At 59.4% G+C, this 57,671-nt stretch carries 49 protein-coding genes, 1 tRNA gene and 1 pseudogene (1 of these 51 running past the window's edge); 34 read left to right on the forward strand and 17 right to left on the reverse strand.

The genetic code is table 11. From position 1 onward, the window contains the following. Window positions 1–45 precede the first annotated feature (45 nt). From HMPREF2847_RS06140 to HMPREF2847_RS06155, 4 genes are all read right to left on the reverse strand, one after another. Complete coding sequence (locus HMPREF2847_RS06140; RefSeq protein ID WP_070851845.1) at window positions 46–4,092, reverse strand: Pls/PosA family non-ribosomal peptide synthetase; 4,047 nt, start codon at window positions 4,090–4,092, stop codon at window positions 46–48. Beyond that, window positions 4,089–4,943: a MarR family winged helix-turn-helix transcriptional regulator gene (locus HMPREF2847_RS06145; RefSeq protein ID WP_070851846.1), complete on the reverse strand. Its 855-nt coding sequence runs from the start codon at window positions 4,941–4,943 to the stop codon at window positions 4,089–4,091. Before HMPREF2847_RS06145 ends, HMPREF2847_RS06140 begins: the two co-directional genes overlap by 4 nt. 157 nt (window positions 4,944–5,100) lie before the next feature. Further along, complete coding sequence (locus HMPREF2847_RS06150; protein WP_049171913.1) at window positions 5,101–5,397, reverse strand: rhodanese-like domain-containing protein; 297 nt, start codon at window positions 5,395–5,397, stop codon at window positions 5,101–5,103. Window positions 5,398–5,549: 152 nt separating this feature from the next. After that, a complete protein-coding gene (locus HMPREF2847_RS06155; RefSeq protein WP_005510088.1) occupies window positions 5,550–6,023 on the reverse strand; it encodes an inorganic diphosphatase in 474 nt (157 codons plus the stop codon). A gap of 124 nt (window positions 6,024–6,147) precedes the next feature. On the opposite strand from HMPREF2847_RS06155, the gene dacB reads away from it, so the two are divergent. The 21 genes and pseudogenes from dacB (at window position 6,148) to HMPREF2847_RS06260 (ending at window position 31,892) form a co-directional block, all read left to right on the forward strand. Beyond that, window positions 6,148–7,626: a D-alanyl-D-alanine carboxypeptidase/D-alanyl-D-alanine endopeptidase gene (gene dacB / locus HMPREF2847_RS06160; protein WP_246821964.1), complete on the forward strand. Its 1,479-nt coding sequence runs from the start codon at window positions 6,148–6,150 to the stop codon at window positions 7,624–7,626. A 48-nt stretch (window positions 7,627–7,674) separates the two neighbouring features. After that, window positions 7,675–8,955, forward strand: a complete 1,281-nt coding sequence (locus tag HMPREF2847_RS06165; RefSeq protein WP_070851848.1) for an amidase family protein — start codon at window positions 7,675–7,677, stop codon at window positions 8,953–8,955. Between the two features lie 10 nt (window positions 8,956–8,965). Then, complete coding sequence (tilS, locus tag HMPREF2847_RS06170; RefSeq protein WP_246821966.1) at window positions 8,966–10,039, forward strand: tRNA lysidine(34) synthetase TilS; 1,074 nt, start codon at window positions 8,966–8,968, stop codon at window positions 10,037–10,039. Between the two features lie 122 nt (window positions 10,040–10,161). Beyond that, a complete protein-coding gene (gene hpt / locus HMPREF2847_RS06175) occupies window positions 10,162–10,746 on the forward strand; it encodes a hypoxanthine phosphoribosyltransferase (RefSeq protein WP_070566002.1) in 585 nt (194 codons plus the stop codon). A 269-nt stretch (window positions 10,747–11,015) separates the two neighbouring features. Then, a complete protein-coding gene (gene ftsH / locus HMPREF2847_RS06180) occupies window positions 11,016–13,727 on the forward strand; it encodes an ATP-dependent zinc metalloprotease FtsH (RefSeq protein ID WP_070851849.1) in 2,712 nt (903 codons plus the stop codon). Window positions 13,728–13,736: 9 nt separating this feature from the next. Continuing rightward, window positions 13,737–14,312 carry a GTP cyclohydrolase I FolE gene (folE, locus tag HMPREF2847_RS06185; RefSeq protein WP_070851850.1) on the forward strand — a complete coding sequence of 192 codons (576 nt, stop codon included), beginning with the start codon at window positions 13,737–13,739 and terminating at the stop codon, window positions 14,310–14,312. Window positions 14,313–14,398: 86 nt separating this feature from the next. Beyond that, the gene (gene folP / locus HMPREF2847_RS06190) at window positions 14,399–15,340 is read left to right on the forward strand and encodes a dihydropteroate synthase (protein WP_070601142.1); all 942 of its coding nucleotides are present in this window, start codon (window positions 14,399–14,401) and stop codon (window positions 15,338–15,340) included. 5 nt (window positions 15,341–15,345) lie between these two features. Beyond that, the gene (gene folB / locus HMPREF2847_RS06195) at window positions 15,346–15,750 is read left to right on the forward strand and encodes a dihydroneopterin aldolase (RefSeq protein WP_070851851.1); all 405 of its coding nucleotides are present in this window, start codon (window positions 15,346–15,348) and stop codon (window positions 15,748–15,750) included. Continuing rightward, window positions 15,747–16,259, forward strand: coding sequence for a 2-amino-4-hydroxy-6-hydroxymethyldihydropteridine diphosphokinase (folK, locus tag HMPREF2847_RS06200; protein ID WP_070437807.1), 513 nt, complete (start codon window positions 15,747–15,749; stop codon window positions 16,257–16,259). The genes folB and folK overlap by 4 nt, the downstream gene beginning before the upstream one ends. 2 nt (window positions 16,260–16,261) lie before the next feature. Continuing rightward, window positions 16,262–16,768 (forward strand): DUF3180 domain-containing protein, encoded by a 507-nt coding sequence (locus HMPREF2847_RS06205; RefSeq protein WP_038626653.1) that lies wholly within the window; start codon window positions 16,262–16,264, stop codon window positions 16,766–16,768. Then, window positions 16,765–18,036, forward strand: coding sequence for a DUF6779 domain-containing protein (locus HMPREF2847_RS06210; protein ID WP_070851852.1), 1,272 nt, complete (start codon window positions 16,765–16,767; stop codon window positions 18,034–18,036). The genes HMPREF2847_RS06205 and HMPREF2847_RS06210 overlap by 4 nt, the downstream gene beginning before the upstream one ends. A gap of 64 nt (window positions 18,037–18,100) precedes the next feature. Then, complete coding sequence (locus tag HMPREF2847_RS06215; RefSeq protein ID WP_070851853.1) at window positions 18,101–19,021, forward strand: Rossmann-like and DUF2520 domain-containing protein; 921 nt, start codon at window positions 18,101–18,103, stop codon at window positions 19,019–19,021. A gap of 97 nt (window positions 19,022–19,118) precedes the next feature. Then, window positions 19,119–20,060: pseudogene (panC, locus tag HMPREF2847_RS06220) on the forward strand (pantoate--beta-alanine ligase); the annotation flags it as partial. 314 nt (window positions 20,061–20,374) lie between these two features. Then, window positions 20,375–20,797, forward strand: coding sequence for an aspartate 1-decarboxylase (panD, locus tag HMPREF2847_RS06225; protein WP_016421480.1), 423 nt, complete (start codon window positions 20,375–20,377; stop codon window positions 20,795–20,797). A 247-nt stretch (window positions 20,798–21,044) separates the two neighbouring features. Continuing rightward, the gene (locus HMPREF2847_RS06230) at window positions 21,045–23,240 is read left to right on the forward strand and encodes a PhoX family protein (RefSeq protein ID WP_070851855.1); all 2,196 of its coding nucleotides are present in this window, start codon (window positions 21,045–21,047) and stop codon (window positions 23,238–23,240) included. Window positions 23,241–23,290: 50 nt separating this feature from the next. Further along, on the forward strand, window positions 23,291–24,823 hold the full coding sequence (lysS, locus tag HMPREF2847_RS06235; protein WP_070851856.1) for a lysine--tRNA ligase: 1,533 nt from the start codon (window positions 23,291–23,293) through the stop codon (window positions 24,821–24,823). Between the two features lie 126 nt (window positions 24,824–24,949). Continuing rightward, window positions 24,950–26,455 (forward strand): metallophosphoesterase family protein, encoded by a 1,506-nt coding sequence (locus tag HMPREF2847_RS06240; protein ID WP_070851857.1) that lies wholly within the window; start codon window positions 24,950–24,952, stop codon window positions 26,453–26,455. Window positions 26,456–26,577: 122 nt separating this feature from the next. Then, window positions 26,578–27,984, forward strand: a complete 1,407-nt coding sequence (locus HMPREF2847_RS06245; protein WP_048731769.1) for an acyl-CoA dehydrogenase family protein — start codon at window positions 26,578–26,580, stop codon at window positions 27,982–27,984. 42 nt (window positions 27,985–28,026) lie between these two features. Next, a complete protein-coding gene (locus HMPREF2847_RS06250) occupies window positions 28,027–29,238 on the forward strand; it encodes an acyl-CoA dehydrogenase family protein (protein WP_016421475.1) in 1,212 nt (403 codons plus the stop codon). Window positions 29,239–29,457: 219 nt separating this feature from the next. Further along, window positions 29,458–30,915, forward strand: a complete 1,458-nt coding sequence (locus HMPREF2847_RS06255) for a purple acid phosphatase family protein (RefSeq protein ID WP_070851858.1) — start codon at window positions 29,458–29,460, stop codon at window positions 30,913–30,915. A 149-nt stretch (window positions 30,916–31,064) separates the two neighbouring features. Further along, the gene (locus HMPREF2847_RS06260) at window positions 31,065–31,892 is read left to right on the forward strand and encodes a hypothetical protein (protein WP_070851859.1); all 828 of its coding nucleotides are present in this window, start codon (window positions 31,065–31,067) and stop codon (window positions 31,890–31,892) included. 112 nt (window positions 31,893–32,004) lie between these two features. Here the strand turns inward: HMPREF2847_RS06260 and HMPREF2847_RS06265 are convergent, their stop codons facing one another. Beyond that, the gene (locus tag HMPREF2847_RS06265; RefSeq protein ID WP_070851860.1) at window positions 32,005–33,723 is read right to left on the reverse strand and encodes an AMP-binding protein; all 1,719 of its coding nucleotides are present in this window, start codon (window positions 33,721–33,723) and stop codon (window positions 32,005–32,007) included. A gap of 294 nt (window positions 33,724–34,017) precedes the next feature. On the opposite strand from HMPREF2847_RS06265, the gene HMPREF2847_RS06270 reads away from it, so the two are divergent. The 3 genes from HMPREF2847_RS06270 to HMPREF2847_RS11580 all read left to right on the forward strand — a co-directional run bounded on the left by HMPREF2847_RS06270 (window position 34,018) and on the right by HMPREF2847_RS11580 (window position 37,353). Further along, entirely contained in the window at window positions 34,018–34,338 is a 321-nt protein-coding gene (locus tag HMPREF2847_RS06270) for a hypothetical protein (protein ID WP_070851861.1), read from the forward strand. A gap of 159 nt (window positions 34,339–34,497) precedes the next feature. Then, the gene (locus tag HMPREF2847_RS06275; RefSeq protein ID WP_070851862.1) at window positions 34,498–37,176 is read left to right on the forward strand and encodes an ATP-dependent Clp protease ATP-binding subunit; all 2,679 of its coding nucleotides are present in this window, start codon (window positions 34,498–34,500) and stop codon (window positions 37,174–37,176) included. Then, window positions 37,177–37,353, forward strand: a complete 177-nt coding sequence (locus HMPREF2847_RS11580; RefSeq protein ID WP_162837151.1) for a hypothetical protein — start codon at window positions 37,177–37,179, stop codon at window positions 37,351–37,353. 69 nt (window positions 37,354–37,422) lie between these two features. Here HMPREF2847_RS11580 and HMPREF2847_RS06280 read toward each other — a convergent pair whose 3' ends face one another. Then, the gene (locus HMPREF2847_RS06280) at window positions 37,423–38,685 is read right to left on the reverse strand and encodes a lipase family protein (RefSeq protein WP_246821967.1); all 1,263 of its coding nucleotides are present in this window, start codon (window positions 38,683–38,685) and stop codon (window positions 37,423–37,425) included. A gap of 62 nt (window positions 38,686–38,747) precedes the next feature. Then, window positions 38,748–39,680 carry an HhH-GPD family protein gene (locus HMPREF2847_RS06285; protein ID WP_070851863.1) on the reverse strand — a complete coding sequence of 311 codons (933 nt, stop codon included), beginning with the start codon at window positions 39,678–39,680 and terminating at the stop codon, window positions 38,748–38,750. Between the two features lie 29 nt (window positions 39,681–39,709). On the opposite strand from HMPREF2847_RS06285, the gene HMPREF2847_RS06290 reads away from it, so the two are divergent. Together HMPREF2847_RS06290 and HMPREF2847_RS06295 are read left to right on the forward strand one after the other, a co-directional pair. Continuing rightward, window positions 39,710–40,342, forward strand: a complete 633-nt coding sequence (locus HMPREF2847_RS06290; protein ID WP_070653300.1) for a carbonic anhydrase — start codon at window positions 39,710–39,712, stop codon at window positions 40,340–40,342. A 4-nt stretch (window positions 40,343–40,346) separates the two neighbouring features. Continuing rightward, window positions 40,347–41,066, forward strand: coding sequence for a hypothetical protein (locus HMPREF2847_RS06295; protein ID WP_070851864.1), 720 nt, complete (start codon window positions 40,347–40,349; stop codon window positions 41,064–41,066). On the opposite strand, the gene radA is transcribed toward HMPREF2847_RS06295, so the two are convergent. Further along, complete coding sequence (gene radA, locus HMPREF2847_RS06300) at window positions 41,063–42,622, reverse strand: DNA repair protein RadA (RefSeq protein WP_070851865.1); 1,560 nt, start codon at window positions 42,620–42,622, stop codon at window positions 41,063–41,065. The genes HMPREF2847_RS06295 and radA overlap by 4 nt on opposite strands. 290 nt (window positions 42,623–42,912) lie before the next feature. Then, window positions 42,913–43,599, reverse strand: a complete 687-nt coding sequence (locus tag HMPREF2847_RS06305) for a hypothetical protein (protein WP_070851866.1) — start codon at window positions 43,597–43,599, stop codon at window positions 42,913–42,915. Between the two features lie 154 nt (window positions 43,600–43,753). On the opposite strand from HMPREF2847_RS06305, the gene HMPREF2847_RS06310 reads away from it, so the two are divergent. The 3 genes from HMPREF2847_RS06310 to rlmB all read left to right on the forward strand — a co-directional run bounded on the left by HMPREF2847_RS06310 (window position 43,754) and on the right by rlmB (window position 46,874). Next, window positions 43,754–44,329 (forward strand): CarD family transcriptional regulator, encoded by a 576-nt coding sequence (locus HMPREF2847_RS06310; protein ID WP_005510159.1) that lies wholly within the window; start codon window positions 43,754–43,756, stop codon window positions 44,327–44,329. Between the two features lie 139 nt (window positions 44,330–44,468). After that, window positions 44,469–45,872, forward strand: coding sequence for a cysteine--tRNA ligase (gene cysS, locus HMPREF2847_RS06315; RefSeq protein ID WP_042388940.1), 1,404 nt, complete (start codon window positions 44,469–44,471; stop codon window positions 45,870–45,872). A gap of 57 nt (window positions 45,873–45,929) precedes the next feature. After that, window positions 45,930–46,874, forward strand: coding sequence for a 23S rRNA (guanosine(2251)-2'-O)-methyltransferase RlmB (rlmB, locus tag HMPREF2847_RS06320; RefSeq protein ID WP_070851867.1), 945 nt, complete (start codon window positions 45,930–45,932; stop codon window positions 46,872–46,874). 558 nt (window positions 46,875–47,432) lie between these two features. Here rlmB and HMPREF2847_RS06325 read toward each other — a convergent pair. Genes HMPREF2847_RS06325 through HMPREF2847_RS06335 form a run of 3 tightly spaced genes read right to left on the reverse strand, consistent with a single transcriptional unit; the run spans window position 47,433 to window position 49,923 of the window. After that, window positions 47,433–48,296: a metal ABC transporter permease gene (locus HMPREF2847_RS06325; protein ID WP_070851868.1), complete on the reverse strand. Its 864-nt coding sequence runs from the start codon at window positions 48,294–48,296 to the stop codon at window positions 47,433–47,435. Continuing rightward, window positions 48,296–48,976 carry a metal ABC transporter ATP-binding protein gene (locus HMPREF2847_RS06330; protein WP_070851869.1) on the reverse strand — a complete coding sequence of 227 codons (681 nt, stop codon included), beginning with the start codon at window positions 48,974–48,976 and terminating at the stop codon, window positions 48,296–48,298. The genes HMPREF2847_RS06325 and HMPREF2847_RS06330 overlap by 1 nt, the downstream gene beginning before the upstream one ends. A gap of 2 nt (window positions 48,977–48,978) precedes the next feature. Continuing rightward, a complete protein-coding gene (locus HMPREF2847_RS06335) occupies window positions 48,979–49,923 on the reverse strand; it encodes a metal ABC transporter solute-binding protein, Zn/Mn family (RefSeq protein WP_070851870.1) in 945 nt (314 codons plus the stop codon). A 317-nt stretch (window positions 49,924–50,240) separates the two neighbouring features. Between HMPREF2847_RS06335 and HMPREF2847_RS06340 the strand changes: the two genes are divergently transcribed. Next, entirely contained in the window at window positions 50,241–51,449 is a 1,209-nt protein-coding gene (locus HMPREF2847_RS06340; RefSeq protein WP_048760477.1) for a LacI family DNA-binding transcriptional regulator, read from the forward strand. Window positions 51,450–51,551: 102 nt separating this feature from the next. Continuing rightward, window positions 51,552–52,175: a flavin reductase family protein gene (locus tag HMPREF2847_RS06345; RefSeq protein ID WP_048760478.1), complete on the forward strand. Its 624-nt coding sequence runs from the start codon at window positions 51,552–51,554 to the stop codon at window positions 52,173–52,175. Here HMPREF2847_RS06345 and HMPREF2847_RS06350 read toward each other — a convergent pair. The 3 genes from HMPREF2847_RS06350 to HMPREF2847_RS06360 form a co-directional block, all read right to left on the reverse strand. Continuing rightward, window positions 52,157–52,633, reverse strand: coding sequence for an META domain-containing protein (locus tag HMPREF2847_RS06350; protein WP_070851871.1), 477 nt, complete (start codon window positions 52,631–52,633; stop codon window positions 52,157–52,159). The genes HMPREF2847_RS06345 and HMPREF2847_RS06350 overlap by 19 nt on opposite strands. Window positions 52,634–52,647: 14 nt before the next feature. After that, on the reverse strand, window positions 52,648–53,025 hold the full coding sequence (locus HMPREF2847_RS11585) for a hypothetical protein (RefSeq protein WP_016421440.1): 378 nt from the start codon (window positions 53,023–53,025) through the stop codon (window positions 52,648–52,650). Between the two features lie 254 nt (window positions 53,026–53,279). After that, window positions 53,280–54,932, reverse strand: a complete 1,653-nt coding sequence (locus tag HMPREF2847_RS06360) for a threonine/serine exporter ThrE (RefSeq protein ID WP_070851872.1) — start codon at window positions 54,930–54,932, stop codon at window positions 53,280–53,282. A gap of 360 nt (window positions 54,933–55,292) precedes the next feature. On the opposite strand from HMPREF2847_RS06360, the gene HMPREF2847_RS06365 reads away from it, so the two are divergent. Further along, window positions 55,293–55,368: transfer RNA gene (locus HMPREF2847_RS06365), tRNA-Thr, on the forward strand. 142 nt (window positions 55,369–55,510) lie between these two features. On the opposite strand, the gene HMPREF2847_RS06370 is transcribed toward HMPREF2847_RS06365, so the two are convergent. Beyond that, the gene (locus tag HMPREF2847_RS06370) at window positions 55,511–55,768 is read right to left on the reverse strand and encodes a tyrosine-type recombinase/integrase (protein ID WP_070851873.1); all 258 of its coding nucleotides are present in this window, start codon (window positions 55,766–55,768) and stop codon (window positions 55,511–55,513) included. Between the two features lie 329 nt (window positions 55,769–56,097). Between HMPREF2847_RS06370 and HMPREF2847_RS06375 the strand changes: the two genes are divergently transcribed. Together HMPREF2847_RS06375 and HMPREF2847_RS11780 are read left to right on the forward strand one after the other, a co-directional pair. After that, window positions 56,098–56,670 (forward strand): TetR/AcrR family transcriptional regulator, encoded by a 573-nt coding sequence (locus HMPREF2847_RS06375; RefSeq protein ID WP_070851874.1) that lies wholly within the window; start codon window positions 56,098–56,100, stop codon window positions 56,668–56,670. Further along, a complete protein-coding gene (locus HMPREF2847_RS11780; protein ID WP_016421436.1) occupies window positions 56,670–57,032 on the forward strand; it encodes a DoxX family protein in 363 nt (120 codons plus the stop codon). Before HMPREF2847_RS06375 ends, HMPREF2847_RS11780 begins: the two co-directional genes overlap by 1 nt. A 564-nt stretch (window positions 57,033–57,596) precedes the next feature. Here the strand turns inward: HMPREF2847_RS11780 and HMPREF2847_RS06385 are convergent. Further along, window positions 57,597–57,671, reverse strand: the 3' end of a protein-coding gene (locus tag HMPREF2847_RS06385; RefSeq protein WP_070851875.1) for a hypothetical protein. 1,428 nt of this gene lie beyond the right edge of the window; 75 of the gene's 1,503 nt are visible here — the last part of the coding sequence; its start codon lies beyond the right edge, outside the window — the gene reads right to left on this strand; the stop codon is at window positions 57,597–57,599.

A 57,671-nucleotide genomic window follows, 5' to 3' on the forward strand; every position in this document is an offset into this window, starting at 1 on the left:
GGCACTTGACAAAAACATAGGGACACCCCCCCCACTCAATCCGGGCTACTTCTTGGCCACCACTGGCTCAATTGGGTTACCTCGCCAGGAGGTGTGCGCAGGAACATGGTCACCGCGCATCACGAGGGAACCGGGTTCGACGCGGCAGCCGTCGTCAAGCACAGATGCCGGCAGTGCGACCGAGTGCGGTCCGAGCACGGATCCGTGTCCGATGTGGACGGTGTCGAGCGTCATCACGCGGTCGGTGAACAGGTGCGTCTGAACGACACAACCACGGCCGACAGAAGCGCCCCGCTCGATTGTGACAAGGTCGGTCTCGGGCAGCCAGTACGTCTCCAGCCACACACCGTGGCCAACGTTCGCGCCGAGCAGTCGCATTGCGCGTGCGATGCCGCCGGTGGCCATCGCCGGGTTCAGGTACCACGGCGCGGCGACCATTTCGACGAACGTATCCTGCAGCTCATTGAGCCAGACGAACTTGCTCCACAGCGGGTGATCACCCGGCTTGTGCTTGCCGACGCACACCCACTTGGCCACGACCGTGATGAGCAGCCCCAGCACACCAACAATCAGTAGCACGGCAGGGGAGAGCGGCCACGCAACCACCAGGCCGAGCAGGGCAGCGCCAACGCCACCTGCAGTGACCAGCTCCGCGGTGAACATAACAATTCCCTGCAGGCTAAACAGCGTGATCGTCGCCAGCATGAGAGAGACCATCGGTGCCAGGACGCGCAGTGTCTCGACGATGCCGCGGGCGACCTTCAACCCCGTAGTCGGACGGTAGGTCTGAGCCGACTCATCACTGGAGACAGTGCCCACACGGCGCATGCGCTCTGGTGGCGAACCCCACCAGTTGGAACCGGACTTGGTCTTCTTCGGAGTAGAGGACAGCACGGCCACCAGCGAGTTCTTCGCCAGCTTGCGCTCCGGAAGCGTGATGCCGGAGTTGCCCAGGAAGGCGCGCTTGCCGATGCGGGAGTCGCCCACCAGCAGCCAACCGCCGCCGAGCTCGTAGCTGCCGACCATGGTGTCGTCAGCCAAGAAGGACTCGTCCTTCACGTGCAAGAACTTCGGAATACCAATCGCGGTGGAGACCTCGCTGTCGCGACCAATCTGGGCACCCAGCGCACGCAGCCACAGCGGGGTCAGCATGGAAGCGTAGATGAAGAACAGATCGTGACGAGCAGCATCCATCAGGCGAATTGTCGCCCAGGACTGCCAACCCACGCGCGAACGCACCGGGAACACTCCCGGCTTCAGGCCGATGCTGAACAGGCGCACGAGAATCAGCGTCAGCAGGGCATACACCGCAACACCGACGAAGGTGGCGGGAATAGCCCACAGCACGGCGCTGCCCAGCGTTGGCCAGAGATTCGAGGTGGTTAGCTCGGTGGTGCCGTCGATAAGTCCCGTGCCCCAACCGATGACAGCAGCCATCGCGACCGCAGCGGACAGCGGCACCAGCGTCAGCAAGACGGCGGTAAGACCGTAGATAGCCACCCAGTGGCGACGCGCCGGCGGGACTTCCTCCGGGAAGCGGTGCTTGGACCGGCCGACCTTGCGAGCCGGGGAACCCGACCAGCGCGCACCAGCCTTGACCTTCTTTTCACCGGTGACGGTGGAACCCGCCTCGATGTGAGCGTCATTGCCGATACGCGCGCCGGGCAGCAGCGTTGAACGGGCACCGATGCGGGCGTGCTTGCCAATAGTGACCTCGCCGACGTGGACGACATCACCATCGACCCAGTATCCGGACAGGTCTACCTCCGGCTCGATCGAGCAGTAATCATCCAGTTTGACCAGACCCGTCACCGGCGGCAGCGCGTGCAGATTCACGCCCTTACCAATGCGGGCACCCAGCATGCGGGCATACCACAGCACGAACGGAGCGCCCGCCACTGAGTGGGCGCCGGAGCTCTCTGCCAGGCGTTCAGCCGCCCATAGGCGCAGATGCACCGAACCGCCACGCGGGTAGTCGCCCGGGGTGATGTTGCGCGTGAGCAGGCGTGTCGTCGCCGCGTTGATGGGCATAACCCCCAGCGGGGTCAGGAACAACACGGCCAGTACAGCCACCAACCAGCCTGGTAGTGCCAGCGGCCCGCCGATAACCCAGTTGATAATCGCAAGCCACGTTACCCAGCGCATACCACGTGCCCACTGCAGCGGCACCATGAAGCCGACCTGCGCCCAACGGGTCTTGCGGGAGACAGGCGTCGGCTCGGGCACCTTTTCCAGGTGAGCGGTGGGGTCGCTGGCGTCGTCGGCAAGCATGTCGTCGCTGATGAAACCGCGCGCGACCAGTTCCTCGGCGAGATTGCCCAGGCGCGGGTGGTCGTAGAGATCGCGCACGGCGACCTGTGGGGCGCGCTGACGAATGCGCGCGATGACGCTCGCCGCCGCCAGCGACGTGCCGCCCAGGGCAAAGAAGTCCGAGGCCGCGCCGGGCGCAGGTACGGACAGCACGTCCGCCCAGATATCGGACAGCCATTTCTCCACAGGGTTCAGCTTGTCGACGTCGCCCTCACCCGCACGTGCAGGCAGTGGCCACGGCAACGCCGCCTTGTCGACCTTGCCGGAGGTGCGAACCGGCAGCTCATCCATGATGTGCAGGCGTGGCACCATCGCGGCTGGCATGGCATCGCGGAGAGTGTCCATGCACTTGTCGTAGTCCATGGCTGCGGCGTCGCCACCGGCGCCGACGTAGCCGACCAGGATGGAGTCGCCAGCACCGGTCTTCTGCACCACGACAGTCGCCTGAGTAGCGCCGGGGAGGGCAGCCAGGTGCGCCTCGACCTCGCCGAGCTCAATACGGCGCCCGCCGATTTTCACCTGATCGTCGACGCGGCCGGTGAAGTACAGTCCGTCCTCATCCATGATGACGTGGTCGCCGGTGCGGTACGCGCGCTCCCAGCCCAGGGCTGGCAGCGGCGCGTACTTCTCGGCGTCCTTCTCCGGATCCAGGTATCGTGCGAGCCCCACACCGCCAATGACCAGCTCGCCCTTGGTGCCCGGTGGGACGGGGTTGCCCTCCTCGTCGATAACGGTGAGGTCCCAGCCGTCCAGAGGAAAACCAATGGTCACGGGCTTGCCAGGCTTCAGCTCGATGCCGGAGGCCACGACGGTGGCCTCGGTGGGGCCGTAGGTGTTCCACATTTCGCGTTCTGGGGTGGACAGTCGCTCGACCAGCTCTTGCGGGCAGGCCTCGCCGCCGACGATGAGCAGGCGCACGCTGTCGAGTGCCTCGGCGGGCCACAGGCCGGCCAGTGTCGGCACCGTGGAAACAGCGGTGATGTGGCGGGAAATCAGCCATGGGCCCAGGTCCACACCGGAGCGCACCAGCGAACGCGGGGCCGGCACCAGGCAGGCACCATTTCGCCAGGCCAGCCACATTTCCTCACAGGAGGCGTCGAAGGCGACGGACAGGCCGGCGAGAACGCGGTCGTCCGGGCCGAGCGGCCCTTCCGGGTGGTTGGCCAAGAACCAGCGGGCCTCCGCATCGACAAAAGCGGCGGCGCTGCGGTGGGTGACCGCCACGCCCTTGGGCTTACCGGTGGAGCCAGAGGTGAAAATAATCCAGCAGTCATCGTCAGGAGTGGGCTCCTGCGAGATGATCTCGCGTGCGCTCGGCGGCGTCGGTTCCGTCTCTTCCTCGTCGGAGTCGGCGTCGGAGTCCAGCGGGCGGGGGCGATTACGCGCCGTAGAGCCAGCCAAATGTAGGCCTTCAGCATCGAAGTAACCGGCGATACCGGCCTCGCCGAAGACCATTTCGGCACGCTCGTCGGGGTCGTCCGCATCCACCGGAACGTAGGCGGCACCGGCAGCCATGATGGACAAAATTGCCAGGTAGAGCTCGCGGCTTCCCGACGGCATCCGCACACCAATGCGGTCGCCGCGACGGATGCCCTGTTCGTAGAGCCACGTAGCTGTGGAATCAATCTCGTTGATCAATTCCGCATACGTGACGACAACCTCGCCGTCATCGATGGCCTCAGCCTCAGGGAACCTTCGCGCGGTCGCCCGGACAATGTCAATGAGTGTGCGCTCAAGCGGCTGTTCCGTAGTGCGTAGGAACTTCGCTTCAGTGGTTGTCACTTGAGAGCCCCCTTCTTATTCTTCTTGCGCTTTTTCTTCTTCTTCGACTTCTTCCGTTTAGGACGCTGGGCATCGCTTGACGACGTCGCCTGCGTCTTATTCTCCGCCATGCCCTTGGTGTCTGTCTCAGTGGCCGTGGCCCCTGGGGTAGCGGTCTCAGGATTCTTCGCGCCGGCATTGTCAGAAAGCGGAGTACCGGTGTCATTTTCGTGGCTTGCAGCGGAGTCGTCGGCAAGCGATGCAAGCAGTGCGCGTACCTCGGGTGCGCATTCGGCGACGGCGGCGCGCTCGGCTCTGCGGAGTGAGCGTCGCAGAGATGCGCGGGTGGTGTTGCCCGTTTCTGTCAGCGCGATGAGCTGGCGGCGACGATCTTTGGAGTCCCGGGTGCGCTCGACTAGATTTGCCGACTCCAGAGAGTCGATTAGGCGAACCATGTCAGAGCGGTCCATGCCGAGCAGTGCGCTCAGCTCGGTTTGAGCCATGTCGCCGCCATCGGCAATGGCCTCCAGAACCCAATACCCGCGGATGGAAATCGACTCAATCTGAGTGCGGCCAAGGGCCGCGTTGACACTGGTACGGACAGCCGCGTCGAGCTGTGCTAGACACCAGGACGCGGATTTGCGCAGGGCCGCCGGTGCGACGGCGGGTTCGCTTGCGGAGCCGGGCTTGCACTTGGACTTAGTTCTGGCCTTAGCACTGGCCTTGTTTTTGGCTTTCGCCCCCTTGCGAGCCTTCTTCGTCTTGGTGCCGCTCTGTGCGTCGACAGCAGGCACCTTCGCGCCTACGTCGGCTGCCACACCACCGCTGGCGTCGGCGGAGTCCGCCGAGGAAAGTACGGATGAATCAGACATACTTCCCATACTAGACAATCTGGGGAACCATCAATAATGGGACATGGCCAACTAATAATGCCTCTGTTTGCCTGCGGATTGTTAGAAGGTCGGTGCTTTGGGGTGGGTAAATAAATGAAAAACTGCCCTGCAGGTAGGCAGGGCAGTTGTAGTTGATTTAGTTGGCCTTCTCCATCGGGCGGCCGAAGTGCTCCCAGTCGATCATGCCACCGGTGATGACGATGGTGTCGATACCGTTCTTCTCCAACCAGGAAGAAACCTGAGCGGCACGTCCACCGGAGCGGCACATCAGGTAAATGTCGGAATCCAGATCCAGCTCGCCGTAGCGGGACGGAATCTCTTCCATGGGGATGTGAATGGCGCCGGTGGCGTGGCCGTCATCCCACTCCATCTGTGAGCGGACATCAATGATCTGTGCGTCTTCGGGTACTTCAGATACGTTTACGGTTTCCATAGTGCGCACTATACGCAATCTGGCCTTATCGCCGGAAGCGCAAAGGCCGCCGGAGGAAAACTCCGACGGCCGTAGCGCTGAATCACAGGAACTGCGTCAAAGGGGCGAACCCCAGGAAGGGGGTTGGTCAGCGCAATTCTTAACTGTGGCTCTTACTTGTGGCGTTCGATAGCCTCAGCCAGGATGCGCTCAGCCTCAGCCTTGTCGCCCCAGCCCGAACCGGAAACTTCCTTGCCCGGCTCCAGGTCCTTGTAGTGGACGAAGAAGTGCTCAATCTCGTCCTTGGTGAACTGGGAGACATCATCGATGTCCTGGTAGTGGTCGAAGCGGACATCATCCAGGACGCACAGCAGCTTGTCGTCGCCGCCGGCCTCGTCGGTCATCTTGAAAACGCCGAGCGGACGAGCCTTGACAATAACGCCCGGGAAAACCGGCTCCGGCAGAATCACGAGAGCGTCCAACGGATCGCCATCCTCGCCGAGGGTTTCATCGATGAAGCCGTAGTCGGCCGGGTAGGCCATTGGGGTGAACAGGTAGCGGTCGAGGTAGACCTTGCCGGTCTCGTGGTCGACTTCGTACTTGTTGCGCTGACCCTTCGGGATCTCAATAGTGACCTCAACGCTCACGGCGATGACTCCTTATAATCGGTGTACACTTCTCTGACGGCTATCTTATGCGAAACCCGCTCAAAACCGTTTATTTGTGCACCTTAAGTGAGGTTTTGTTTCCAGGAAGAAGGTGTTTGTGACCGTGGGTAGTACCGACTCTGACAGCTCCAAAACCGCCGCTAAGGGCACGCAAAAATCGCCCAGTTCCGTAAAATCCGGCAAGTCCGAGAAGTCGCGTGGACTGAAAATCGGCGGTGCCATCGCCGGTGTTCTCGTTATCGCAGCGGGCAGCGGCGTAGCGGTTGTCGTCAATAACAATCGTCAGGTTGTGGTCGATGCGCCGCCCGCCGTCAGTCATGCTTCTGTTCCCGTGACGGCTGCGCAGTCTTCGCTTGACGACGGCACTCTGGCCCAAAAAGTCAGCGCCATCATGGACGCTGCTGCGGCTGATCCAGCCTTCGGTGAGCTGCATGGAATTGTCAGCGATGCTTCGACCGGCCAGAAACTGTGGGGGGTCAATGACACCGCGGTGGCCTTGCCGGCGTCCAGCATGAAGATTCTCACCGCGTCTGCCGCACTGTTGGACTTAGGTGAAGATCATCGGGTTTCCACCCGCGTCTCACGGGTTACGGGGACTAATGACATCGTTTTGCACGGCGGGGGCGACCCCACCTTAAGCAAGGACGGGGAAGGGTTCTTCCAGGACTCGGCTTCAATCGCTGAGTTGGCGAAAAAGATTTCCGTGGTCATTCCGGAGGGGGTCGGCAAGGTCTATCTCGACAACTCTCTATTCACCGAGAGTTTCCACGAGACCTGGGAGCGTGCGGGGCTGGAGGACGGCTACATCGCACCGGTGGAGTCGGTGATGATGGACGCCGGTCGTATCGATCCGACGAATGAAGAATCGCAGCGCAGCGCCACGCCCGCTGCGGATGCAGCTGATGCGCTGGCCAAGGCGCTTGGTGCGGAAAACGGAGGCAGCCTGAGGGATGCAGCCAAGGATGGTCAGTCACTACCTCTGGACCCAGACATTGTTGCGCTCGTGCAGTCGGCTCCGCTAGTTACCCGTGTGCACGAGATGATGAACTACAGCGACAACGTGCTCGCCGAGTCCATTGCCCGTGAGGTGGCTATCTCTCGCGGTCTGCCGCCGACCTTTGAGGGGGCCGCACGTGCCGTGCGTGACACTCTCGCGGAGCACGGTTTTCCTCTCGATGGTGCGGTGCTGTCGGACTCCAGCGGCCTGAGCACGGATAACCGTATTTCTCCGCAGCATCTTTCCGAGGTGCTCAATTCCGCCGCGGGTCCGGTGGAATCGGCCGAGCAGGGGGGACTGGGGGAGTCACAGGAGTCGTCGGAAAGCACGTCCTTGCGCCCACTGTTGGATAGCCTGCCGGTGGCGGCGGTGTCCGGCACTCTGGCGACGCGCTTTGCCGGCCAGTCCGGGGCGGGCATCGTCCGTGCGAAGACTGGCACGCTGAATAAAGCCTCGGCGTTGGCGGGGTATGTGGTGACGAAGTCGGGACAGGTGCTGACATTCGCACTGATTTCCAACGAGGCGAGCCTGTTGCCGGCAAGAGCTGCGTCCGATAAGGCAGCGAGCGCCCTGGCAGATATCTAAACTGAGATTCATTTACCACTGAAAATAATTTGAGGAGATGAATCCGCAATGGCCTCTCACACTTCCGCGATTAGGAACTTGCCCACCGTTCACGAGATTGCCGCACAGGTTCGCGAGGGAAAGCTAAGCCCGGTGGACAGCGTGCAGCGCAGTCTCGACGCTATCGCCAGATTGGATGGAGGGATTCATGCCTTCCGTGAAGTGTGGGCGGATGGGGCTCTGCAGGCTGCGCGGGAACTCGAGCACAGCGAGAACCTCTCGGAGTTGCCGCTCGCAGGTGTGCCATTCGCGCTGAAGGAAAACACTGCTCTAGAGAACCCGTTTGTCCAGCAGTTGACTAGTGCCGGTGCAATCGCGGTGGGAACTACGGTGAATCCGCAGTTCTGTACGTGGGGGACGACGACGCTTCCGGGGCTGGCCGTCGATAATCCGATTCTGCCGGGGCACACTCCGGGTGGGTCCTCCGGCGGATCCGCAGCGGCTGTCGCCGCTGGGATGGTTCCGTTTGCGCAGGGCAACGACGGCATGGGGTCACTGCGTATCCCTGCAGCGTGCTGCGGGCTTTCGACCCTGAAGGCGACCCCGGGAACAATGCCGGGGCGCGTGGGCGGCAATGACTGGTACGGAATGTCTGTCCAAGGGGTGCTCACAGTCAACAACGAGGACTTGCGCCTGATTACCAAGATCCTCACAAATGGCATGGTGGATGCGGAGGATCCGGCGAAGACCCTGCCTGAAAACTTCGCCGTCAGCGTGGACACCACTGCGCCCGTATTCGGGTTAAAGGCTGCACCGGAGTACGTCGATGCGGCACAACAGGCGGCGAGAGTATTCGCGGACAAGGGCTTTGCCGTCACGGAAAAGAACATGCCGTACCCACTGAACCCGCTGCCGATGCTCGCGCGCTGGACCGCAGGGGTGGCAGATCAGCTTCGTGACGAGCCGTGCCCGGATCACCTGGAGTGGCGCAACCGAGTCCACGCTGGCATTGGGCGCTTGCTGCGTTTCACAATCAATGGCCGCCAAGTGGCACGCGATGGCGCCCGCATCGAGCGTGAGCTGCCGGGTGACACCATCTTGATTACTCCGGCTCTGGCCAAGAATCCACCGCGGATCCGCGCATGGCATCGCATGCCCTGGATTGTGAACCTGTTGTCCAATCTGCGCTTCACCCCTTACGTTTCGACGTGGAATTACCTGGGATTCCCGGCCGGCATCGTTGTGGAGCCGACTTCTGGATTGCCGGTGCAGCTGATTGCGCGCCCGACTCAGGAGCGAATTCTGCTCACGGCGATGGAGACCATCGCAAGTGGTGGACGCGTTGGCTAAACCTTCCACGTTGGCTAGACCTTTTTGGCCGGACAGCAGCCCTCATTTCCTCATCATTCGGCAAGCTGTCCGCGCGATAGTGCCGCAGGTGGGGCAGGAGTTGGGCGGCGGTATCGTCATTGGGCTTTCCGGCGGTGCGGATTCGCTCGCCCTGACCGCCGGGGCCTGTGCGGAAGCTTTCGGGTCCAAGGGGGCACTGGCCGGCCGCAACGTTCACGCCGTCGTCGTTGATCATCAGCTTCAGCAGGGCTCTGCAGAAGTCGCTGAGCGCGCCGCCCACATAGCTCGAGGGATGGGGGCTACGGCCGAGGTTATCGCGGTCGATATCAATAACGATTCCGACCGCGGTCCCGAATACGAGGCGCGTTTGGCTCGACACCGAGTCCTACGGCAGATCGCCCAATCTCGAGGTGCGGCACTGATGCTCGCCCACACGTTGGACGACCAGGCGGAAACAGTTTTGCTGCGACTGGCCAGAGGGGGCGGCCCGCAGGCGCTGTCCGCTATCCGAGACAATCTCACGTGGTCGGACGGGACTCGGATTCTGCGTCCGCTGCTCGGTGTGCGACGCACCGACACTCAGCGCTGCTGTGAAGAGCTGGGCTTAAAGGTCTGGCACGACCCACACAACCAGGACGACCATTACGCCCGCGTCCGGGTTCGAAAGACGATTTTGCCGCTGCTGGAGCAGGAGCTGGGGCCGGGAGTTGCGGAAAATCTAGCTAAGACTGCGGGGATTGCAGCAGTCGACAATGACTTTTTGGACGCTCACGCCGAGTCGGCTCTGGATGCGCTGCTGGGGGAGGAAGTGGCGTCGGCAAGCGGGAGCCTGTCTGTGCGAGGGGTCGCTGAGCTTGACGACGCCATCGCGGTGCGCGTCCTCGCTCGTTGGTTGAGGCAAGCGGGTGCCGAGCCCAGCAGTAAACAGATCGACATGGTTATGGCTCTCGTGCACCGCTATCACGGCCAGGGGGAAGTGCCGGTGACCCGTGGTCGCGATGGTGCTGACAGAAATGCCAGGTTGGTCGTTGAGCGAAAAGATGGCACTCTACAATTGGTAATGAATCGTCCCGCGGTGTCTTAAGAAAAGGTGCCGCAGTCCAACTTCCGGCGGCTGAGAACTATCGGTTGCCTTAACCCTGAACTTGCACTGGGGCAGTTACGCTCCATCGACACGCCGCCATAGAAGTGCGGAAAGGAAATGCGATGCATGATGTGAAGGATTTCAACGTCCCCGCAAACCCCTACGGCGATGAGGTAGAGGCAGTTCTCATTGGCGAAGAGGAGCTGCATGCTCGCATTGCCGAGATGGCGCATCGTGTGAATGAGAAGTACAAGGATGCCGACAGCGATCTGATTCTGGTCGCAGTGCTCAAGGGCGCGGTGTTCTTCCTGACTGACTTCGCCCGTCAGCTCAGCATTCCCAGCCAGATGGAGTTTATGGCGGTTTCCAGTTACGGAAACTCCAGCTCGTCGTCAGGCGTGGTGCGTATTTTGAAGGATCTGGATCGCGATATTGAGGGACGCGATGTCGTGATCGTTGAGGACATCATTGACTCCGGTCTGACCCTGTCCTGGTTGATGAAGAACCTGCGCAACCGTAATCCGCGCTCCCTGGAGGTCATTACGCTGCTGCGTAAGCCGGAGGCTGTGCGCACCAAACTAGACGTTGCGGATGTTGGCTTCGACATTCCGAACGAGTTCGTCATCGGTTACGGCCTGGATTACGCCGAGCGCTACCGCGATCTGCCGTATGTCGGCACGCTGCACCCGCGCGTTTACCAGGGCTAGGTCTGTCTTCGGCGCTTATTGCACAGTGCCGATGCTTTACGACGGGCATTGCGCGCGCACCCTCACGCTGTTCTAGCTGTGTTCCAGCTAAGAAGAGTAGGAGTTGGAAACTTTTTTCGGTTGCGATGCGTTATGCCTACTGTGGGGTCAGGTGCCATGAGCCCTGGCCCCACGTTGTGTCATTGATGTGTCTTCGAGAAGAACTCGTTGATGCGTACAATTAATAAAAGCAACTAATAGATGTAGAGAGCGAAAAGCGAACCCACTGTATGGACAAGAAAAAGGTGTTCCGGTTTGCCACCGTTGCCGGCATCATCCTGATTATCCTCTTTGCCATTACTCAGCTGGCGGATGATTCCCGGGAATACCGCGAGGTGGATACGTCCGTTGCCCTGACCCAATTGGATAAGAGCAATGTCACGGAAGCTCAGATTGACGATCGCGAACAGCGAATTCGCCTCACCCTGAAGAAGGGCGTGGAGATCGAGGGTACTGAGGACGTCACGAAGGTGATGACCAAGTATCCAGCGCGTGCGACCGACCAGGTCTTTGACAAGGTCGCTGCCGCCAAGGGCATGGAGAAGTTCGATACCAAGGTCACGCAGGATTCCTTCCTGATGTCCACCTTGGGCTTCCTGCTACCGATGGTGATCTTCTTCTTCGTCATCATGTACTTCTTCAGCCGCATGCAAGGCGGCAAGAACGGCATGTTCGGCTTTGGTGGCAATCGCGCCAAGCTGCTGAACAAGGAGACCCCGACCAATACGTTCGAGGATGTTGCTGGTGCCGATGAGGCCGTCCAGGAGCTCGACGAGATTAGGGATTTCCTGCAGCACCCAGCTCGCTACGAGGAGCTCGGCGCGAAGATTCCGCGTGGTGTTCTGCTCTACGGTCCTCCCGGTACCGGTAAGACCTTGCTGGCCCGCGCCGTCGCTGGTGAGGCAGGAGTGCCTTTCTACACCATCTCGGGTTCGGACTTCGTCGAAATGTTCGTCGGTGTCGGTGCCTCCCGTGTCCGTGACTTGTTTAATCAGGCCAAGGAAAACAGCCCGTGCATTATCTTCATCGATGAGATTGATGCCGTCGGTCGCCAGCGTGGTGCCGGTATGGGCGGCGGCCATGATGAGCGTGAGCAAACCCTGAACCAGCTGCTGGTGGAAATGGATGGTTTTGGTGACCGCCAGGGTGTGATCATCATGGCTGCAACCAACCGTCCGGATATTCTCGACCCGGCGCTGCTGCGCCCGGGCCGTTTTGACCGACAGATTCCGGTGGGTGCACCAGACCTGAAGGGCCGCGAGGCAATTCTGAAGGTCCACGCCCGGAACAAGCCGCTGGGGCCGGACGCGGACCTGACCTCGCTGGCCAAGCGCACCGCCGGTATGAGCGGTGCTGATCTGCAGAACGTGCTGAACGAAGCGGCGCTGCTGACCGCTCGCGTCAACGGCAACATCATTACTGCGGATGCGCTGGAAGAGGCGGTCGACCGAGTTATCGGCGGTCCACGCCGTACCTCCAAGGTGATTTCCGAGCAGGAGAAGAAGGTCACCGCCTATCACGAGGGTGGCCACACGCTGGCTGCGTGGGCGCTGAAGGACATCGAGCGTGTTTACAAGGTCACCATCTTGGCTCGCGGTCGCACTGGTGGCCATGCGCTGACCGTCCCCGAGGACGACAAGGGCATGTACAACTTGCCAGAGCTTTTTGCTCGTCTGGTCTTCGCCATGGGCGGTCGCGCTGCCGAGGAGCTGGTCTTCGGCCTGCCGACGACCGGTGCTTCTGCCGATATTGAGCAGGCCACCAAGATTGCTCGTGCCATGGTGACTGAGTACGGCATGTCGCCAGAGCTCGGCCCGGTGAAGTACGGCGAGGAGCAGGGCGATCCGTTCGTCGGCCGTGGTGGCAGCGGCACTCTGGACTACTCGCCAGATGTGGCGGCGAAAATTGATCAGCAGGTCCGTCTGCTGATCAATAAGGCTCATGACGAGGCCTATGCCATCTTGAAGGAAAACCGCGACACTCTCGATGTTCTGGCTGAGAAACTGCTGGAGAAGGAGACCCTGCGTCGTCCGGATCTGGAAGTTATCTTCACCGATGTCGTTCCGCGTGAGCGTCTGAACTTCTTCGATAGCGACACCAAACACCCGGCCGATGGCCGCGAGCCGGTGAAGACACCGGTGGAGTTGGCAATCGAGCGCGGCGAGGAACCGCCGAAGCGTGTCAACATCTTCGCGCCGGTGCGTCGCCGCGAACCGGAGAACCAGGACGCGGGCAACAACGGCAATGGTCAGGGGCCAGCAGGCTCCACTGGTGCTGGTAATGCTGGTGCCCCGGGTCTGCCGGGAACTCAGCAGGACCGACCGAATGTTCCGGTCTACGGTGGCACCCCACCGCCGGCTGGTTGGACTGCACCGGGTTGGCCGCCGAAGGATACGGGCAGTGCACATGGGTCGGCTCCGGCACCGGCCCCGGCGCAGGCTCCTCGCCCGCAGGGGCAGAGCCAGCCGGGTTCGCAGAGTCCCCAGGGCAGCCCCCGCGGCCAGCACCCGGGCACTGCTAACTATCCGGCAGGCGCCCCGAACTCCGGCTCGAAGGCTACCGGTGCAGCTAGCAGCGGTAGTGACGGCGGCAATAACAGCGGCGCCGGCAATAGCGGTGGCAACGGCCCTGCAAATATCCCGGCTCCGCCAAAAATGCCGTGGGGCAGACACAGCGGGCGTCACCGCCAGGACAACTCCGGCAGCGACACCACCCCGACTACGGTTATGCCGTCGGCGGGACAGCAACAGGAGCTGCGCGGATTCCGCCTGCCGGATAACGAGCAGCCGGAATACCCGGAGCGCTCGGCTAACGCGAAGAGTGCCGACAACTCCGATGACAAGGGTGCACAAAAGCACGATTCGGAGAAGGACGGCGTCGTCAAGCGAAACGAAGACAACAGCGCCTGGCAGGACAAGCCGGACACCAACGAGGAGCGATAAGTACACATCATGGAGCGCGAATTCGATCAGGAGCGAGCCGAAGCTGCGGTTCGCGAACTGCTGATTGCCGTCGGTGAGGATCCCGACAGGGAAGGCCTGAAGGAGACACCGGCGCGAGTGGCGCGAGCCTACCGTGAGGTTTTTTCGGGCCTGTTCACGGATCCGTCTGAGGTGCTGGCGAAGACCTTCAATGAAGATCACCAGGAACTCGTTTTGGTCAAGGACATCCCGATTTACTCGACCTGTGAGCATCACCTGGTGCCGTTCTTCGGTGTTGCCCACATTGGTTATATTCCGGGTAAAGACGGTCGCGTGACCGGGCTGTCGAAGCTCGCTCGTCTGGTCGATGGCTATGCGAAGCGCCCGCAGGTGCAGGAGCGGCTGACCAGTCAGGTTGCGGATGCCTTGGTGGAGCGGCTGGATCCGGCCTCGGCGATTGTCGTTATTGAAGCGGAGCATCTCTGCATGGCCATGCGCGGTATCCGCAAGCCGGGCGCGCGCACGGTGACGTCAGCCGTCCGCGGTGGCTTCAAGACGGATGCCCGTTCGCGCGCAGAGGCAATGGCGCTGATCCGCAAGAGCTAACGCAACAGTTAAATGGTCGATTGGAAAGGCTGGACAACAAGGTGACTGAATCCCCCTTGCAAGCGCAGGCAGGACAGCAGGCGGAGATGGGTGTCGAGAATCAGCTCTGCAAGGTGATGGGCATTGTCAACGTCACCGAGGACAGCTTTTCCGATGGCGGCCTGTACAAGACCTTCGACGCGGCGATTGCCCATGCGCACGAGCTGCTCGCTGAAGGCGCACATATTCTCGACATCGGTGGCGAGTCCACTCGCCCTGGCGCACACCGCGTTTCCGAGGATGAGGAAATTGCCCGGGTCGTGCCGGTGGTCCGCGAGCTCGCGGCAAGCGGGCACCTGATCAGCGTCGATACAATGCGCGCAAGTGTCGCAGAGGCAGCAATCGCCGAGGGGGCGGTATTCATCAACGATGTCTCCGGCGGTCTCGCAGACCCCAACATGTACGCAGTCTGCGCCGATGCCGATGTGCCCATCTGTCTGATGCACTGGAAGACCGATCGCTTTGGCTCCGCTTCTGGGCGCGCCGAAACTCACCCGGACGGCATTGTCGCCGATGTCCGTGAGCACCTGCTTCAGCTTGTCGACGGTGCCATGGGCGCCGGAATCGTCGAGGAAAATATTGTCCTCGACCCAGGCTTGGGCTTTGCCAAAAACGCCGATGACAATTGGGCGCTCCTCCACGACCTGCCGGAGCTTATTGACCTCGGTTTCCCCGTGTTGGTCGGTGCTTCCCGCAAGCGTTTCGTCGCCGCCGTTGGCAGTGAGGCACGCGCACCAAAGCAGGCTGATGCCGCGACTACCGCAATTTCCGCGCTGTCCGCAGCGGCGGGCGCATGGGCGGTTCGAGTTCACAATGTGGCCGACAACCTCGACGCAGTGCGTGTGGCGCAGGCATGGAACCTTGGACGTTCACTGACCGGTTACACAGCGGCCGGCGACTATCCGGAAGGTGGGTCTAACCGCGCTGCGCAGCACGACGAGTCGGCTGCGGAATCGCCAGCCGAGTCGACTCTGGAAGGAGACGCGTAAACACAGTGGCTGATCGCATTGAACTCAAAGGTCTGAAAGCCCACGGCTACCACGGTTGTCTCGACTTCGAGCGCCGGGATGGCCAGGACTTCATCTGTGATGTCACCCTGTGGCTGGATTTCTCCGGTGCTGCTGCGAGCGATGAGCTGGACGACACCGTCAACTACGCCGACATTGCAGCCACAGCGCACGGGATTTTGACCGGCACTCCTCGCAACCTCATCGAAACAGTCGCGACCGAGATCGCCGAAGCAGTGCTTGCCGACGACGATGGCCGCGCCGAACGCGGATTGTCCCCACTGTTGCATGCGGTGGAAGTGACCATTCACAAACCACATGCGCCCATTCCGCTCGACTTCGATGACGCTGCGGTGACAGCCCGCCGTTCGCGGAAGAAGCGGTTGGCATGATTCGCGCAGTACTTTCTATCGGCGCGAACATGGACCGCGCGCGAGAAAACCTAACAGGTGTGCAGGACTTCTTCGCCGATGAATTGGTCGCAGCCTCAAAAATTTATGCCACCCCGCCTTGGGGTGGGGTAGAGCAGGGCGACTTCCTCAACGCCGTACTCATTGTTGACACGCGCCGGACACCAATGGAGCTGCTGGAAGCTGGTTGGAAACTGGAAAATGACGCTGGTCGAGTGCGTGAAATTCACTGGGGGCCGCGGGCGCTCGACGTGGACATTGTGCAGGTCATCGACAAGGAATCCGGCGAGGAGATTATTTCTGACGATTCGACTCTGACCCTGCCGCATCCGTGGGCAACCGAGCGTGCCTTTGTGCTGGTGCCATGGCTCGATGCCGACCCGGATGCCGAATTGGAGGGAGTTCGGGTCGCGGAACTCGTCGATAAGCTGGCACCTGAAGACGTAAACGCGGTGCGCCTCGCAGACAGCGCGGATGGAGAAGGGGCCTAGAGATGAAACCGACCTCACCGATTACGTTGGCAGCATCTGCGCTGGTTCTTGCGCTGGCGTCATGGATGATCCTGGCACAGTTTTTCGGTGCGCTCGGGCCGCGAAGTTGGTGGGACCTGGGGTTTCCCTGGCTGCTCACAGCCGTCTGTGTGGCGGCAGCGCGGTGGATTAAGTCGGTACTGAAAGAGGCGAAGGTCGGGCAGGATCGCAGCCAGGTGCAGCCGTTAACGTTGTCGCGATGGTTGGTGGTCGGTACGGCATCCGCGTGGTTGGGTGCGATTCTCGGAGGACTGTACGCCGGTGGCGTGCTGTGGGCCTTGCCGAAGTGGACGGAGCTTGCGGCCGCACAGGCCGACGGGCCGATCATGATTGTCGGCACAGTATCCGGCATTTTGCTCGCTGCGGCGGGGCTGTGGCTGGAAAAAGTTTGCCAATTGCCAACTGATGGCGAAAATTCTTCGCCTCCTAGCGGGGAAATGGGAACTAACTCGGTAGGGTGGGAGTTATGACTGACCTCTCCAACGCCGGTAATGACCCGAAGCGCTCGGGTGATGCCGCATATTTTCAGAGCGACGCGGCAGCTACTTCGTCGGATATGGCTGAGTCTCCGTCCCCGTCGCCTTCTTCAGCTTTCGAAAGCTACTCCGCTGGGGCTAACTCCGGGGCTGATGCGGCATATGCAGATGAGCAGAGCAATGATGTGACGAAATTTAGTTCTACCGATGGTATGACGGAGAAAACCGCCGTCATTCTCATGGTTGTGCTGCTGGTGCTCGCGGTGATTGCCAGTATCGTCATGCTCTTTGCCAGCTCTGCCGGCTGGATGAAGGTTGCCGTGCTGCTGGCGTTGTGGTCGGCAGTTATCGGGGCTGTGCTGGTGACTCGATACCGCAAGACCATTGCGCTGGAGCGCAAGCGGTTGGTGACTATCGAAGAGTTGCACAAGGTGGAGCTTGACCGCGAGCTGGCCACTCACCGTGAGCAGGAACTGATTCTCGAGCAGAACTACTTGGATTCGCTTGAGGGCAACAATGATGACAACATTGCGGCGCTACGCGCTGAGGTCTTTGCACTGCGTGCCCAGCTTGCTGAGTTCATGGGGGAGGATTTCGACGACGAGCAAGTTGCTCTTCGCGCCCAGGCCGAGCGTCTGCGTGAGCTCGACTCGCCACAGCAGGCCTCGCCGATGAAGGACCCGACTGGTCACGACCGGCCGACACCACGCGCGACTTCCCACCGCGCTGAGATGACCGCTAACGGCACTGTCGGCGCTCATACTCAGCACGGCGGCACGGGCTCCGCTTCCTCCGGCTCGCCGGTTGAAGATGCCGAGGCCACCGACATGCGCCGCACATTCTCGCCATCTGGCCAGCCGGTTGACGTCCACGAAGTCGCCGATTCCAAGGATGATGAAACCGTTTCCAAGGAGAAGTTCTCCACTAACTCTTTCCGTGCCATCAACTGGCAGGAAAACCCGGCCGAGGATGCCGCAGAGGATGATTCTCAGGGTGGCGCTCACGAGGCACACGGTGCACGCCATCCATTCGCTGCGCCGGAATCGGACGATGCCTCGGACTCTCCGACTCGCCAGCTGCAGGCCATTCGCGATGAGGACCTCGCAGAAGAGCCAGCTCAAAAAACGGCGCAAGAGCCTGCGCAGGAGCCTGCAAGCCACGGTCGGCGCCGTGCTGAGGACAACAAGGGCAGCCTGACGGTTGCCGAGCTGATGGCGCAGATGCGCAAGAAGAGGGAGCAGCGCGAGGACGAAGAAGCCTAGCCGCCGGCTGCGTATGCGCGGCCTACTCACCGCACATAGCTGGTTTGGTCTAACCTAGTCAGTCATGACGCAAAGCCAGCATGATTCCCATCCCCATCGGACAACCGCTCCGCGGTTGACGGTGGGGATTATTTCTGCCGGAAAAGTCGGGGTCGCGCTCGGCCAGGCGTTAGAGCGCTGTGGGCATCGTGTCACTCACGTGGTCGCGCGCTCACCGGAATCTGTCACACGAGCGCATCTACGCCTCCCGAACGCCCAGGTCAGTAGCATTGCCGACACAGCTTCCACCTGCGAGCTCATCGTCATCGCTGTGCCGGATCGCGCCATCGCCGAGGTTGCCGAGGACGTTGCCCGCCACGTCGGCCCCGGACGTATCGTCATGCATACTTCAGGATCCCTCGGGCGTGCCGTGCTCGATCCGGTCGCACTCACCGGTGCGCTGACCATCGCCGCCCATCCCGCAATGACGTTCGCAGGGCTTGACGACGACTCCGAGCTCCTGACCGGTTGCCCATGGGGCATCACGGTCGGGGATGAGCTCGCGAAAACAGTCAGTGAACTGCTCATTGGTGAACTCGGCGGTCGTCCGGTGTTCATCAACGAACGGCACCGCGGCCTCTATCACGCGGCTATGGCCCACGGCTCAAACGGTCTCGGCGCCGTCGTGGTCGATGCGGTAGAAATGCTGGCAACCACTATCGGCGGAGATGCGGCAGCCGAAGACACCGACCTAGCTGAGCTGCGTCGAGGTCAGGCCGCCGAGCTGCTCCGCCCACTACTGGAAGCTTCATTGGACAATGCCTTGAGGTGGGGTTCCCGGGGGCTGACTGGCCCGGTGACGCGGGACGACCTTGGGACCGTCGTCAAGCATGAACGTGAAATTGAAGCGGTGGCGCCGGAAATGGGAGCCGCCTACCTGGCCCTTGCCGAGCGTATCGCCGAGCTGCGCGGTGCCAACGAGGTTTTGCGGTACCTACGCCGATGAGCTGAGCGGACTGGTTGTTCTGGTCATCCGGGATGTGGCGTAAGGTATTGCCGTCGGACGAAAAGTTTGGTCCGGTAGATCTGAACGCGGAGGAAACATGACGGGGTATACCGCCGGAGAGACAACTGTTCACAGGACTATTGCGGGAATCGCGCAGGTCACCCGTGCGTTGCGGAAGACCGGACGGCCGGTGGTGCTCGTACCTACGATGGGTGCGCTACACCAGGGGCACCTTGAACTAGTACAGGCCGCGAAGACACTGCCGCGCGCTGTTGTGGTGGTGTCGATTTTCGTCAATCCGCTGCAGTTCGGTGAGGGGGAGGACTTTGACGCCTACCCGCGGACTCTGGATGAAGACGTGGAGAAGCTCCGCGCTGTCGGTGCTGAGCTGGTCTTTGCTCCGAACGCGAAGGAGATGTACCCCAACGGTTTCCGCACGACGGTGCAGCCGGGGCCGCTGGCTTCGGAGCTTGAAGGTGCTACTCGCCCGGGGCACTTTGCCGGTGCGTTGACAGTGGTTAACAAGCTTTTCAACATTACCAACTGCACTGATGCCGTTTTTGGTGAGAAGGACTACCAGCAGCTGTGTCTGATGCAGCAGATGGTCACTGATCTGAATATGCCGGTGCAGCTGCACGGTGTGCCAGTGATCCGCGAGGCCGATGGGCTGGCTATGAGCTCCCGCAACCGCTACCTGTCCGAGGAGCAGCGCAATCTCGCAGTAACCCTGTCCGCTGCGCTGACTGCCGGTGCTTTTGTCGCGGACCGTGGTGCGGATGCTGTGCTGGAAACCGCGCGTGGTGTGCTCGCCAGCCAGCCTGAAGTCGAGTTGGATTACTTGGAGCTGCGTGACGCTGCGCTCGCCCCGCTTTCCGACGAGGCGTTGCGCGGCGACGGCCAGGAGACTGAAGCTCGCCTGCTGGTTGCTGCGAAGGTCGGCACTACTCGTCTCATTGATAATGTTGGCTTGATTCTGGGTGCGCCGCGCCCGGATTCGGCAAACGGTTTCGGTCAGCTCGGCCAGAAGGACGCCGAAATTGCGTCGGCGGCTCTGTCGGCGGCGGGGCTGGACGGCGAATTGACTGAGGAAGAGGCCGCTGAGTTGGCTGAGCTGCAGGAAAAGGTTCGTGCTGCTCGAGATGCTCGTCTGAAAGATGAGTCCAGCAGAGAAACTCTGAAGAACGCTGGCTTTGGCGTTGAGCAGGACAGCGAGTAGGACGGCTTTTAGAAGTAGTTTCTCGTGGCTGGGAAGTTGTCGTATTATAGTGTGCCGACTCATAACCTGCCACGCTAAGGGGTGCCGCGGTAGGCAAGCATCCAGGGGACAAATCCAGGAAGGGACCTACCTTTTTCATGTTTCGCACTATGTTGAAGTCCAAGATTCACCGCGCCACGGTGACTCAGGCTGATCTTCACTACGTTGGATCGTGCACGATTGACGCTGATTTGATGGAAGCGGCCGACCTGCTTGAAGGTGAAGCCGTCGACATCGTCGATATCAATAATGGCAACCGGCTTACTACTTACTGCATTACCGGAGAGCGCGGCTCGGGCATCATTTCCATCAATGGTGCCGCCGCTCGTCTGATATCGCCGGGTGATCTGGTTATTATCATCGGCTACGGAATGATGGATGACGCTGAGGCGCGTACGTACAAGCCGAATGTCATCTTCGTCGATGAGGACAACAAGATTCTGGAAAGTGGCAATGACCCGGCGGATGTGCCGGAGGGTTCTGATTTGAAGAATCCGCGTAGCCCGGAGAACCAGGGCTAGTCCACGTAGCCCGCAGAGCTGGGGCTCGACTGCGTAGTTGGAGAGAAGAGTCGAGCTGGAGAACCACAACACCAGGGTGTTCACTTTGCGTTAAAGCGCAAGTCATTAGACCGTCAGCTAAAGCTCATTGGCGAGTTGATTTTTAGAAACCGAAAGGTAACGCAACGTCCTTAGCTTCTTAGAGGATCTAAAAGTTTTAGTTTTCCATTTCCTCACCTAGTCGAAGCTATACAAAGGCGGTCTCCCCGTGGTTCGTATTGGCAAGAATCTGCTGACAAATCCTTTTGCTACCTCTCGCAGCTCTCTGACCTGCACTTACAAGTGTGGTAATGCCTGTGCTGACGATGCTCCGAACGAGTTCTCGGACAACCAGTACTTCGGTGATGTTGCGAAGGAGGCGTTCTCCCAGCGCGCATTCTCCCGTCGCGCGGCACTGAAGGTCACTGGTGCTAGTGCTCTTGCGGTCGGCGGTGGCGCCGTGCTGGCCGCTTGCTCCTCTGATGATTCGGGCAGCGCCGCAGGTGGCTCCGACGCCTCCGGTACCGCTGCTGCCGGTGACGGTAGCAAGGGCGAATCGCCGGAGGGTATGCGTTTCGACGCCGTCAAGCCGAACACGGAAGACGCAGTCGTTATCCCGGACGGCTACGAGCAGAATGTTCTGATTCGCTGGGGCGACCCAATCCACGAGGGTGGGCCGGAGTTCGACTTTGACAAGCAGACTCCGGAAAACCAGCTGAAGCAGTTCGGCTTCAACAATGACTTCGCTGGCCTGATTAAGGCTGAAGACGGCACACTGCTGTACGTCTGCTCGCACGAGTACACCACCGAGCCGATGATGTTCCGTGCCTACAAGAAAGAAGATGCCACTAAGGAGCAGGTCGACATCGGACTGGCTGCCCACGGCCAGACCATCCTTGCTGTGGAAGAGGATGACAAGGGATTCCTGAAGCCGATTCTGAGCGACAAGCGTAACCGTCGTATCACCGGCTTCACCGAATTCACAGTTGACGGCCCGGCTGCTGGTCACGATCTGCTGAAGACCAAGGCTGACCCGACCGGTATGAAGGTCGAGGGAACTTTGAACAACTGCTCCGGTGGTGTTACTCCGTGGGGTACCTACCTGTCCGGTGAGGAGAACGTTGACCAGTACTTCGGCAACGTTGGCAAGCTCAAGGACGAGGACGCAGTTAAGAAGCTCAAGCGCTACTCGGTCAAGAATGAAGAGCTGTCCGACCGCGCGTGGGAGAAGTACTACGACCGCTTCGATGTCTCCAAGGAGCCGAACGAGCCGAACCGCTTCTTCTGGCTGGTAGAGATTGACCCATCTGACCCGAACTCCACCCCGGTCAAGCACACCGCAGTGGGCCGTTTCAAGCATGAAGCCGGTCAGATTTACGTCACCGACGACGGCACGGTCGTGTGCTACTCCGGCGACGACGAGCGTTTCGAATACATCTACAAGTTCGTCTCCTCCCGCAAGATTAAGGAGGGGGACCTCAAGCACAACATGGGCATTCTGTCCGAGGGCACTCTCTACGTCGGTAAGTTCAACGGTAATTCCGAGTCCGAGATTGACGGCTCCGGTGAGCTGCCGAAGGACGGCCGTTTCGACGGTGACATTGAGTGGCTTCCGCTGATGACCGCCAAGGCAGACGGCAAGCACGAGTCCCACGTTGATGGCATGACCGCCGAAGAGGTCTGCATCTACACCCGCATCGCCGGTGACAAGGTCGGTGCGACCCGCATGGACCGCCCGGAGGATATCGAGCCGTCTCCGAAGACCGGTAAGATCTACGCGGCGCTGACCAACAACAAGTACCGTGGTAAGGCGAGCCCGGATAGCTCTGGCAAGGCCCAGGACAACAAGGCCGCCAAGAAGACTGACGGTGCAGGGCGCCCCTATGAGGGTGCGACTGAGGTTGCACCAATCACCGAGAACAAGAATGGCCTTGTTCTGGAGATGGAAGATGACCACGCTGGTACCAAGGGCAAGTGGAACCTTCTGCTGGTCTGCGGTGACCCGAACGAGGCTTACACCTACTTCGGTGGCTTCGACAAGGAATCGGTCTCGCCAATTTCCTGCCCGGACAACGTCACCTTCGACGAGTACGGCAACCTGTGGGTTTCCACAGACGGCAACGCCCTGGACTCCAACGACGGCCTGTTCGCCGTTGCTGTCGAAGGCGAGCGTCGTGGTGAGACCAAGTGCTTCCTGACTGTTCCGGTTGCTGCTGAGACCTGTGGTCCGCAGATTTTCTCCAACCGCGTGATGGTCAACGTCCAGCACCCGGGCGAAATCGAGACGGATCAGGGTCACCCGGTCGGCGACAACCCGGACCCGACCACCAACCCGACCTCGCACTGGCCGGACGGTGGTAAGGAGCAGCCACGCCCGGCAGTCGTTCAGGTTGTACGCACTGATGGTAAGAAGATTGGTGTCTAAAGGGCACTCAACTAGCAGGTCGGCGGTGTAGTCGGCTAACCTTTATAGCCGTGACTGACGCGAAGAAGACCCCTGAAAACACCGCCACCGTTCCTGAGCAGCTGCGCATTCGCCGCGAGAAGCGTGACCGCCTGCTCGAGGCTGGAATTCAGCCGTACCCGGTTGAGGTTCCCCGTACTCATTCCCTCAAGGATGTCCGTGAAGAGTGGGGCCACCTCGAGGCTGGCGAGGAGACTCAGGATGTCGTGACCGTCATTGGTCGTGTCATGTTTATTCGTAACACCGGCAAGCTCTGCTTTGCCGCTCTGCAGGAGGGTGACGGCACGACCCTGCAGGCCATGCTTTCCAAGGCTGAGGTCGGCGAGGACGCCCTGGCTGCTTGGAAGTCGGACGTAGATATGGGCGACTTCGTCCTCATTACTGGCCGCGTAATTTCTTCGCGCCGCGGCGAGTTGTCCGTGATGGCTACCAAGTGGCAGATGGCCTCGAAGGCTCTGCGTCCGCTGCCGGTGTCGTTCGCTGATCTGTCCGAGGACAGTCGCGTGCGTCACCGCTACACGGACCTGATTATGCGTGAGCAGGCTCGTACTAACGCACTGACTCGCATCAAGGTCATCCGCGAGCTGCGCCACGCCCTTGAGCGTCGCGGTTTCCTCGAGGTCGAAACCCCGATGCTGCAGACTCTGCACGGCGGTGCAGCTGCACGTCCGTTCGTGACTCATTCCAACGCTTTGGACATTGATCTCTACCTTCGCATCGCGCCGGAGCTTTTCCTCAAGCGCTGCGTCGTCGGCGGTATGGAGCGAGTCTTTGAGATTAACCGTAACTTCCGCAACGAGGGCATCGACTCCTCGCACAGCCCGGAGTTCGCGATGCTGGAGTACTACGAGGCCTTCGGTACCTACGATGACTCCGCTCGCACCGTCCGCGAGGTCATTCAGGAAATCTGTGTCGCGGTCTTCGGTTCGACGACTGTTACGCTTGCCGACGGCACGGAGTTCGACTTCGGCGGCGAGTGGAAGCAGATTGAGATGTATCCGTCGCTGAACGAGGCACTTGCCCGCAAGTTCCCTGGTCAGCCGGAAGTCACTATTGACTCGACCGTCGAGGAGCTCAAGGCAATTGCCGATGCGATTGGACTTGAGGTTCCGGAAAAGGGCGGCTGGGGCCACGGCAAGCTGGTTGAGGAAATCTGGGAGCTGCTCTGTGAAGACCAGCTCGACGGTCCTATTTTCGTTCGCGACTTCCCGGTCGAGACCTCTCCGCTGACTCGTCAGCACCGCTCCAAGCCAGGCGTGACCGAGAAGTGGGATCTTTACGTCCGTGGCTTCGAGCTGGCTACCGGCTACTCCGAGCTGGTTGACCCGGTTGTCCAGCGTGAGCGCTTCGAGGACCAGGCACGTTTGGCCGCCGGTGGGGACGACGAGGCCATGGTTTTGGATGAGGACTTCCTGCACGCAATGGAGCAGGGCATGCCGCCGACGACCGGTGTGGGCATGGGCATTGACCGCCTGCTGATGGCCTTGACTGGTCTCGGTATTCGCGAAACCGTGCTGTTCCCGATTGTGAAGCCGGAAGCGTAAGCGACGTTCCTTTTTAGCATGTAGTCTGCAGCGGCCAGCCAGAAAACCACGGCTGGCCGGCGAATTCATGTGTAGTTATCCCGGTGTTATCACCGGGATTATTTTTATCCCGTAGTTTCTTCACCCATGACTTCGGTAAATGGAAATAAGAGAATTAATCGGCGATCCGTATTGCGCTTGGGAGCAGCAGCGGGAGCAGTAGCGAGTGCGGGTGCCGTAGCGGTGGCCGTCAATAGCGTCGGGACGCGAGCAGTTGCATCGGCGGCTCCGAACCAGGCGCCGTTTCCATTAACAGGTTTGACCAGCGGTCTTGTGGTGACGGACCTGGAAGTCGTGACCGTGACCGATACGTCGGTGACATTTTCGTGGGCGACGTATGCAGGCCCACATCCAGCGTGGGGGAAGCTGGCTCCACTGGCGCCGGCCGACACGGAAGTTGCGCTCGTGCCAGTCGACGCTGATGAGGGCGGTGAGCTGCCTGTGGTACATAAGGACGAGACGCAGGTTGGCTACCACTTTGTGACCGTCGATAAGCTGCGCCCTGGAACCACGTACCGTTTCGAATGTCGATCGAATGGGCTGGTCGCCGAGCCGGGGTTAATTACCCGAAACCTCCCCAATGCACCCGAGCAAACTGGACAGTTCACGACGTTGGTCGCTCCGGAAGGGGAGTACCTGACCACGATTGCCATCCTTAATGACGCGCATATTGGCGAAAATGGGCACGGTATTATCACCGGCGATTTCCCCGCTCCTATCTTTTCTGAACCGGGTGCCGCGCCGTATCCCGAGGTCATGCTGACGGCTGCGCTCGCCGAGCTGCGGGGGATGGGGATTGAAAAGGTTTTCGTCAACGGTGATGCCACGTCGGAAGCACGTCCGGCGGAGGTGCGTCGATTTGCCGAGATTATGAATACTTTTGGTGCTCAGGAGCGGCAGTGGTTTGTCACCCGCGGCAATCATGATCGTCCGCATAAGCCGGATGCCGATCCATCTGCTGGCTACGACGAATTCCCGGTTTTGGAGGGTACCGAGAATCATCGCGATCCCTTCGGTGTTCTCCTGGGGCGTCCGCGGCAGGAACTGTGGGTCACTCAGCAGGGGCCGGTCCGTGTCATAGGGCTGGATTCATCGAAGTTGGATGAGTCCGGCGGCGAAATTAGCCCGGAACAGTTCGATGCACTGGAGCGGGAATTGCAGCGTGACCCCAGTAAGCCGACAGTTGTGCTGGCTCATCACCCAATTACCTCCGAGGCTGGTTGGACACATGCTGCCGGGCCCACCTTCATTCTCAACAGCGCTGATGCACGACGCTTGCAGCAGATGCTTAACGACGCTCCGGGTGTATTCTTTGCGGGGGCAGGTCACACCCACCGTGCAAAGCGTACTCGCGGTGATGTTGGGGCCGGCGTTGATTATTTGGAGACCGGCGCGTGCAAAGCATACCCCGGTGGCTACACACTGCTGCATGTCTACTCCGGTGGCTACCAGGTTAACTTTCACCGTTTGAGCAGCGAAGATGCGCTTGCGTGGACTGCGCGTGCCCGTTGGGCGATGTACGGTTTCGAGCCCGAGGCTCTGCTTGGTGAGCTCTCTGATCGCAACTACGTTGTTAACCGCGTTATCGCCTGACAAGTTAGAAGCCTGAAAGTTTTCTGTTACTTGGCAATGTTTTTTCAATTCTTGTGACAACGGTCACGTGATTGTTTTATTGTTATGCCAGTAATAGTTCTGACTCGAAAGGCCATGATCACATGAGCGAGAAGAAGAACCGCGAAGATTCGACTGTCGGCCGCAATAACCCTGGTCGCGACGCTATCGGAGCGGCAATGCGGTTCATCACGTCGATTACTGGTTCGGACTTCGCCCAGAAGTACGACCTTCAGCCAAAGATCGACCGCGTGGTGTACCAGTCCACCAAGTCCGGTTTTAAGACCCTTGGTGCCGCGAACCGTCAGTTTAAGAAGATTTCCGGTTCCGGTAAGCCGGAGCGTCCGGCTGAGGAAGCCCAGGCTGCACAGGAGGCCGCAGCCGAGGAGAAGGCAAAGAAGCTCTTCGACCTCACCCCGACCGAGGATCAGCAGATGATCGTCGAGACGGTTAAGGAGTTTGCTGAGTCGCGCTTGCGCGAGGCTGCTTACAAGTCCGACCACGAGGCAACTCCCCCGGAGAATCTCGTCTCTGAGGCTTCTGAGCTGGGCGTCACTATGATCAACGTCCCGGAGGCTTTCGAGGGCATCGCTACCGGCGAGGACGTCACCACCAACGCGCTGGTCGCGGAGGCTCTGTCCTACGGTGACATGGGTCTGGCTCTGGCAGTGCTGGCTCCGGCCGGTGTCGCTGCCACCCTGACCGCTCACGGCTCCGACTCGCAGCAGAAGACCTACCTGCCGGCATTCGCTGGCGAGAACGTCCCGGCCGCCGCTGTTGTTCTCGCAGAGCCGCGCCCGCTTTTCGACGCACGCAAGCCTGAAACCACCGCAAAGCGCGAGGGCGATTCGCTGGTCCTCAACGGTGTTAAGTCCTTCGTTCCGAACGCCGGCGCAGCTGAGCTGTTCATCATCGGTGTTGAGCTCGAGGGTAAGCCGGCTCTGGTTATCGTTGAGTCCGACACTGAAGGTCTCCACGTTGAGGCTGACCCGTCCATGGGTCTGCGCGGTGCCGCAATGGGTCGCGTCATCCTGAAGGATGTCAAGGTTCCGGCCGAGAACATTCTCGGCGGCGCTAGCACCTCGGCTGCAGACCGTGAAGAGGCATACCTCGACATTCTGCGTCGTTCCCGCCTCGGCTGGGCAGCTCTTGCAATGGGTACTTCTCAGGCAGTTCTCGACTACGTCATTCCTTACGTCAATGAGCGTCAGGCATTCGGCGAGCCGATTTCCCACCGCCAGGCAGTGGCCTTCATGGTCGCCGACATCAAGATTGAGCTCGATGGTCTCCGCATGATTACTCTCCGCGGTGCTTCCCGCGCTGACCAGGGTCGCGGCTTCGCTCGCGAGGCAGCTCTGGCTAAGACCTTCGCCACTGAAAAGGGTATGAAGATTGGTTCCGACGGTGTGCAGCTGCTCGGTGGCCACGGCTTCACCAAGGAGCACCCGGTTGAGCGTTGGTACCGTGACCTCCGCGCAATTGGTGTCGCCGAAGGCATCGTCGTTCTGTAAACCGCTAGATACTTCAGCCGAAAAGAATTAAGAGGAAAGAAAATGATTAACCTCGAACTGCCGAAGTTCCTCAAGGCGGGCGCGTCCCAGTCGCATCAGGCCGCCGCTGAGATCTTCCGACCGATTTCCCGTAAGTACGATCTCGCTGAGCACGAGTACCCGAAGGAACTCGACACCCTTGCCTCCATGATGGACGGCATGGCAGATGGTGGCCGTGGCTTCTCCGGTGCTTCCGGTGGACGTGGTGACGATAAGAAGCCGAAGCGCACCGGTGTAAAAAACGGTGGCAACATGGCTTCGCTGCTCAACGTTATTGAGACCTGCTGGGGTGACGTGGGTCTGACCCTGTCCCTGCCGTACCAGGGTCTAGGTAACGCAGCTATCGCAGCTGTTGCTACCGATGAGCAGCTGGAGGCTTTCGGTAAGACCTGGGCTTCCATGGCAATTACCGAGCCGTCCTTCGGTTCTGACTCCTCCGCAGTTTCCACCACCGCCAAGCTCGATGGTGATGAGTACGTCATCAACGGTGAGAAGATCTTCGTCACTGCTGGTGAGCGTTCCGACTCCGTCGTTGTGTGGGCGACCCTGGACAAGTCCAAGGGCCGTGCTGCCATCAAGTCCTTCCTGGTGAAGAAGGGCACTCCGGGCTTCACCGTTGAGCGCCTGGAGGAGAAGCTGGGTATTCGTTCCTCGGATACCGCAGTGCTCCGCCTGGACAATGTCCGCGTTCCGAAGGAGAACCTGCTGGGTTCCCCGGACATTGATGTTAAGAAGTCCTTCGCCGGCGCAATGGCGACCTTCGACAACACTCGTCCGCTGGTTGCGGGTATGGCCATCGGCGTCTCCCGTGCTTCGCTGGAAGAGCTGCGTCGCATCCTGGAAGAGGCTGGCATCGAGATTGACTACGATGCACCGGCACACACCCAGAGCGCTGCTGCAGCTGAGTACCTGAAGCTGGAGTCCGATTGGGAGGCTGCATACCTCCTGGCTCTGCGCGCTGCGTGGATGGCTGACAACAAGCAGCCGAACACTCTGGAAGCTTCCGAGTGTAAGGCCAAGGCCGGCCGTGCAGGCACCGAGATTTGCCTCCGTGCCGTTCAGCTGGCAGGTACCTTCGGTTACTCTGAGCGTAACCTGCTGGAGAAGTGGTCCCGCGACGTCAAGATCCTGGACATCTTCGAAGGTACCCAGCAGATTCAGCAGCTGGTCGTTGCTCGCCGCACCCTGGGCCTGTCCTCCAAGGAACTGAAGTAGTTACAGTTTCAGAGCAATCTACATACTGGTGAGCCGGTAAAAGCTCACAAAGATGCTCAAGCCACATTTTCCTAAAACACCGTCCTGCCATGACTTGGTAGGCGGTGTTTTATTTTGCGCTGTTTTGGCCGTGTGTCTCTTGTCGTTGCGTTCCTATTTTTCTGAGATTAGAGGGAGAGTTCATCTAATTTTCATCTTTAGGTTCTAGGCTTATTTGCCATGAGCATTTCCCGCCGGGCCTACCTCTCTGTTGCAACTCTTGCTGCAAGTTCAATGGCCGTCGCGAAAACCTCGGGAGCGTACGGCCTTGAGTACGTCACGTCGGGTCTGGGGCTTACCCAGTCGGATTCCAAGTCGTGGCAGGTACTGGCTAGCGACTTGGAGGTCATCACTGTCACAGACACGTCAGTGGCATTTACATGGGCAACATATGCTCCGGGAGTGCAGACAGCGTATGGCTTCATTAAGCCGACCGTTCCTTCGGATGAGCGGGTGCTGCTTGGTCCTGCGGATTCAACGCAGTTAGAGCTCGTGCACGAGGGGTACTCAGAGTCGGGCTACCACCATGTGGTCATTGACGGGTTGGAGCCGGGACGGGAGTACCGCTTTGAGTGCTGGTCACACAACTGTCGCGCGGTTCCGTCGCTGAATATCACCATGAGCAAAACGGCACCGGAGAAGACAGGCGTCGTAAGCACTCTGCCAGCGCTGGAGGGTGCACATTTGGCGACGTTCGCGCTGACGAATGACACACACATTGGTAAGCCCAATCATGACGGCATTCGCATTGGCAACCTCGGTCTTTCCTCCGGTCCGGGAGAGCAGCCTTTTGCCTCTATGCAATTGCAGGGTCTGGTGGACACGGTAAAGGCTGCCGGGTTAGACACTCTCGTCATCAATGGCGATTGCACGGATAGCAACCGCCCTGAGGAGTATGACGAACTCATCAGGGTTTTGGATACTTTCGGTGAGTTTGGGAAAAACTGGTTTGTCACCCGTGGTAATCACGATGTGCACCCGCCCGGGCTACCCAATATCAATGGTTTCCGGGGACGCGGAATCCGCAAGGGCAAGACCGCGGTTCCGGATTACTTCAGCCAGCGTCTTGTGCCGACGCAGCAGCACTGGTCGACTCGCGTCGGCGAAGTGCGCCTCATCGGTGTTGATACCGCCGAGTTTGGTTATGCAGGTGGACGTATTAATGAGCGGCAGATGCGTGCATTGCGTGCCGAACTCGCAGACGATCCAGAGCGTCCGACAATTTTGTTTGCGCATCACCCGTTTACTCAGGATGCGGTGCGTTCGCATTTCGGTGGTGAGGCATTCATGGTCGAGGCGCAGCAGGCCAAGATTTTTCAGGAGATTCTGGCCGCCACGCCGGGTGCCAAAGGCGTGTTCGCTGGTCATACGCACCGCAGCCGCCGTGGTATCGCTGACTACGGGGATACGGACTTCTGTGAGCGGGGTGCGGCACTCGGCTATCCGGGTGGATACACACAGATTCGAGTTCACACTGACGGTTACCAAATTAGCTACCACCGCACCACAACACCGCAGTCGCTGGCCTGGTCAACGAAGACTCGTTGGTCGATGTTCGGGTTGGAGCCAGAGTTTATGCTGGGAAAGATCTCCGATCGGAACTACGTCAATTTCTTCAAGAACAAAGTGCCACTCTGAGCTAGTGCTAGCTTCAAGCAGGGTACGCTGGGCAACGCATAGTGTTAATGGAAAATACGTAGTGGCAAGTTCCGCTGTGGGCGAAGTCGCAAGCCACCACGTTATTGGCCGAGCACAAGTGTGGCTCTGAAGTAATAAGGAATTTAGCGATGACCGACCAGTACAACCCGCGTTCGTCCTCCCCGCAGGATTGGGAGCAGGACGGTTATGCAACATCTGCCTGGGAGCAGCCGCAGGGTGGGGCTCAAGACGAGTACCAGCCTCAGTACCAGTACCAGTCGCAGGGGCCGAACCAGGGAGGTTCACCCCAGCAGTATCCGGCTTATCAGCAGGCTCCGGCACCTGAGCAGAAGAGCAACAACGGTCTGTACGTGGTTTTGGGCATCGTCGGTGTCGCACTTGCAGCGGTCGCCGGTATCGGTGGCGCGTACTACCTGAATAATTCCTCCGATAATTCCCCGCAGTCTCCCGATACGGTTGCGGCAGGGGACTCGTCGTCAAGCACTGCGTCCCCGGCGCCGGTGGAGACGTACACGGAAACCTATACCCAGACCGTCGAGCCGGAAACGACGAAGCAGCCGGAGAGCAGCGCTCCTACCACTACGCAGCGGGGAAATTTTGGTCTTCGCGCGTTCGGTATGAATCGCGATGATATCGATGCCAAAGGTTGGGTTGGCAGTACCGCTCGCTGCTCGGGTGGGTATTACGCGCGTGTGTTGGCGGAGACTTCTTCGGGTAAGGCCGTGATTTGTGAGAACTCCAATAACCGCCAGCAGCGCCATTACATTGGTGACTTCGGTGAGATTTCGGATACCCCGGATGCGTACACAGTAGATAGTTTCTCCGGGAACCGTGCTGTCGCGAAAAATGGTGGCTACACGTATACCGTCACTCCGAATGCGGTAACCGTGACCCAGGACGGCGAAGAGATTTTCCGTGAGCCCGTCACGGACTACGGTGTTTTGAACGCTGGCTAATCAGCTCTAGTTCTTCCTAGGACACGCAAAAAGGACGCGGTAAATTCCATAACGGAAGTTTTTACCGCGTCCTTTTCGTGTCTGCCGTTCGCTTTACGACGGTCCCTGCGCCCTAAGCCACCTTCTCCTCGGTGACATTCTCCCACGGCTTCGGCAGGTGGCGAGGAACCACCTTGCCGACTGCGTTGCGTGGCAGTTCATCGAGGAACACGGTCTCGCGCGGAACGGCGAATCGGCTGAGGCGCTGCTTGACGTATGTGCGAATCTGCTCATTGGTCAGGGCGCGGCCCTCAGGGGAGTCGTCGCGGACAACCCAGGCGACCAGGGCCTGACCGAAGCGCTCATCCGGGACACCTGCGACTGCGCACTCGCGGATACCCTCGAGCTGGCTGAGTGCATCTTCGGTCTGGCGTGGGAAGACGTTCTCGCCACCGGAGACAATCATGTCGTCCTCGCGACCGGAGATGTAGAGCAAGCCGTTTTCCATGCGACCCAGGTCACCGGTACAGACCATGCCGTCAATGACCTGCTTGTCCGCGCCCGGGCGGGTGTAGCCCTCGTATAGCATGTTGTTGCCCACGAAGATACGACCGGTCTCGCCGTCGGCGACGCGGTTGCCGTCTTCGTCGAGAATCTGGACACGAGTGCCCAGCGGTGCGCGACCTGCCGTGGTCGGATTTGCCTTGAGCTCATCCGGGGTAGCAATGGTTGCCCAGCTGACCTCGGTGGAGCCGTACTGGTTGTAGAGAACCGGTCCGAAGCGCTCGAGGGTCTTGGTGACAATTCCCTCCGGAATGGCCGAACCACAGGATGCGATGACCTTCAGTGATGTCGCGCCGATGTCGTAGTTGTCTGGGAGAATCTCAATCATGCGCTGCAGCATGGTCGGCACCAGGAAGATGGTGTGCGGAGAGTGCTGTTCGATAATGCGGAGGCTGTCGGCTGGATCGAACTTGCGGCGCATAATCATGGTGGAACGCAGTGCGATGCACAGCTGTGCGGTTGCGAAGCCCCAAGTGTGGAACAGCGGAGCCGCAAGGTAAGCCGGGCGGCGCTGACGCAGCGGAATTCGACTCATGATGGAAGATGCCGGCATCCAGCTGCGCGGCTCCGGACGCTTGGCACCCTTTGGAGTGCCGGTGGTTCCGGAAGTCAGAATAATAACGCGGCCACGGCGCGGGCGGCTTGGCAGCTCGGCGGTCGGCCACTTTGCCGGCGGTGCAGTCTTCAGCATCTCCTGCATGGAGGTCCAGCCCTCGCGAACACAGGAGGTATCACCGTAGTTTTCAAACCACGACACTGCGACCGGGCATTCATCGAAGTCCTCCGGCAGCATGTGAGTGAATTCCTCATCAATGAACAGGAAGTCAATCTTCTGCTCGCGAATTACAGCTAGAGTCTGCTCGGCAGCGGCGCCAGTATTGAGCAGCACCAGGTCGGTGCCGAGGCGACCGTGGGCGCACAGAGCCATAATGAAACCGCGGTGATTGCGAGCCAGCACACCGATGCGGTTGCGCTGCTGAATATCGCCGTGGCGGAGTGCCCGCGCCAGGGCAGTGGAGCGCTCGTGCAGCTCCTCGTAGGTCAGCGAGCCGCCGTCATCAATAATCGCGGTGTGGTGCGGATCGCGGCCGGCTGCGATGCCGAGGAGACCAGCTGGCAGGAAGTCCCAGCGGTAGATGGAATTTAATGCCTTACCAGCCGCGCCGGGTCCCATCGAGCCGAGGACACCAGCTTGCGTCACCGGTGCGAGACCGAGAACGAGGTCCGAGGTAGCTCGCGAAGCTTTGCGCACCTTATTGAGAATCGAGGTCTGTGGATCAGATGTCATAGTCACTCATCTTCCGTGGTTCATGTCCTGTGGTCTTCGGAGAGGCCTAATCAGGCGAAACCTCATCGGTAGGACCGCCGATTTAGTTTCTTTTACAGTAAGAATAAGTGTCCTAGGTCACTTTTGTGTAGCTTTTTGCAAAATTTTTTTATCAGAAACGAATAGTTGTGAAGACCTGAGGCGTGACCAGGGAGTACGTTCAAAAGTGCGGGGCTTTTTCTGTCTCGAGAAATGTTGTCGCCGCACTTAGGGTCTCCGTTTTGAGGTAATTTCTCTAGGAAAAGTTCTTGAAAGATGTTCCAATCCAACTGCGCTCTCGTCGCAGTAGTGGAGGGTGAGGCCATCCGATATGACTTAGGGGAACCCATGAAGTCCAGTCTCAAGCATCAAACTTTCCTACGTATTTCGGCGACCCGAGTCGCCGTAGTCGGAGCAGTCGCAACCGGTGCGGCCTTCGGTCTTGCAGCTTGTGGCGATAGCGATGACGTCGATCCGGCACCTGTCGAGACCACTCCGGTGACGTCGACTGAGGAGCTGGACGATGATCGCGATGATCGCGATGATTGCGATGATGACGACCGGGATGATGGCCACGACGATCGCGTGAACAACTAGGCGTCCGTTCCAGGATGAAATTGCCGTTGCACCTCTCTCGACCAGGCTGTTCGCTACTGGCGTACGGCTATAGGGATTAATCTGTGTCACGTCGCGTTTAAGCTAGGTGAAACAACCTTTATTGAATTACGGCAAAAATAGACACTTGAAAGGGCAGTGATGTTCGAGAGGTTTACGGACCGAGCACGTCGCGTTGTCGTCCTGGCACAGGATGAGGCACGCGAGCTCAATCACAATTACATCGGCACGGAGCACATCCTGCTCGGCCTGATTAGTGAAGGCGACGGTGTGGCTGCCAAGGCGCTGGAGTCCATGGGTATTTCCCTGGACGCTGTGCGCTCTGAGGTGGTCGACATTATTGGTCGTGGCTCCCAGCCGCCGAGCGGTCACGTGCCGTTTACCCCGCGTGCAAAGAAGGTGCTGGAGTACTCTCTGCGCGAGGCTCTGCAGCTGGGTCACAAGTACATCGGTACGGAGCACCTGCTACTCGGCCTGATTCGTGAGGGCGAAGGTGTTGCTGCTCAGGTCCTGGTTAAGCTCGGCGCTGACCTGCCGCGCGTACGTCAGCAGGTTATTCAGCTGCTCAGCGGTTTCCAGGGCGATGAGTCCGATGGTTCTCCGGAGCAGCGCCCGGTCGGCGCCACCTCCGGCGCTCGTGTGCAGGAAGGCAACCACCAGTCCGGTTCGCTGGTGCTCGATCAGTTCGGTCGTAACCTGACCGTGGCTGCACGCGAGGGCAAGCTGGATCCGGTTATTGGCCGTGAGAAGGAAATCGAGCGCATTATGCAGGTTCTTTCTCGCCGTACCAAGAACAACCCTGTGCTGATTGGTGAGCCGGGTGTCGGTAAGACCGCCGTTGTGGAGGGTCTCGCTCTGGACATTGTCAACGGCCGTGTGCCGGAGACGCTGAAGGATAAGCAGCTTTACTCTCTCGACCTGGGCTCGCTGGTTGCGGGTTCCCGTTACCGCGGTGACTTCGAGGAGCGTCTGAAGAAGGTGCTCAAGGAGATTAACCAGCGCGGTGACATCATCCTGTTTATTGACGAGATTCACACGCTGGTCGGTGCCGGTGCTGCAGAGGGCGCAATTGACGCGGCCTCGATTCTGAAGCCGAAGCTGGCTCGCGGTGAGCTGCAGACCATCGGTGCTACCACTTTGGATGAGTACCGTAAGCACATCGAGAAGGACGCCGCTCTTGAGCGTCGTTTCCAGCCGGTGAACGTGCCGGAGCCGAGCGTGGATCTCACTATCGAGATTCTGCGCGGTGTCCGCGATAAGTACGAGGCTCACCACCGTGTCTCCATCTCGGATAAGGCACTGGTTGCCGCAGCTACCCTCTCGGATCGCTACATCAACGACCGCTTCCTTCCGGATAAGGCTGTTGACCTGATCGATGAGGCCGGTGCTCGTATGCGCATCAAGCGCATGACTGCCCCGGCTGACCTGCAGGAGATTGACTCCAAGATTGCCGATGTGCGTCGCCAGAAGGAAGCCGCCATCGACGAGCAGGACTTTGAGAAGGCCGCTGGTCTGCGCGACAAGGAGCGCAAGCTGGGCGAAGAGCGCCGCGAGCGCGAGAAGAAGTGGCGTGCGGGCGAGTCCGACACCATCGCTGAGATTGGTGAGGAGCAGATTGCGGAGGTCCTGGCTTCCTGGACTGGCATTCCGGTGTTCAAGCTCACCGAGGAAGAGTCCTCGCGTCTGCTGCGCATGGAGGATGAGCTGCACAAGCGCATTATCGGTCAGGAAGAGGCCGTCAGTGCTGTCTCCCGCGCTATTCGTCGTACCCGCGCTGGTCTGAAGGACCCGAAGCGTCCGTCCGGTTCGTTTATCTTCGCCGGCCCGTCTGGTGTTGGTAAGACCGAGCTGTCGAAGGCCCTGGCCGAGTTCCTCTTTGGTGAGGAAGACGCACTCATTCAGATTGATATGGGTGAGTTCCACGACCGCTTCACCGCTTCGCGCCTCTTCGGTGCTCCTCCCGGATATGTCGGCTACGAAGAGGGCGGCCAGCTCACCGAGAAGGTGCGCCGCAAGCCGTTCTCCGTCGTGCTTTTCGACGAGATTGAGAAGGCCCACAAGGAGATTTACAACACCTTGCTGCAGGTCCTGGAAGACGGTCGTCTGACTGACTCGCAGGGTCGAGTGGTGGACTTCAAGAACACGGTTCTGATCTTCACCTCGAACCTGGGTACCAGCGACATTTCCAAGGCTGTTGGTATGGGCTTCTCGGGCGTCGGCGAGGCCGATGAAGACGGCAAGTACGAGCGGATGAAGGACAAGGTCCACGACGAGCTGAAGAAGCACTTCCGTCCGGAGTTCCTGAACCGTATCGACGAGATTGTGGTCTTCAAGCAGCTGAGCCAGGCCGAGATTGTTCAGATGGTCGACCTCATGCTGGCCCGCGTCAGCGACCAGCTCGGTGAGAAGCGCATCACCATGGAGATTTCCGACCGCGCCAAGAACCTGCTGGCCAAGCGTGGCTTTGATCCGGTGCTCGGTGCCCGTCCGCTGCGTCGCACCATCCAGCGCGAGATTGAGGATCAGCTCTCCGAGAAGATTCTCTACGGTGAGGTTGGTCTCGGCGAGACCGTCTTCATCGATGTCGAAGGTTGGGATGGCGAGTCCAAGGACGTCGACAAGGCGAAGTTCACCTTCACCAACAAGGGCAAGGCCGGTAACGTTGATGCCGACGGCGGTGCTCTGGGGGAGTCTGAGGAAGACAAGGACGTTCTCGGTAGCGCTGACGGCACCCTGAGTGTTGAAGCCGACGACATCGAAGGTGCTGCCGACCAGGCCGCTGCCGAGGTCGAATCCGATAACTCCGAGGGAGAGAACTAAATGGGGCTCCAATTTCGCAAGAAGCAGAACCTGGATAAGGACACCTGGCTGAACTACTCGGGTTCTGGAGTTTCTGGTTCTAAGCGCATCGGTCCGGTGACTATTAACAGCCGCGGCGGTTACACTGTCCGACTGGGCAAGGGCCTGACCTTCCGCGGTCGTTGGAAGAAGAAGTAGTTAGTGGCTGATGGCTGTCGGTGAGCATTTCACCGTCAGTACAGCTAGTGCGCTAGTGCTGCTAGCACACTAGTACCCCATTTTCTGATTCACCCACGCAAGCATCTCGTCGTGGGTGAGCACGTAGGCAAGGCCGTGCGTCCCATCACTGAGGTCAGTATCGACCTCCACATAGGTGATGTCGGCGCCGGCCTTTTGCCATTTCTGCACAAGTTCGCGTGCCGACGTCACCGGTAACACATCATCCAATGCGTTATGTGTGACGAATACGGGCATACTGGGCGTCTTTGTCCCCAGGGCCTGTTCGTCCACGTGGCGGCGAACGACGGGGGAGAGCTCCGACGAGCGCAGATTCTCCGCTATCCCTAAATCATTGGCTGTAAATGCCTTGGTGTCATTGCGGGGCCAACGTTCGACAGTAGCGCCAATGCATTCATCGGCGGTGAGCTTCAGGAAGTCCTGCCCCAGCGGGCTGAGCATGCGCTCGATTGGTTCTTTGGTCTCTGGGTACTCAGCAATTAATCCGTTCATAAAGTATCCGACGAGCCCCGCCAGCGCCGAGCCGCGAATATGCAGTGCGGTGTCGGTGAGATCGGCGGGAATCGCGCCGGCGTAGACCGCGCGAATATTTAGCTCGGAGGAGTATTCCGCAGCTAGCTCCGCCGCTGCAGCGGTGGCGCTTCCGCCCTGTGAGTAGCCGAACAGCGCAATGGGAGTATCTGTAGGCAGTTGCAAAGTTTCAATAGCCGCTCTTGCCATATCGAGCGTGTTATTCCCGGCAATCTCACGGTTGAGATACGGATGTACTCCAGGCGTGCCGAGCCCCTGGTAATCCACAATGGCGACATTCCATCCCTGTGCTAGCAGCTGCGGTGCCGGGGGTGTCGGAGGTGCCTCGTAGCGCAGCGCAACCGAACTGGCACAGTTATCGGCCATCCCGAGAGTTCCCGGCGCAATCACCGCCAGGGGGCGTGGGGACTTCTCCGACCAGTGGGCATAGGGCTGCAAAATCGTGCCGGACACGGCTGTCTGGCGGTGATCGCGTGCGCCTGTGGAGGAAAACACGACCCGCTGTGCGCGTGCGGGCGCATTGACCGGAAATGGCGTCTTCGTAATTACCTGCCCCGGAGGCAATCGCTTCACCGTAGAAGAGTCAGAATCCGAGGAACCGAAGCCAGTCGCTCCTAGGCCATCCACCGCCGAGCAACCACCGAGCGTTCCCACGCTAGAGCCCAGAAGAGCAACTCCAAGCACTGCGCTCAGCGCAATTCTGCGCTTACGAGCCCCAAAGAGACAGCGCTGGCGCTGAAATCGATGGGACGAGGCATTCATGTTCCCAATTCTAGGCAAGGAACTTGTTCGAATCTGGTCATTACTGAAGCATTGCCTCCGGTTTAACTTGGCAACTGGAAGCGGCCATCAGGAGTTTGCTCCGCAAGGCCGTCGTCAAGCAGGGAAAACAGTGCGCGGGAACGCTGATGCGCATCATCCCAGACCGCATCGAGAGCGGCCTGTTCGACGGGGGAGTTGGCGGCGCGGAGCACGTCGAGAAGCAAGCCTCTGACTTGGCGGTCGGTGCCTTCGAACTTCTGCACACGCCGTTTAGCGGCGGCGATTTCGTGGTCTTCGGGTTCGGGGCGACCGGCGGCAACCCAGGCGCAACTGGTAGCGATGGGGCAGACCTCGCACTCGGGTGTCGTTCGACAGACAGTAGCGCCGAGTTCCATGAGTGCGACGGAAGTCTCGGCCGCAGTCGTGGGGTCGAATGGTAGGAACTCTTCGACGAGCGCCATGTCGGCGCGTTTGGCGATGCCGGGTAGGTACGTGCCCTGGCGGTGTCGTCGGAGTACGCGGCGCACGTTGATGTCCACCACCGGCGTGCGCGCGCCAAAAGCAAACGCCGCTACCGCCCGAGCGGTGTAGTCCCCTACCCCCGGAAGGGCTAACAGTGTGTCCACGTCGCTCGGCACTTCGCCGTCGTGCTTTTCGACGATCTTTTCTGCGCATTCACGCAGCCGGAGTGCACGTCGGGGATAGCCGAGTTTTCCCCACATACGCAGAACTTCATCCTTGGGCGCGACTGCCAAATCGGCTGGGGTGGGCCATTTTTCCAGCCAGGCGTGCCACGAGGGGATCACCCGGGCGACGGGAGTCTGTTGACTCATCACTTCGCTGACGAGCACAGCCCATGGTGAAGTGCCTTCTTCGCGCCAGGGAAGTGGCCGCATGTTGGTGCGATACCAATCACGTAAGGCGGCATCGACGTGTTCGTCGAAGTCGTCGGATTGGTTAATTGCAGAGGTCAATCTACATTCTCGCTTTCCCATAAACAGCGGAGTCGTTGCACAATATAGCTATGAGCAATTCTGAGAGGACTCCTGAAAGTGTATGGCAATCGATGGTGCGCGGAAACCTCCGCTTCTGTGAGAGCAAGACTGCGCATCCTCGACAGGACTTGGTTCGTCGTAAGCAGCTGACTCAGGGGCAGAAGCCCAAAGCCGTTGTGTTGGCTTGCTCGGATTCCCGCGCACCGGTGGAGATCATTTTCGATCAGGGTCTGGGCGATGTATTTGTGATTCGTACCGCCGGTGAGATCACCGACCTGTCGGTGCTGGCTTCGCTGGAGTTCGCGGTTGATGGTCTTGGAGTTTCGCTGGTGATTGTTCTCGGCCACGAGTCCTGCGGCGCTGTGGCTGCGGCGAAGAATGCACTGGACGGTGGCGACCTGCCGGGTGGTTTCCAGCGTGTGCTGATTGAAAAGGTCACCCCGTCGCTGTTGGCGGCTCGCAAGGATGGCGAGACTGAAATCGACGAATTTGAGCGTCGCCACGTGCGCGAGATTGTTAATCATATTATTGATCGCTCACCGGAGATTTCGTCGCGACTGGAGACCGGCGAGGTGGGCGTTGTCGGTATGCGGTACCGCTTGGAGGATGGACGCGCTGAGACCGTCGTTACCCATGGAGTCAGCGAGAACCCGCTAACCTAAATGTGTGACCAATAAGCTGCCTCCAGAAATCTACCGGCGTCGGCGTATCGCCGCGGCGGTGTTGCTCGTTATCATCCTCGTTCTCCTGGGCTGGGGTATTTCCGCACTGGTAAACCGGGACAGCGAGGATTCTGAACCGGTGAATGTCACCAGGGATGACGGGAAAGAGGTGACCCCTCCGGAACAGCCTAAGGAACCTTACGCGCCTAAGTCTGACAAGGACTCGAAGAACGACAAGTCTGACAAGTCTGACAAGGACGCCAAGAAGGGCGACAAGGAAGGCGAAGACTCCTCGAAGGATGACGCTCAGGCGGCGCTTGCGAACAAAAAGGACTGTACCCTTGCAGATCTACAGGTGACAGCCACCTCGGATCAGCCGAACTACGGCGATGAGCAGCCGACTCTGGCGATTACCGTCCACAATCCCACCGGTGGCGAATGCCGCGTGAACCTCGATGAGCAGCAGTTGCGCTTCGAGGTGTACGACCTGGCAACGTATGAGCGAGTCTGGTCGGATGTGGACTGCAATGACTCCGAAGGCCACGGTGAACTGGTATTGGCACCGGGTGAGGAAGTCAACTATGCCGCCACCTGGTCGCGTCTGACCTCGGCGCCGAACAAGTGCTCCGAGGAAGACCGGGTCCCAGTTCCCTCCGGGTCGTACATCTTCTACGGCGTGATTGGTGACAACAACTCTGACGCCTACACGTTCAACATGCGCTAGCGCTTAGCTCCTAACCCAAGCTCAATGGCCTCGGCAACGGTGCCTGCTTCCAGCAGCCGCATCCCTGCCGGGCCTTTTGCGACTCTGGGCACAATTGCCGTGTCGAAGCCCATTCGATGAGCTTCCTTAAGGCGCCACTCCAAATCGGTCACTCGCCGCACTTCGCCGGCCAACCCCAGTTCGCCGAGTGCAATGGTTTTGTCCTGGAAGGTCCGCTTAGTCATGGATGAGGCCAGTGCCAGCGCAATCGCCAGGTCTGCGGCAGGCTCCGACAGCGTCATTCCGCCGACGGTGGACACGTACATCTCCATGCGGGCCAACTGCTTGAAGTTACCGTGTTCAGTCAGCACGGCCGCGACCATCGGCACGCGCCTCGGGTCGAGACCAGAGACATTGCGTCGTGGATTATGTGCCTCGGTGTTGATTACCAGGCCCTGCACCTCCGCCAGCAGCGGTCTGCGGCCATCCATGGCCACGGTAATTGCAGTTCCCGAGGTCGGCGTTCGGTGATGCAAAAACAGCCCCGAGGGATCCTCAACTTCCGCAATACCGCCCGCGGTCTGCTCGAAGCAGCCCACCTCATCGGTGCTGCCGAAGCGGTTTTTCAGACCCCGCAAGAAGCGTAGCCCCGAGTGTCTATCGCCTTCGAAGTTGAGCACCACATCAACGAGGTGCTCCATCGTGCGCGGGCCGGCCACATTGCCGTCCTTGGTCACGTGCCCTACCAAGAAAATCGCAGTCCCGGTCTCCTTTGCCAACGCCGCCAGGGCAGAGGTTACGGCGCGGGCCTGAGCAACGCCACCGCGAGCACCTTCGACGTCGGCACGCATCGTCTGCACGGAGTCCACAATGAGCAGACCGGGGGAGAGCTCTAGTGTCAGATCGATGACGTCCTCGATATTCGACACCGCCGACAGGTACAGCGAGTCCGACAGCGCGCCAGTGCGCTCAGCACGCAGTCGCACCTGACCGACCGACTCCTCACCTGTGACGTAAAGTGTCGGCCCCAAATCGCCGTCCGCGCAGCGATAGGCCACTTCAAGCAGCAACGTCGACTTACCAACCCCCGGCTCGCCGGCCAAGAGCACCAACGAACCCGGCACAATACCCGAACCGAGCACCCGATCCAGCTCATCGATGCCCGTGCGCACCGCGTGCGCAGCCTTGGCGGAAATCCCGGTAATGGCTGTCAGTTCAGAAGAAGAAGTGGGGATTCGATTTGTTGCGGATGTCTCGGCGAGGAAACGTTCCTCCGCCTCGTCGTCAAGCGCGCGCTGTGCTAAACGCTGGCTCTTAGCCGCGACGGAAGTGGAAGATGCTTTACGACGGTCACCTCGCGTGCCGGGCTCCGTTGTGGCAGTACTCCGGCGACGTTGCTTGGCTGCCCGGGCGGCGATTTTGTCCTCAAGGGTGGAGCCGGACTTCCCGCTGCTGGAGCGGATAGTGACCTTCTCCAGCGTGCCCCACTCTTTGCAGTTGGGACATTGACCAACCCATTTCGACACCTGCCAACCGCATGCCGAGCATTCGTAGGCTTCGTCTTTGGTCTTGGCCACGGTGCAACCGCCTTTGCTTTAAACGAGGGGCGACAGACCCGACAACGTTTGGTGCGGGATGTGCGGGAAATGTCGCTAAAAAAAATTGCCCCAGATACGCGAGAACGGGCCAGGGCAGAGTCAATGACATGTGTCAAGGACTGACTGTACCGCCGTGGCCCGTATCAAGCGACCAATCGCCCATGCCCGCTCGATGAAGCTCCTCGCGTTATTTGCGGGACAGGACTGCGCTGTACCAGCGCTAATAGTGCGCTGCGCGTGAACAGCGCAGGAACCGCGCCGTGCTGCGCTTACTTGGATTCAATCATACCGTCAGCACCGCGGTTCGGTGCGCCAGCTTCCAGAATGTCAGCGGAGACGGTGATGTCCAGGTCGTAGGTGTTGGTCTGGCCCTGTGGGTCAGTGAACTCGAAGGTGGCCTCGCGGTTCTGGCCGGCAGCGCTGCTCTTGTCGCCAACCAGGGTGCTCGGGTCCAACTCATTGGTGTAGTACGCGATGCAGCCGGTGTTGTCCTTAGCGGTCTTAGCCAGCGGATCGATGACGGACTTCGGGCCGGCAACGATCTGGCACTCACGCGGCAGGGAGTTCTCGCCCTTGGCCGCCTTAGCGAAGGAAGGAGTCTCAGCGACCTTCTTCAGCTCAACCTCGCCGATACCTTCAACGGTGACGGACTTCAGCGTGTAGACCGACTCGGTAGCGCGCTGCTGGTTGCTGGCGGAGAACTTCAGACCAGCGGTACCAGCCTCCGGGTCAACCAGGATGTGAGCGTCGCGGATGTTGACGAAGCCAAGAGCCGAGTTGGTGTTCTCAGCACCCTTGCCGGCAGCATCTTCGCCGCCGTTCATCGCACCGTCGACAGCCGGGTGCTGATTTGCGGTCTGCGAAATCTGACCGGCGCCACAAGCAGCAAGTGCAACTGCAGATGCTGCGGAGACGGTGATGAGAGCGCTGCGGCGAAGTACGGACTTGAAGGCCATGACTAGATTTCCTCCAGTAGCTTGAGGATGGGCGATAGGATTTTCAGTATTTAAAGAACACCTTAGTGTCTTCCTAAGATGTTCTCATACTACCCGTAAAATCATGGGGGGACATGATAGGGTGGAAGGCCGTTGGAAAGGGCGTGTGCATTACATGGAATTCAGCATTGGCGATACCGTAGTTTATCCGCACCACGGAGCTGCGAAAATCGAAAACATCATTGAACGAGAGCTTAACGGTGAGACCGTTCAGTACCTTGTACTGCAGATTCTGCAGAGTGATCTGAATATCCAGGTGCCCGCCAAGAATGCCGAGCTGGTCGGTGTCCGCGATGTTGTCGGTGAAGAGGGACTGCTGAAGGTCTTCTCCGTTTTGCGTGAGACCGACGTGGAAGAGGCCGGCAACTGGTCTCGTCGCTACAAGGCCAACCAGGAGCGCCTGGGTTCGGGCGACATTAACAAGGTCGCTGAGGTAGTTCGTGACCTGTGGCGCCGCGATCAGGACCGCGGTCTGTCCGCCGGCGAAAAGCGTATGTTGAGCAAGGCTCGCCAGGTTCTCGTCGGTGAGCTCGCGCTTGCCGACGGCGTTGATGAGGCCAAGGTCGAGGAAGTTTTTGCCCGCGTCGATGCCACTATCGAGCGTCACCGCGCGCTGGCACAGGAAGGTGCCGCTGGTGAGAAGAAGGATGAAGCCGACGATAAGCCGGTGGACCTGGACGCAGACGCATAAGTCGTCTCCCTTCCCCGGTTCCTTCCAGTAGGGATTTTCTGCACTTTTCCGGGTAACGGCTAGCGCACACACATTGTCCGTGTGCGCTAGCCGTTTTCTCTTTTTCACCCGTATCTATTTCCCCGCTATGCTCGGGGCTGTGACTTTTCAAATCTTCGATACCGCAACCCGCCAACTGAAGGATTTTGAGCCTCTCCGCGAGGGGCATGCCTCCATTTACCTGTGCGGTGCGACTCCGCAGGCTCAGCCGCACATTGGCCATGTTCGCTCTGGCGTGGCCTTTGATATCTTGCGCCGTTGGCTGATCGCCAAGGGGTATGACGTCGCGTTTGTGCGTAACGTCACCGATATCGATGACAAGATCTTGAATAAGGCCGCCGAGCACGGCCGCCCTTGGTGGGAGTGGGTCTCCCGCTTTGAGCGCGAATTTACCTGGGCCTACAACCAGCTCGGTGTTCTTCCGCCGAGCGTTGAGCCGCGTGCCACCGGACATGTCACTCAGATGGTGGAGTATATGCAGCGTCTGATGGATAACGGCTTCGCCTACGCTGTCGATGGCAGCGTCTATTTTGACGTGGACGCCTGGTCCAAGGCTGAAGGCAGCGACTACGGTAGCCTGTCCGGCAACCGCGTTGACGAGATGGAGCAGGGCGAGACCAACACTCCGGGCAAGCGCGGTGCGCACGATTTCGCGCTGTGGAAGGCGGCCAAGCCGGGCGAGCCCTCGTGGCCGACGCCGTGGGGCAATGGCCGTCCGGGCTGGCACCTGGAGTGCTCCGCCATGGCCACCTACTACTTGGGCTCGGAGTTCGACATCCACTGTGGCGGTCTCGACCTGCAGTTCCCGCACCATGAAAACGAGATTGCGCAGTCGCACGCAGCCGGCGACGGCTTTGCTCGCTACTGGATGCACAATCACTGGGTCACAATGGCCGGCGAAAAGATGTCGAAGTCGCTCGGCAACGTGTTGTCCGTGCCGCATATCCTGACCATGGTTCGTCCGGTTGAGCTGCGTTACTACCTCGGTAGTGCGCACTACCGCTCCGTGCTGGAGTACTCCGAGGAGGCTCTGCAGGAAGCGGCAGCGGGCTACCGTCGTATCGAGGCGTTTATGCACCGTGCCGTCGATAAGCTCGGCGATATCGAAATCGGTGAGTGGACGCCGGCGTTCGAAGCAGCGCTCGACGACGACCTCGCCGTCCCACGCGCGCTCGCGGAAATCCACAACGCTGTCCGTGGAGGCAATCAGGCGCTTGCCGACGGCGACGAGACCAAGGCCAAGGAGATTGCCGGTGCTGTCCGCGCTATGGCCGCAGTCCTTGGATTCGATCCGCTGAATGAGCAGTGGGCAACCTCCGATTCTGGTTCTGATGCAGCAATGCATGCGCTCGGTGTGCTGGTTGAGCACCAGTTGGAGGAGCGCACCCGGGCTCGTGCAGAGAAGGACTGGGCTACGGCTGATGCTGTACGCGACCGTCTGAAGGAAGCGGGTATCGAGGTAACTGATACCGCGGATGGTCCAGCATGGTCTGTCGCTGACTAGGGCTGAAAAGCTGGCTTTAGGCTAAAGAAAACTATTAACAACAGGAAGCAGGTAGCTATGGCAGGCAACGGTCGTCGTGGTGCAGTGCGCAAGGCAAGCAAGAAGAACGTTGGCGGCTCCGGTGGCCAAAAGCGTGGCTTGCGTGGCAAGGGGCCGACCCCGAAAGCAGAGGACCGCGTTTATCACGCAGCTCATAAGCGGGCGAAAGAGAAGCGCCGCCGTGACTCGGGGCGTCATGAGCGCAAGGGGGATGGCACCGAGCTGGTAGTTGGCCGTAACCCGGTCGTGGAGTGCCTGCATGCAAAGGTGCCAGCGGCCGCGCTGATTGTGGCGCTGGGTACCGACAATGACGAGCGCCTGCAGGAGTCAGTGCGTATTGCTAACTCCCGTGGTATCCCGATTCGCGAGGTACCCCGCCACGAGTTGGACACCATGACCGGCAACACCATGCACCAGGGTATCGGCCTGCAGATTCCGCCGTACAAGTACGCATCTGTCGAAGATCTGATTGATTCTGTGGCCAAGACCGGCGAACCGGGTCTAATCGTCTGTCTGGATAACATCACGGACCCGCGCAACCTGGGGGCGGTGATTCGCTCGGTGGCTGCCTTCGGCGGTCATGGTGTGGTGATTCCGGAGCGCCGATCGGCTGCTATTACGGGTGTGGCCTGGCGTACCTCGGCTGGTACTGCGGCGCGTCTGCCAGTTGCGCGTGCGACCAACATGGTGCGCTCGCTCAAGCAGTTCCAGAAGGCTGGCTACCAGGTGGTCGGTCTGGATGCCGGTGGTGACCACACGCTGGACACTTACGACGGCACCACCCCGGTGGTTGTGGTCGTCGGCTCTGAGGGCAAGGGACTTTCGCGCCTGGTGCGCGATACCTGTGACACCATCATGTCCATTCCGATGACCGGCTGGGTTGAGTCGCTCAATGCTTCCGTTGCCGCAGGTGTGACTCTGAGTGAGTTTGCCCGCCAGCGCCGGGCAAAGAGCAGCGAGTAGCGCACTTGATGCCCCCGTGGACGTCATTATCGATTCGTTATCGTAACGGCGTTTACGTGGGGCATTTTGAGTTCTAGATTGTGGCCGGTACTTATGGCTACCCCCAGTAGTTCAATACTTTAGAAGTAATTCTATTCCCGGCGTGCGCTGCGGAAATACCCACATTAGTATCACTTTCAACAGAAAATTATCCGTCGTTTCCCGCGGGGAGGGCGGCAAATCATGCTCCTAGAAATGGGGGCGTAATTGGTCGTAGTTTAGGGATGCGCACGGACCTAGTGGTGGCTTGTATAGCTAGCTTTGGGTCACTGAGATGTCAGACCAAGACATTCTCAGCGTTGGTTTTTCTGTCTGCCGGGTCATCCCATTTCGGCAGCCTCGCAGTCTTAAAAGAGCTGGGGGTGTTGGAATCTTCTTTTGAGGATCCAGCAAAAATACGGGCAGTCCTTCGGTGGCGAGAGGGAAGACAGACGCGTCTTCACCATAATCGCCGCTCGAAGGGCTGCTCGGCGTTTTTATCATTGGCGTGTCTAATACTGCGCCGAAATTTACTTGTGACTACTTACTCCACTTGGCCGCCTGGACGTCGTCACGCGTTGCCTTGCGCGACTGCACTGTTCCGATGGCGTAGCAGATGAGGTAGATGACGAACGCGATTGTTGTCACTAGAACGCTGACCGGGATGCCCGGTGCAAGCGAGAGAACGATGCCGCCAACGGCCGCGACCTCGGCGAAAACGGTGGACAGAATGATGGCTTTGACAGGCGAGGCGGTGACGAATGCGGCCGCGGCGCCAGGGGTGATAATCAGGGCGATGACAAGCAGGGAGCCGACAATCTGCACGCCTTGGGCGGCGACGAGGCCGGTGAGAATTGCGAAGTAGATTGACAGCGTCTTGACATTGATGCCACAGGCGGCGGCCATGATGGGGTCGGCGGAGGCGAACAGTAGTGGTCGCCACTTCCAAGCGACCCCGCCGACGACGATGACGGCGACAATGGCCATGGTCCACAAAGAGGTGTCTGTCAGACCGATAATTTGTCCGGTGAGCAGTGAAAATGCCGTGCTTGTCCGGCCGGGGTAGAGGTGGATAAACAACACCGATAAGCCCATGCCGAAGCTCAAGACCACGCCCACGACCGCATCTTGGCGCCCTCGAAGCGACAGTGCCGCCAGGACTATTGCGATGAGCACCGATCCGATAATGGCACCGCTGCTGACACTGACGCCAAGCAGTAGAGCTGCGGATGCACCCATGAGTGCCAGTTCACTAGTGCCGTGGACGGTGAAGCTCATCTGTCGCATGACAATCAGCGGCGAGATGATCCCGGAAATCAGCCCAAGCAGAGCTGCAGCAATTAGGGCATTGTGGACGAACCCGACTTGAAGTAGGGCAGCGGTGTCGGAGAAATACTGAGCCATTAGGCGATAACCAACTTTCCCTCGACGCGGGCAACCACAATTTTGGTTTGGTAGAGCTCCGAGAGCGTCTCTGAGGTGATAATTTCCTCGACCGATCCGACCGCATGTCCATGCGGCGTCAGGTAGAGCACCCGGTCACAGACGCCCAGGATGGGGTTGATGTCGTGGGTGACAAAGACGACTGCCGTGTCATTTTCCCGGCGATGCCGGTCCAGGCGCTTGACCGTGGTTCGTTGTGCCGCAGGGTCGAGGGAGAGCAGAGGCTCGTCGCAAAGCAAAAAATCCGGTGCCGAAACGAGCGCCTGCGCCTGACGGACAAGCTGCTGCTGCCCGCCGGACAGCGTGCCGACGCGACGGTCTGCAATGCCCGTTGCGCCGACGAATTCGAGCATTTCGTCGGTGTCGGAGCGGTTCTTGCCGGCGGCTAGCTCGACGAGATCTCGCACTCGGATCGGCAGCGAGGGGTCGAACATCCGCTGCTGTGGAATGTAGCCCAGGTTCCCTTCGACTTTTACTGAACCGTGCGTCAGGCGGCGCATGCCCAGGGCGGTGGTCAGCAGCGTGGATTTGCCGACGCCGTTGGGACCCAGGATGGCCAAGAATTCACCGGGTTCGACATCCAAATTGAGACCGGACCACAGTGGTTCGACGGCTGCGTCAGTAAAAGTCAGTGAGGGCAAAGTTATGCGGACTCCATTTCGGACAGGGTTTGCTTGTAGAGGTCAAAGAAGGACTGGTCGGCGCTCGGCGACTCAAAAACATTGATGATTTTAATGCCCTTTGCCTTGGCTGCCTCGACAAGTCGCTGCGAGACCTGGTCGTGGGTCTGCGGTGCGTCGATGAGGTAGTCCAGCTCGCCGGACTCAATCAGCTTGAGCATTTCATTGACATCGCTTGCCGACGGCTCGGACTCATTCAGTGTGGACTGGCGGTAGCCCTTCGGGGTGATGTCCTTAACCTTCGTGTCCTTCAGGATGTCATCGGCCAGCGGGTGAACCTGAGCGACCTTAGCGGCCTGGAGCTTGCTCTTGGCCTCTTCGATGTCTTTGAGCTGCTCGTCGACGGTCTTAGTGTCGGCCTTGGCACCCATCTTGTTCAAAGCTTCGGCGAGCTGCTCTGCAGTTTCTTCAACCGCATCGGTGTCGTACCAGACGTGCTCGTTGGCCTCGCCATCGTGGTGGTGGTGCTCGTGGTCACCGTGCTCGTCCTGGCCTTCGTGGTCATGGCCGTGATCGTGGTCGTGACCCTCTTCCTGCGGCAGCGCAGAGATGATGACTTTGTCCTCGGCGTCACGCAGGGAGGCGGTCAACCATGCGTCGTAATGCCCGCCGCCTGCGACGAGAATGTCGGCCTGCTCTACCTTCGCCATGTCCGCTGCGGCTGGCTCGTAGGAGTGCGGATCGATGTCGTTGGACGCGATGATTGGGTCGATAGAGACCTTCTCGTCGTCGGTGACAGCGTCGGCGATGTCTGCCCAGACCTTGGTGGAGGTGACCACCTTAATGGTGCCTTCGGACTCGCCCGCGGGCGTCGCGCTGTCGTCATTGCTGGAGCATGCGCCGAGGCCTGCGATGAGGCCGGCGCTGGCGACTAGTGCCGCGATGCGCGTGGAAAAGCGTGCCTTCATATATGTATCCAATCCTGTTGCGAGCTAAATTGCGGTGCCTATTCAGTTTCTGAGCATCAACCGCTATTGAAAATAGTTGTCTTTTAGTTCAAGGAACATAGTAGGGAATGCGGCGCCCCAGCAACAAGGCGGACGGCTGCTGGAGTGGCGGAAATGACAGTCGCACACATTCGTTGGGTAAAATTGCCTGCGATTAGATGCGTGTGGTGCTCGTTGTAGTTCTTTTCCATAAGACTGGAGTTTTCTACCTGAGATATCCGAGCGAAGATATTCGAGCGGGCAACCATTGTTGAGCTTTTAAGAAGGGGCGGTATTCCGTGCAGAGTCGGCGTCGTCGTGGCACCTTGGCTTCCATTGCGGCAGAGCTTGGAGTCTCACGCACGACTGTATCCAACGCTTACAACCGTCCTGACCAGCTCTCGGAGAAGTTGCGGGAGCACATCCTGGAAACTGCGGAGCGGCTGGGCTATCCGGGGCCGGACCCAATGGCCCGCGGTCTGCGCATGCGCCGGGTCGGCGCCATCGGGGTCCTGTTTACCGAACACCTCCCGTTCGCATTCGATGACCCCGCGTCCGTGGATTTTCTTGCTGGCCTTGCGGAGGAGCTCGGCGAAATGGGCGACTCCATGCTGGTCATTCCAGCCTCTTCCGAGGAAGGCGGGGAGGTGGATCTCAGTCTGATTCGGCAGGCGGTTGTCGACGGCTTCGTGGTCTACTCCGTCGCTGACAACGATCCGTTCCTCGCCGCAGTTCGCGCTCGCGGCTTGCCGACGGTCGTGTGCGACCAGCCTGCGGATGTGGCAGCTCTGCCGTTTGTGGGCATCGACGACCGTGAGGCCATTAAGCCGGCAGTGCGACATCTGACTGAGCTGGGGCATCGCAAGGTCGGAATTCTGTCGGTGCGCTTGTCGCGTACCCCGAATTCGGGATATGTCACAGAGAAGCGGCTAACAGGAGCGCATCACCAGGTGCAGAAGAACCGGGTTGAAGGTGCGCTGGAAGCGCTTGCCGAGGTCGGTATTCAACAGTCGGATGTGCCCATCATCGAGCGTCATCTCAATGACCGCGAGAACAACCGCGATGCTGCTCGCCAGCTGTTAACCGAGAACCCTGATCTGACAGCAGTAGTCTGTACTACCGATACTCAGGCAATTGCGGTGTTGGAATATGCCAAGGAGAACGGAATTCGTGTTCCGGAGGACTTGTCCATTACCGGCTTTGACGGAATTGAGCGTGCGCTCTTCCATAAACTGACCACTATCATTCAGCCAAATAGGCAGAAGGGTATTGCAGTCGGCCGCGCGCTGGCTGAGGAACTTGAGGCAGCGCACGAGGAAAGCGGTCTCGCGCCTGCGTCTGCTGCGCCCAGCACTGGCGACGAAGGTGACAGCGTTGCCCCCGGTGAAAAGGGCACCGATGAAATGGGCGCCAACTCTTCCGATCAGCAGGCGCCTCGAGTTCTGCTGGCGACTGAGCTCGTTGTTGGATCCACAACCGCGGCGCCGTCGGTACCGTCGGCCGGATAACAGACTGGCTAGGTAGAAACACCGTGGTGCTTTCGGAGGTTCCTGGGGTGTTAAACCCCACCTCGTCTTTACTGTGTTCGGATTCAGATTAAGGTCTATTACATGACAGATTCAACAAATTCGAGCACCGAACGATCAGCTGCGGCTCTCAATAGCCCGGATGCCACCGGCGACGACCATGTCGAACTTGGTGGTCCCGTCGAATTAGATGAAATGTCCATCCGCGGCGCGATGAGCGAGTTCACCACTGGCGTGACCATTATCGCCACCGAGGACGAAGGCGAAAGGTACGGCTTTGCCTGTCAGTCCTTCTCTTCGTTGAGCCTCACTCCGCCGATGGTTCTGTTTACTGTCATGAAGACCTCGCGGTCTTGGCCGCATGTACAAAAGGCTGGCAGGTTTTCAGTCAACGTGTTGGCCGAGGATCAGGAGGATATCTCAGCAGCCTTCGGCCGCCGTAATGGCGAAAAGTTCCAGATGGGGAAATGGACCCGGTCTGAGCTGGGCAATCCGCTGCTGTACGGCTGCTCTGTGTGGATTGATTGCACCGTTGTCGATGTCTACGAGGGCGGCGATCACTGGATCGTAACTGCGGATATTGTGTCTATCGGCAAGCGTGAAGAAATCAATCCGCTCATTTATCACCGCGGTTCTTATGCGCGAGTTTCTCACCCCGGCACTGATGCGCCTGTCGGGCAGAAGTGGCGTCAGCGCCCCTCGGTGTAACCCGAGGTTGTCGCAGTCCAGCCGCGGCGGTCTTCGCCAGGCTTGGCGTCTTTAATCTCTCGCATACGCAGACCATTGCTGTCCTGCGTGTAGACGAATTCGCCCGCAACAATCTTATGGAAGCGCTCCGAATAGGTCTGCGCCTGGGCTGAGCAGTCCAAACTGCGAGTCTGCTCCGGAGTACCGAATTCGACCGCTTCGCCCTTCCACTGCAGCGAGCCTGAGCCGTTGCCACAGGAATCAGCGAAGGTATATGTCGTCTGCCCCAGCGTAATAGTCGGCGCCTGAGCTCCGTCCGGCACACCGTGGGGCAGGTTTGGGTCATCAAAAATCGCGGTTATCTGCCATTGCTTGCCGACGATCTCCGCTGCCGGCTTTGCCTGACACGCGGTAGCCGTCATGGACACTGCAGCAACAACAGCTACTGCGGCAACCGCCTTTTTCCCGCTCCGACCCATGCTGCGTGACCCCGTTAGTTAGCTGCCTTCTTGGTGGTCTTCTTAGCAGCCTTCTTCGTCGTCTTCTTGGCGGCCTTCTTAGCAGCCTTCTTCGCCGTCTTACGAGTGGTCTTCTTTGCTGCCTTCTTGGTCGACTTCTTCGCAGTCTTCTTAGTGGACTTGCGTGTGCGCTTTGCGGTCTTCGGAGCGTTTTCCTTCTCGTACTCCTCGTGAACCTTCTTGAAGCTCAGGCCTTCCTTCTCCACTCCGAGCATGCACATCAGAGTGACGGCATCGTAGAAGTCCTCGGCGAAGGTAGCCACAATTCGCCGTGCGCCAGCAGCGGTCTTTTCTTCGACCTTGTGAAGAGCCTCGTTCTGAGCAGTGCGAGTGTCTGTGACCTTCGGTGGCACGAATCCTCCTGGCAAGCATGGCCTTAATTGCGCCCGATACACCTACTTTTGCCAGCCATCTCGCCACATGCTCCCGCCACTGAGCTCAACCGAGTTCAGTGGAGAAGGGATGGGATTGTGATGACGCAGTTTCAGCTTGAAGCGCTACGTACAATTCAAAATATTTATTCTACCACGTTGTTGATAGGTCGCGCGGTGCGGACAATGCTTCTGTGGAAGTGGTTAGTCCACGCAGCGGATGCCCCGCGGAATGACTAGTCCAGGCGCGGGTTCATGCCGCCCTTGAAACGGTAATTGCGTGGACGGCGAGGCTTGTTTCGCGGATTCACAGGTCGGATTCGGCGCATACCGGCCCGGATTGGGCGGGTTAGGCCGCTGTCTTCGCGCAGTGCGCGAGGGCGACGGAGCCTGCGCGCCATCCATTCACCGAGCACGATGCCCGCAGCCAGCGCCGTCGCAATGCCAAGCGCTGAGGCCAGTGCCGTAAAACCTTTAGTTGGATGGTCGTGCAGCAGTGCGTGCATACCGCGGTAGATTGTCATACCCGGAAGCAGTGGGGTTACGCCTGCCACTGCCGTAATTAGCGGCGGGATGGACCAACGTCGTGCCAGCAGGCCACCGATGAGACCAATTAGAGTCGCCGCCGCGCCTGCGCTGGTCACCGGATGAACTCCCAGCGGAGTCAACACGTAGTAGTAGGTCATTGACCCCAGCAGAGCGACCGTTCCGGACACTGCCAACGCGGTGAACCCAGCATTCGAGGCCAACGCAAATGCGATTGAGGCGGTAGTTCCCGCTATCACCCGCACTGTTGCCTGTGCAAGGTTGAGGTCGGAGCCCGCGATGACGTCGGGAAGCGGAATGCCGAGCATTCCGGAAAACTCGATGCCCATTGCGATGCCAGCGACGATTCCGCCGGTCAACAACATGGTGTCGAAGAAGCGCGCCGAGCCAGTCACAGGTGCGCCGGTGATGCCGTCTTGCAGTGCTTGCACGAGGGTTAGGCCGGCGAGCATCACGATAATTCCCGAAGCGATTAGCCTGGATGGCTGCATTTCAAAGGGGAGATACGCCTGCGCCGCATTGAGTACAGCAGCGGAGAGTGTGGCGATGAGACCACCGACTGCGTTCTGGAAGAATGTGGGCAACTCGCGGGCGGCGAGTTCGCCAATCACGATGACGATGGCCAGTGTGACCGCAGCTGCGATAAGGGCAACCTCGAAACTCGAGCCGAGCAGCACTGTCACAGATGAAGCCAGCAATGCCCAGCCAGCGTAGATGACGCGGAGGCGGTATTTTGCGGGCTCACGCTCGACCTTGTCGATAGCCTCAATAGCCTCCTCCAGGCTCAGATGGCCCGCGCGGATTCGGCGGATGACACGATCGGTGTGACGTAAGCGCTCGAAGTCGGGCACTGGTGAGGTGACAACGCGCATGGCCGTGATAGGGGTACGGCGTGCGCCGATGAGGTGGTAGACCGTCACGGAGGTCAACGTGATGTCAACCTGAATCTGGGTGAGACCATAGGCTGAGGTCACGGCCTTAATCTGCAGCTCGGTGTCGCGGTTGCCCGAGCCACATGCCAGCAGCAGCCCGCCGATGCGAGCAGCGAGATCGAGTACGGCCGTGACCTGGCTGGGGTCGGAATAATCAATCGGTGCCAGCGGCAGTGGGGTAGTGGTCGAGTGCACTAGGTCGACAGTTGCCGTTGGGCCGGAAACGAAATCAATCACGCGCTGCTTGAAGGTGGACTGATCTTCGATTGCAGGAAACTGGGTCTGCGGAGTGTCGTCGTAGGCGACAGTGGGGTCAGCGTCGTAAGCGATAGTGGCTTCGGCATCGTAGGCATCATCCTTCGCGGCGGAGTTTTCTTCGGCGTTGGATTTGTTGCCGCCATCGAATGGCATGTCGACACTTCCTTTCCCCGATACTGCCTGGGGTGCGTTGCAGTGATGCTGCAAAGACGCGATGCGGAGACGTTGCAGAAACATAGCCCCAGTGCTTTAGCGATAGCCACACTACCCCGTCGGCGCCCGAGAATCTCAATTCGTTTTTGCTGCGGTGAATTTGCCTATCTGAGCGGGGCTTTTAGGGTGGAGAAAAGTGTTCAAGAAGTGCGGTTGCGGTATTCCTGTGGTGTCGTTTTTAACTTCTGCTTGCCAGCCTGTACAATCGCCTGTCAGCGGCACAGCTGAGTTCGATTTTCAGGTTGACTCTGATTCTTTCGAGCCAGCGATGGCTAACGCCAAAAGGGTCGCTTTAAAGTTGCCGGGATGGCGCAATTGGTAGCGCAACTGATTTGTAATCAGTAGGTTACGGGTTCGAGTCCCGTTTCCGGCTCCAAAACCCCAGGTCAGGAAGTTTTCCGGCCTGGGGTTCTTTGGTTTAAAGGGCGCTTGCAACTGTTTTGCAATTGTTTTCGTCGCCTCAATGCAAAATTCCCCCGCACCGAGTGGGTGCGGGGGCGGCGGCAGGGGGGCAGGGGCTAGCCACTGAGAATTTTCAACACGTCGGCAGCGAACGCCTCAATAATTGCGGAATTGTCAACGTCACCCGCGCGGTTGATGTAGGCCGCTTCGGTCGTTGAGGCAGAGGCGTGCCCCAGCTGCAAGGTAGCCAGCGCGGCGTTACCCGTCGCAGTCATAGCGGTCGCTACCGTGTGACGGAGGTCGTGGTACGAGATAACCGGCGGCAGCAGCTCCCGGTCGGCCTGCGCCACATCGTCGCCGGCGAGGTGCAGCAAGCCTGCCCATGTTAGAGCCCGGCCAGAGTTTTGCGAGGGTGGGGGCATGTGCCGGATGGGTCGTCACGCATAGGCAGTACCCGCGTCGTCGGTGCCCCTGTCGTGCGTTGGCCGTGGAACAAGCTCGTAGGCTTATCAGCCAAGCGCTCGGCAATCCTTGAGTCTATTGGCCCGAGAAGCTGGTCTAGCAAAAACATGTAGGTGTGTGACGATCAGCTATAACTTTCCTCCTTGTAAGCAGGAAACCCGCTCGCCTCTCATGACAGCAATGTACTTGGATAACCACATCGCTACTTGACCGTAGATTGATGTAGCGATACGCTTTGAACATGTTCAGTGAACAAGTTCAATCAAGTCGTGCTACTCAAAAGGAGGCGACGCGCAATAAAGTCTTGGACACCGCCTATGCCCTTTTTGTGTCAGTCGGGTACGCGGATACAAATGTGCGTGCCATCGCGCAGAAAGCTAACGTCAGCGTTGGAACCGTTATGAACGTCGGGAGCAAGCAGTCGCTGTTGATTCAGACCATCGGACATCGAATCACCGTCATGCACGATGAGCTCCGTGGACAATCAGACAACCTTCTCGACGTTCTCGCTCCTTTCCTGAAAATGTTTACTGGGCAGGAAGAATTATCGAAAGCGTATGGCGCTGCCCTAATCACACAGGGAGACAACGGAGAGATTCTCAACGAGCTTCGAACTCTCTTGGTAGATGAAATCGTGTTGCGCCTAGGCAATATGCTCCCTAAAGATGCCGCTAAAGAGTTCGCGACAATCCTTTACAACATTTATCTTGGGTTGCTTCTTGGCTGGGCTGCCGGTGCATACGACACCGACGAACTATCCATTCACGCGAACAGTTCCATCTCCCGTCTTAAAATCGCGTACGGAGTAAAATAATGATTCTCGAATCTTCGCCTGCTTGGCCCTCCATCATTCTTGCCGCCATTTTGTTCGGAGACGCGGTACTCTCGCTCAAACCCGTAGCATTCATCGAGGCCTGCCTCAGAGGAGTGCGACTTCCTACAGAGTGGTGGTGGGCTCTTATCGTTATCAAGTGCCTAGCAGCAAGTGGACTCATTATTGGGCTCTGGATACCAGGCATTGGAATAGCGACGATGGTTGGAGTCATTGCCTACTTCTGCACCGCAGCAATCGCACATATCCGAGCCAAGTTTCTAGGTAGCGAGTTTTGGGTCAATTGCTTAGGGATGCTCGCTATTTCACTAGGCGCTCTCATTGCAACACTACTGATAGCCTGAGACGACCAATTTACCAATTGTGTTCGCCCATTGAGGGGCGCCGTTGCCCGCGCCGGGATGTCACACCCGACGACGTGGGGTGGCAGGAGCAGTAACCGGAATTGAGGGGTTGGGGGCAATCTCAGTCCATTTTTATGCGCGGGGGTAGGGGTGCGACGGGCAGGGGTTGCTGGGGCAAGGGGTGTGTGGCCCCTAGTCGACACCGTGTAGCCACCGCCGGTTAAGTCTTGTACTCAGGCTGTGGCGTATGTCCAGCTGCGGGTCTACTTCGGAAAACTCCGCACTTCCCCAAAGGCTTTCCTCAAAAATTAGTAGGGGAGGTGCCCCTGTGTGGCGCAAGAAACGGCTTTGACAGGCATAAATGGCATTATAGGTCAAACCTTTACAGGGTACCCTAACGGTAGGTTACGGGTTCGAGTCCCGTTTCCGGCTCCAAAACCCCAGGTCAGGAAGTTTTCCGGCCTGGGGTTCTTTGGTTTAAAGGGGAAAATGTAGGGGTTAAGTAGCGTGAGGGATGAAATCGTCTAACAGAACGTCCGCATCCCTTCTGTCCCGTAAGTCGGCTTAGAAGCTGGAAGAACCGCCTGAACCGGAAAACCCCGAGCTAAACCCGCTGTTGACGCCACCGCTACTGGAAGA

The sequence above is a fragment of the Corynebacterium sp. HMSC074C03 genome (genome assembly GCF_001838285.1).
Classification (GTDB): Bacteria; Actinomycetota; Actinomycetes; order Mycobacteriales; family Mycobacteriaceae; genus Corynebacterium; species Corynebacterium amycolatum.

Bases quoted from the DNA above. Each gene is read 5' to 3' on its own strand.
- HMPREF2847_RS06145 (WP_070851846.1), bottom strand. From the start codon at position 4,943: ATGTCTGATTCATCCGTACTTTCCTCGGCGGACTCCGCCGACGCCAGC.
- HMPREF2847_RS06150 (WP_049171913.1), bottom strand. From the start codon at position 5,397: ATGGAAACCGTAAACGTATCTGAAGTACCCGAAGACGCACAGATCATT.
- HMPREF2847_RS06165 (WP_070851848.1), top strand. From the start codon at position 7,675: ATGGCCTCTCACACTTCCGCGATTAGGAACTTGCCCACCGTTCACGAG.
- hpt (WP_070566002.1), top strand. From the start codon at position 10,162: ATGCATGATGTGAAGGATTTCAACGTCCCCGCAAACCCCTACGGCGAT.
- ftsH (WP_070851849.1), top strand. From the start codon at position 11,016: ATGGACAAGAAAAAGGTGTTCCGGTTTGCCACCGTTGCCGGCATCATC.
- folE (WP_070851850.1), top strand. From the start codon at position 13,737: ATGGAGCGCGAATTCGATCAGGAGCGAGCCGAAGCTGCGGTTCGCGAA.
- folP (WP_070601142.1), top strand. From the start codon at position 14,399: ATGGGTGTCGAGAATCAGCTCTGCAAGGTGATGGGCATTGTCAACGTC.
- folK (WP_070437807.1), top strand. From the start codon at position 15,747: ATGATTCGCGCAGTACTTTCTATCGGCGCGAACATGGACCGCGCGCGA.
- HMPREF2847_RS06205 (WP_038626653.1), top strand. From the start codon at position 16,262: ATGAAACCGACCTCACCGATTACGTTGGCAGCATCTGCGCTGGTTCTT.
- HMPREF2847_RS06210 (WP_070851852.1), top strand. From the start codon at position 16,765: ATGACTGACCTCTCCAACGCCGGTAATGACCCGAAGCGCTCGGGTGAT.
- HMPREF2847_RS06215 (WP_070851853.1), top strand. From the start codon at position 18,101: ATGACGCAAAGCCAGCATGATTCCCATCCCCATCGGACAACCGCTCCG.
- panD (WP_016421480.1), top strand. From the start codon at position 20,375: ATGTTTCGCACTATGTTGAAGTCCAAGATTCACCGCGCCACGGTGACT.
- HMPREF2847_RS06240 (WP_070851857.1), top strand. From the start codon at position 24,950: ATGACTTCGGTAAATGGAAATAAGAGAATTAATCGGCGATCCGTATTG.
- HMPREF2847_RS06245 (WP_048731769.1), top strand. From the start codon at position 26,578: ATGAGCGAGAAGAAGAACCGCGAAGATTCGACTGTCGGCCGCAATAAC.
- HMPREF2847_RS06250 (WP_016421475.1), top strand. From the start codon at position 28,027: ATGATTAACCTCGAACTGCCGAAGTTCCTCAAGGCGGGCGCGTCCCAG.
- HMPREF2847_RS06255 (WP_070851858.1), top strand. From the start codon at position 29,458: ATGAGCATTTCCCGCCGGGCCTACCTCTCTGTTGCAACTCTTGCTGCA.
- HMPREF2847_RS06260 (WP_070851859.1), top strand. From the start codon at position 31,065: ATGACCGACCAGTACAACCCGCGTTCGTCCTCCCCGCAGGATTGGGAG.
- HMPREF2847_RS06265 (WP_070851860.1), bottom strand. From the start codon at position 33,723: ATGACATCTGATCCACAGACCTCGATTCTCAATAAGGTGCGCAAAGCT.
- HMPREF2847_RS06270 (WP_070851861.1), top strand. From the start codon at position 34,018: ATGTTCCAATCCAACTGCGCTCTCGTCGCAGTAGTGGAGGGTGAGGCC.
- HMPREF2847_RS06275 (WP_070851862.1), top strand. From the start codon at position 34,498: ATGTTCGAGAGGTTTACGGACCGAGCACGTCGCGTTGTCGTCCTGGCA.
- HMPREF2847_RS11580 (WP_162837151.1), top strand. From the start codon at position 37,177: ATGGGGCTCCAATTTCGCAAGAAGCAGAACCTGGATAAGGACACCTGG.
- HMPREF2847_RS06280 (WP_246821967.1), bottom strand. From the start codon at position 38,685: ATGAATGCCTCGTCCCATCGATTTCAGCGCCAGCGCTGTCTCTTTGGG.
- HMPREF2847_RS06285 (WP_070851863.1), bottom strand. From the start codon at position 39,680: ATGGGAAAGCGAGAATGTAGATTGACCTCTGCAATTAACCAATCCGAC.
- HMPREF2847_RS06290 (WP_070653300.1), top strand. From the start codon at position 39,710: ATGAGCAATTCTGAGAGGACTCCTGAAAGTGTATGGCAATCGATGGTG.
- HMPREF2847_RS06305 (WP_070851866.1), bottom strand. From the start codon at position 43,599: ATGGCCTTCAAGTCCGTACTTCGCCGCAGCGCTCTCATCACCGTCTCC.
- HMPREF2847_RS06310 (WP_005510159.1), top strand. From the start codon at position 43,754: ATGGAATTCAGCATTGGCGATACCGTAGTTTATCCGCACCACGGAGCT.
- rlmB (WP_070851867.1), top strand. From the start codon at position 45,930: ATGGCAGGCAACGGTCGTCGTGGTGCAGTGCGCAAGGCAAGCAAGAAG.
- HMPREF2847_RS06325 (WP_070851868.1), bottom strand. From the start codon at position 48,296: ATGGCTCAGTATTTCTCCGACACCGCTGCCCTACTTCAAGTCGGGTTC.
- HMPREF2847_RS06335 (WP_070851870.1), bottom strand. From the start codon at position 49,923: ATGAAGGCACGCTTTTCCACGCGCATCGCGGCACTAGTCGCCAGCGCC.
- HMPREF2847_RS06345 (WP_048760478.1), top strand. From the start codon at position 51,552: ATGACAGATTCAACAAATTCGAGCACCGAACGATCAGCTGCGGCTCTC.
- HMPREF2847_RS06350 (WP_070851871.1), bottom strand. From the start codon at position 52,633: ATGGGTCGGAGCGGGAAAAAGGCGGTTGCCGCAGTAGCTGTTGTTGCT.
- HMPREF2847_RS06360 (WP_070851872.1), bottom strand. From the start codon at position 54,932: ATGCCATTCGATGGCGGCAACAAATCCAACGCCGAAGAAAACTCCGCC.
- HMPREF2847_RS06375 (WP_070851874.1), top strand. From the start codon at position 56,098: ATGTTCAGTGAACAAGTTCAATCAAGTCGTGCTACTCAAAAGGAGGCG.
- HMPREF2847_RS11780 (WP_016421436.1), top strand. From the start codon at position 56,670: ATGATTCTCGAATCTTCGCCTGCTTGGCCCTCCATCATTCTTGCCGCC.